Below are 51371 nucleotides of genomic sequence, written 5' to 3' on the forward strand. Positions count from 1 at the left end.
TCCGCTCGGCGTCGAAGCCGTCAGCGTCACCGTCATCGAGGGCGACACCCTGTGGGGGCTGGCACGCGAGTTCGCCCCGCAGCTGGAACCCCGTGAAGCCATCCGGCAGATCGCCGAAATCAACAACCTCGAGGGCAACGTCCTCTTCCCAGGAACCGAGATCTTCGTTCCCTCTGCGCCGTAACCTCCACCTCCGGGCGGCGGCGCGGCCCGCGCCATATTGAGAACCGTTTGTTACCTCGTTCCACGCGGCTGATTCTGATGCCTCGGAGCACGCCCCTAGACTTAGGGGGTGAATGAACGGCTAAATCGCCTGGCAAAACTGCCCCTGCGAGAAAATCTCCAAGGTCTCGAACCTTATGGTGCACCGCAAATCGACGTTCCGATCCAGTTGAACGTCAACGAAAACACGCATCCGCTGCCCGTGGCCGTTCATCGCGCGATCGTCGAAGAGGTTTCCGCCGCTGCGCTGGGGCTCAACCGATACCCAGACCGCGAATTCACCGAACTGCGTGAACGCCTGGCCGCCTACCTCGGCCACGACTTGGCCGCCGAAAACATCTGGGCAGCCAACGGCTCCAACGAAGTGCTGCAGCAGGTCCTGCAGGCATTCGGTGGACCGGGCCGATCGGTCATGGGATTCCCTCCCACCTATTCGATGTACCCGTTGCTGGCCAGCGGAACCGACACTGCCTACATCGCTGGCGTCCGCTCCGAGGGCTACGCGCTCACCGCGGCCGACGCTGCGGAACAAGTGCGCACCGCGGCCCCCAACATCGTCTTCCTCTGCTCACCCAACAACCCGACGGGCACAGCCCTGGGGCTGGATGTCGTCGAAGCGGTCTACGAGGCCGGTGCCGCCAGCAAAGCCATCGTGATCGTTGACGAGGCCTATGCCGAGTTCGCGCACAACGGCACCCCGTCCGCGTTGTCGCTGCTGCCGGGCCGCGAGCGCCTGATCGTCTCGCGCACCATGTCCAAGGCTTTCGCGCTGGCCGGTGCCAGGCTCGGGTACCTGGCCGCGGCTCCGGAAGTCACCGACGCGATCCGCCTGGTGCGCCTGCCGTACCACCTTTCGGCGGTCACCCAGGCAACGGCAAACGCCGCGCTCAAGCACGTCGACGCGTTGCTGGCCAACGTCGAGGACATCAAGTCCCAGCGCGACCGCATCGTCAACGAACTGACCCGCATGGGGCTGCACCCGGCCTCCTCCGACTCGAACTTCGTGTTCTTCGGAGGGCTGGAGAACCCCCGCCACATCTGGGAGGGACTACTGGAAGCAGGGGTCATCATCCGCGATGTCGGCATCCCCGGGCACCTGCGCGTCACGGCAGGCACGGAAGCAGAAACCACGGCCTTCCTCGTGCGCCTGGAAGAACTGCTCGCCCAGGGTTCCCACGGGCACTAACGCTAAACTCATAGGTGCAGGGCTGCGCCGGACGCCACGACGTCCACGGCCCTGCGCTTCACATCCTCGTCTAAACGCCTGATCAAAAGGAATGTGCATGTCTGCCGAAAAACTCACGGGTCGTCGCGCTCGCCTCGAACGCACCACCAGCGAGTCCTCCGTTTTTGTCGAACTCGATTTGGACGGCACCGGCCGCTCCGAAATCAGCACCAGTGTCCCGTTCTACGACCACATGCTGACCGCACTCTCCAAGCATTCGCTGATCGACCTGACGGTGCGTGCCACCGGCGACACCCACATCGACGTCCACCACACCGTTGAGGACGTCGCCATCACCATCGGCGAGGTCCTGCGTACCGCACTCGGCGACAAGGCCGGAATCCGCCGCTTCGGCGAAGCCACTGTCCCGCTGGACGAGGCGCTGGCAAACGCCGTCGTCGACATCTCCGGGCGCCCCTACCTGGTGCACAGCGGGGAGCCGGCGGGCCAGGAATACCACCTGATCGGCGGCCACTTCACCGGGTCGCTGACGCGCCACATCTTCGAGGCGCTGACCCTGCATGCCCAGATCTGCCTGCACATGACGGTGATCGGCGGGCGGGATCCGCACCACATCGTCGAGGCGCAGTTCAAGGCCTTTGCCCGCGCGCTGCGCGAGGCAGTGGAACCCGACGCCCGCATCGGCAATGCCATCCCGTCCACCAAGGGTGCGCTGTAAATGGGTGAGCGCAAGAAGGTCACGGTCCTCGACTACGGGTCCGGCAACGTCCGTTCCGCCGTACGCGCCCTTGAGGCCGCAGGGGCAGAGGTGACGCTCTCGGCCAAGCCCGAGGACATCCTGGAATGCGACGGACTCTTCGTTCCTGGTGTCGGTGCCTACGCAGCTGTCATGCAGCAGCTCAACGAGGTCGGGGCCATCCGCTGGATCGGCCGCCGCATCGCCGGCGGCCGCCCGGTGCTGGGCATCTGCGTCGGGCACCAGGTCTTCTTCGAGGAGGGCGTGGAACACGGCGTGCGCACCCCGGGCATCGGCGAATGGCCAGGCACCGTGGAACTGCTCAAGGCGCCGGTGGTCCCGCACATGGGATGGAACACCGTCACGCCGCCGGAAGGAAGCAAGCTCTTCAAGGGCATCGAGAACGAGCGCTTCTACTTCGTGCACTCCTATGCCGTGCAGGAATGGAACTTCGACGTGGCGCAGCCCAAGATGGTTCCGCCGCAGGTGACCTGGTCCGAGCACGGGGTCCCGTTCGTGGCCGGCGTGGAGAACGGCCCGCTGTGCGCGCTGCAGTTCCACCCGGAGAAGTCCGGCGAAGCCGGCGCCCAGCTGCTGCGCAACTGGTTGGAGACGCTCTAGATGTGGACCATCCTGCTCATGGCGCTGGCCGGGCTGCTGGCCGGCGGTGCGCTGTCCCTGCGCCAGCAGCGGGCGCACCTGTCCTGGATCATTGCCTGCTGGGTCCTGGCCGGCATGGCGCTGCTCGCCGGATACCTCCTGACCTTCTGAGAACCCGCACGCCGCCGCCCGCGTGGTGGCTGCAGGGCCGGTGGCCCGCACAAACCTAAGGATCGATCATGACCAACACGCAAGAACCCATCCTCGAACTGCTCCCGGCCGTCGACGTGGCCGACGGCCAGGCGGTGCGCCTGGTCCAGGGCGAAGCCGGCTCCGAAACAGGCTACGGCGACCCGCTTGAGGCCGCATTGGCCTGGCAGAACGCCGGCGCCGAGTGGGTGCACCTGGTGGACCTCGACGCCGCCTTCGGCCGCGGCCACAACACCGAGATCCTGCGCCGCGTCTCCGAGGAGCTGACCATCAAGGTCGAGCTCTCCGGCGGCATCCGCGACGACGAGTCGCTCGAGCGCGCCCTGGAATTCGGCGCCACCCGCGTGAACCTGGGCACCGCGGCCCTGGAAAACCCCGAGTGGACGGCCCGCGCCATCGCCCGTCACGGCGAGAAGATCGCCGTTGGCCTTGACGTGCGCGGCACCACGCTGGCCGGCCGCGGCTGGACCAAGGAAGGCGGCGACATCTGGGAGGTCCTGGCACGCCTCGAGGATGCCGGGTGCGCCCGCTACGTCGTCACCGACGTGACCAAGGACGGAACGTTGCGCGGCCCGAACGTGGAACTGCTGCGCGAGATGTGCGCGCGCACCTCCAAGCCCGTCATCGCCTCCGGCGGCATCTCCAGCCTGGAGGACCTCCGCGTGCTGCGCGAGCTGGTCCCGCTCGGCGTCGAGGGGGCCATCGTGGGCAAGGCCCTCTACGCGGGCAAATTCACCATGCCGGAGGCACTGGACGTCGCGGGCCGCCGCTGACATCCACCCGCATCATCCGCCCGCCCGGCGCCAACGGGCGAGTTGCGCCACACCGCCCACCGCCCGCGTGGTGCCCGGTTCGGCGCCCCGGCAGGGCATCGGGGCCGGTCACCATGCAAATGGTGGCCGGCCCCGGTGCGTGGCGCACGATAGCATTTCGGTATGAGCGCGAATTCACCTTCTTCCCACGGGGCACCCGAAAGCCCCCGACACCTGCCCGGACACATTGCCGCGGCGCTGGCCCGTGCAGGGTCGCCCGCAGACTCCGCCGGGCAAAGTTGGGAAGGCCGCGACCTCAGCGGGGAGGGGAACCCCCTGCACAACTTCGACAACGACAACGGGCTCATCGACGCGGGGCTCCAGGCGGCGCTCGAGGCACTGGTCGCCGGAACCGGCAGCGAACAGGGCGTCCACGCGGCGCTGGCCCAGGCGCGCATCTACATCGCCGTGGTGGCCCAGCTGGCCGAAGGCGGCCTCGGCGAACACGGCTTTGCCGAGGACAAGGAAGCCGACATGGCCCTGGTGACGCTCAACGCGCCCGACGGCCGCACCGCGCTGCCGGTCTTCAGCAGCGTCGAGCGCCTGCAGGCCTGGCACGACGAGGCGCGCCCGGTGGCCGTCTACGCCCCGCGCGCTGCGCTTTCCGCAGTGGCAGAGGAAGCCCAGATGCTGGTCCTGGACCCCGGTGCCGACTACACCTTTGTGCTGCGCCGCCCCGGCATGTGGGCGCTGGCCCGGCAACAGGAATGGACCCCCAGCTACCTCAGCGAGGAGCTCGCCGCCATCGTCGCCGCGCAGGCTGGCACCGAGGAGGTGCTGGCCTCCATCCACATCGCCCCCGGCCACGGGGTGGGCAGCCGCACCTCGCAGGGCGCCAGCGTGCCCGGCGGGGGATCGGGGCCGGAGCTGCGCCTCGAGTTCACCTTCCGACCCGGCGTTGACGAGGCGAACGCACGCGCGTGCGTCTCGCGCATCCACTCGGCGCTTGCCGCGATCCCGGAGTTCGCCGAGAACGTCGACTCGCTGGAAGTAGCCCTCAAGGCCGGCCTCCCGACGCAGCAGGGCCCCGGGGCATGAAATTCGGTCGCTACGGCGAACTGCTCCGGCAGCCCGGGGTGGCCTCGCTGCTGCTGGTCGGCATGGTCGCCCGGCTGCCGCACGCCGCCGCCGGCATGCTGCTGCTGCTCCACCTGGTCAACGAGCTCGATCGCGACTGGGGGTCCGCCGGGCTTGTCGTGGCGCTGATGACCATCGGCATCGCCCTGGGCGCGCCCTGGCGCGGCCGCGTGGTGGACAGCTACGGCCTGCGCCGGGCGCTGCTGCCCTCGATCCTCGTGGAGGCCGCGGTGTGGAGCATCGTTCCGCAGGTCGAGTTCATGTGGGTGCTGCCGCTGGTGTTCCTCGGCGGGCTGTTCGCGCTGCCCGTCTTCTCCGTGGTGCGCACCGCGCTGGGCGTGATGACCACGGGGGAGACCCGCCGTTCGGCGTTCGCGCTCGATGCCATGGGCACCGAGCTGGTCTTCATCGTGGGGCCCGCCACCGCGGGCATCGTGGCCACCAGCCTGAACACCACCATCGGCATGATCGGCATCGCCGTCGCGGCCTCGCTCAGCGGCCTGGTGCTGATGATCCTGAACCCGCCCACCCGCAGCGACCAGCCCGGCGCCGTCGCCAAGAAGGCGAACCCGCACGAGGAGCGTCTGGCTGCCGAGGCATCGCTGATCGCCTCGGGCCCGGGCGGGCTGGCGAATGTCGAGGGCGAACTGATCCTGGCCGGAAGCAAGTCGACCCAGGCCCGCGTCAAGGCCCGCGGCAAGGCCTTCCGCAACAAGTTTGGCTGGGTCAGCGCCTCCGTGCTGGCCGTCTTCATCGCGGCCTCCGGCGCCGGCCTGGTGCTTTCCGGCACCGAGGTCGGAATGCTCGCGCTGCTTGACGAGAAGAACAGCTCCGGCCAGCTCGGCATCGTGTTCTTCTTCTGGTGCGGCGCCTCGCTGGTCGGCGGCCTCATCTACGGCAGCCTCAGCCGACGCATCTCGCCGATCGTGCTGCTGCTGGCCATGGCCGTGCTGACGGTGCCGATGGCCTTCGCCAACGACACCTGGACGCTTGCGCTGCTCTCGATCCCGCCGGGAATGCTCTGCGCCCCGGTGCTCTCCGCGGCCTCCGAATGGCTCACCGACCTCGTCGCGGAGAAACGCCGCGGCGAGGCCATGGGCTGGTACGGCTCCGCGCTGACCAGCGGCACCGCGCTGGGTTCCCCGATCACCGGGGCAACGGTCGACGCCCTGGGCTTCTCCGCGGCCTTCATCGCCGTGGGCTCCATCGGTGCGGCAGTAAGCGTCGCGGCGCTCGTGGCGCAGCAGGTGCGCCGCCGCCGCCGTGCGCGGGTGCGCACGCTCGTCGGCGAGGCGTAGCGGTTCCGGCCTGGCCGGACCGACTCGAAACGAACAAAAAAGTGCGGTCCCGTTTCACTTGTGAAAGTGAAACGGGACCGCACTCGTCTTGGTGGCGGGGGGTGCTAGTTCACCGGGCCGGTGAGCTTTTCGCCCGGGCCCTTGCCCGGCTCGTCCTGGATGAACGAAGCCTCGCGGAAGGCCAGCTGCAGCGAGCGCAGTCCGTCGCGCAACGGCCCTGCGTGCTGCGAGCCGATCTCCGGTGCTGCGGAGACGACAAGGCCGGCCAGTGCGGTGATCAACTTGCGTGCCTCGTCGAGGTCTTTCAGTTCTTCCGCGTCTTCGCCGGCGGCCAGCCCGCACTTGACTGCGGCGGCGCTCATCAGGTGGACGGCGGCGGTGGTGATGATTTCAACGGCTGCCACTTCGGCGATGTCGCGAATCTCGTTGGTGGCGTCCGGATTGGTTTCAGGAGTACTCATGATGCTAAGCTTTCCATAGACCGACTGAATCTGTGTATTTGGAAGCGCCACCCAAGCGGTGAATGTGACCAATCAGCCTGGATCCAGTAAGCAAGTGGAGGCCACTCCCACCCGCAGCAGCCGAATCAGGCGGCCGGGTACATTCGGTACCTGCCGCTTCGCGTGGCGGGTCAAGATGAGAAATCATCCATCGAATTTCGAGGCCTTCGCCTGCACCCGCAGCCGAGGGCCTTTCCTTTTGCCGCGGTGGCCTGAAACTACGAACTACTCAGGAGCTACACATCAGCGATCCACGCATTAATGATCGAATCCGCGTCCCAGAGGTGCGGCTCGTCGGCCCAGCCGGTGAACAGGTTGGCATTGTCCGTATTGAGGATGCTCTTCGTCTTGCCGTGGAGTCCGATCTTGATCTCGTTGAGGTTGCGCCCACCGCAAAGCCTCCCGTGTGCAAACTGATGGACTTCGGAAAGTACAAGTACGAGGCAGCGGTCAAGGCGCGCGAAGCGCGCAAGAACCAGACCAACACGGTCCTCAAGGAAATCCGTTTCCGCCTGAAGATCGACACCCACGACTACGAAACCAAGGTCGGCCACGCGCTGCGCTTCCTCGGAGCAGGCGACAAGGTCAAGGCCATGATCCAGTTCCGTGGTCGTGAGCAGCAGCGCCCGGAGATGGGTATCCGTCTGCTGGAGAAGTTTGCAGCAGCAGTTGCAGAGGTCGGCGCAGTCGAGTCGAGCCCCCGCATCGATGGCCGCAACATGGTCATGGTTGTTGGACCGCTCAAGAACAAGGCAGAAGCCAAGGCCGAAGCCCGCCGCTTGGAACAGCGCGAAAACGACAAGGCCAAGGCAGCCGACGCCAAGAACCGGATCGACACCTCGGAACCACAGGGCGACCTGGGCGGATCCGTGGCAGATGTCATCGAATCCGACATCATGGAAAAGCTTGCCAAGGTCCGTGCCGAAGCCGCAGCCGAAGAGGCCGCAGCAAAGCTCGCCCCGAAGGCAGCCCCGGTCAGGACTGCACCGGCTGCAGCCAAGGCCCCGGCCAAGGCAGCACCGGCACGCGACACCGCCCGCCCGGCGACCAAGGCCCCGGCTCGTCCGGCAGCCGCGGCCCGTCCGGCAGCAGCAGCTTCGGCACCGAAGCCTGTTGTGGCCAAGCCCGTAGCAGCACCGAAGCCGATGGCCATGCCGAAGCCGGTGGCTGCACCCAAGCCTGCGGGCAAGCCGGGTCCCAAGCCCGCAACCCGCGCCGCCAAGCCCGGGACGACCAAGTAAGGTCGCTCCGAGCGGGGCACGCTCGCAAGAGCAAACCTAGAACAACGGATTCCCTCAAACGCGGGAGTGCGCAAGATCCCCGGCCCGAAAGGACCCCGGGAGCAAGTAAGGAGAACGGCGGATATGCCGAAGTTCAAGACCCATAGTGGCGCCAAGAAGCGCTTCAAGCTCACCGGTAGCGGCAAGCTCAAGCGCCAGCAGGCTAACCGCCGTCACTACCTGGAGCACAAGTCCTCCCGCATCACCCGTCGCCTGGCCTCGGACCAGCTGGTCGCCAAGGCGGACGTCAAGACCATCAAGCGGATGCTCGGTCTCTAACACCAGTCCGTCTGGGGAATCCCTGCTGGGAATCCCGACCACTTAAAGCATTTTGCCTGGCCCAATATTTGAGGCCAGGTGGAACAGAACCAAAGGAGTACACACGTGGCACGTGTGAAGCGGGCAGTAAACGCCCATAAGAAGCGTCGCGTCATTCTTGAACGCGCCAAGGGCTACCGCGGTCAGCGTTCGCGCCTGTACCGCAAGGCCAAGGAGCAGCTGCTCCACTCGTTCGTTTACAGCTTCAACGACCGTCGCAAGCGCAAGGGCGACTTCCGTCGCCTCTGGATCCAGCGCATCAACGCTGCATCCCGCGCCAACGGCATGACCTACAACCGCATGATCCAGGGACTGAAGGCCGCATCGGTCGAGGTCGACCGCCGCATGCTGGCCGAACTGGCCGTGTCGGACTCCAAGGCTTTCGCCACGCTGGTCCAGATTGCAAAGGATGCCCTCCCGGCTGACGTCAACGCCCCAAAAGCATCTGAGGCAGTAGCAGCCGCACCTAAGGCAAAGGCCCCCCAGGCCGCTGCCAAGGCTACTGTCGTTGAAGGCTCCACCCCCGCCGAAAAGGCAGTGGCAGCCGGTGCTTACAAGGTTGTCGATGGCGAAGCGGCTCCGGCCGGCTTCATCGTCAAGGGCAACGCTCAGTCCAACAAGTACCACGTACCGGGTTCGACCTGGTACGAGCAGACTGTTGCTGAGTTCTGGTTCAAGGGCATCGAAGATGCCAAGGCCGCAGGCTTCGAACCTGCAGGTGGCGAAGCCCGCCAGCAGATCAAGGACGCCTAGTCCTTGAGCCTATAGTGCTTCAAGATGATGGGACGGAATCCTCGCGATTCCGTCCCATTGTCGTATCCCCGGTAAAGTCGTAGTCATGAATCACCCCGCAGAGAACGAAGAAACCATGACCAACGTGCGCGCCGAGAAGGTGCGCGAGGTCGCGAGACTGGCGACGCGCACCGGTCGTGCCCGCAGCGGGGAGTTCCTGGCCGAGGGCCCGCAGGCCGTCCGCGAGGCCATGAAGACGCACATCGCCCGCCAGGCAGAAGGCAAGGACGCCGTGGTGCGCTCCATCTTCGCCACCGACGACTGCCTGGACCGCTACCCGGAATTCGAGGAGATGGTTGCCAAGGCCCCCGGCGTGCGTGCCCGCCTGGTAAGTCCCGAAGTGCTTGCAGCGATGGCCGACACCGTCACCCCCCAGGGCATCGTGGCCGTGTGCGCGATTCCCGAGGTCGAGCTCGCGGACGTGCTGGCCACCAAACCGCGCCTCGTCGCAGTCCTGTGCCGCGTGCAGGACCCGGGGAACGCCGGAACCATCCTGCGTGCCGCCGACGCCGCCGGCGCCGACGCCGTGATTGTCACCGGCGGCAGCGTGGACATCTACAACCCCAAGGCCGTGCGGTCCACCGTGGGCTCCCTGTTCCACCTGCCGATCGTCTCCAACGTCTCGCTCTCTGATGCCGTAGCCGCGCTCAAGGGCCAGGGCAGCACCATCCTCGCAGCCGACGGGTACGGGGCCGCGGACCTCGACGCCCTGCAGGACGCCAGCGCCGCCCGCCGCACCGGCGGATCGTTCGAATCGGCCGAGGGCGACCCGCTCCTGGAGGACCCGACCGCCTGGCTCTTCGGCAACGAGGGCCAGGGGCTCAACGAGGACGAGCTCTCCCGTGCCGACCACCGCGTGGCAGTGCCCCTCTACGGCATCGCCGAATCGCTGAACGTCAGCACCGCGGCCACGGTCTGCCTCTACGCCTCCGCACGCGCGCAACGCCGGAGCTAGCCGCAGGGGCGCACCCCCGCAGACCCGCCTCCCTCGAACCCCGGGCGCCACGCTGGCGCCCGGGAGCCCCGTGATGCATGAAGCGGCCCCGGCACGCGATAACGTTGGAACCGAATTCAGGGTCCGGCCATCGTCGGGCCATGCGCACGAACGAAAGGGGCAGGTCCATGGCGGCCTCCGGAGGAACAAAAGCGGTAGTTGCCGCGTTGGCGGCGAACCTCACCATTGCGGTGTTCAAGTTCATCGCGTGGGCGGTCACCGCATCGTCGTCGATGCTCGCCGAAGCGATCCACTCGGTTGCGGACTCGGGAAACCAGGTGCTGCTGCTGGTGGGCGGGAAGAAGGCCCGCCGTGAGGCGGACGCCCAGCACCCCTTCGGCTACGGACGCGAACGCTACGTCTACTCGTTCATCGTTTCGATCGTCCTCTTCAGTGTCGGCGGCCTGTTCGCCCTCTACGAGGCGTGGCAGAAGTTCCTCCACCCGCACGGCATCGAGGGCAAGTGGTGGTGGGTGCCGCTGGCCGTGCTGGTCGGTGCCATCGTCGCCGAGTCGCTGTCCTTCCGCACCGCGATCATCGAGTCGAACCACGTGCGCGGCAAGCAGTCCTGGTCGAAGTTCATCCGCACCGCCAAGGCCCCGGAGCTTCCGGTGATCCTGCTTGAGGATTTCGGAGCGCTCGTCGGCCTGGTGCTGGCTCTCTTCGGCGTCAGCTTGACCCTGATCACGGGCAACGGCGTCTTCGACGCACTCGGCACCGCGTGCATCGGCCTGCTGCTGGTGCTCATCGCGATCGTCCTGGCCATGGAAACCAAGTCCCTGCTGCTGGGCGAGTCCGCGACGGCAGAACACGTCGCGGCCATCGGCGGCGCCATCACCCGTGACGGCGCCACGCTGATCCACCTCAAGACCCTGCACCTGGGCCCGGAGGAAATCCTGGTGGCAGCGAAGGTCTCCGTCGCCGAGCACTCGAGCGGCGAGCAGATCGCCGCCGAGATCGACGCGATCGAGGGCAGGATCCGCGACGCGGTGGCCCTCAAGTGCGTCATCTACATCGAACCGGACATCTACGCGGGGACCCTCCCCGCCGCCGCCGGCGAGAGCGCCGCGCGCTAGCCATGGGCATGAAGCAAATCGTCGCCGCCGCAATCCTCGACTCGCTGGAGCGGCCCACCCGGCTGCTCTGCGCACGGCGCACCGCCCCCGCGGCCGTTGCGGGAATGTGGGAGTTCCCCGGCGGGAAGCTGGAGTCCGGGGAAGATTGCCGCGATGCGGTGCACCGGGAGATCCGCGAGGAACTCGGCGTCGAGGTGCGCCTGGGCAGCGAGGTCTTCGGCCCGCTCGAGCAGGGCTGGGAACTGAACGGGCAGGCCGCCATGCGGGTGTGGTTCGCCGAAATCACCGACGGCACCCCGCAGGCCCTCGAGGACCACGACCTTCTTGAATGGGTGGAGCTGGAAGGCCCCGCACTGGAATCGCTCGCCTGGATCCCGGCGGACCTGCCCATCGTGCGCGCGGTGCTGGCCGAGGTCCAGGCCGGGGCCACCCGGTGATCCTGCTGACCGGGTTCGAACCCTTCGGCGGGGACGGGTTCAACCCGTCCCGGGAGATTGCGTTCCGCGCGGCGCGGATCCTTGCCGCGCGGTCGATCCCGGCCAAGGCCGCGGAGCTGCCGTGCGTCTTCGCGCTGGCACCCGAGAGGCTTGGCGAATTGGTCGACGGGCACGGACCGGAGGTCGTCATCAGCCTCGGGCTGGCGGCCGGCCGGGACGCCCTGGGCCTGGAGAAGGTGGCCATCAACCACGTTGATGCCAGGATCCCGGACAATGCCGGAGAGCAGCCGATCGACCGCCCCGTGCTGCCCGGGGGAGCGGACGCCTACTTCTCCACGCTGCCGCTTAAGGGAGCGCTGCGTGCCCTGGAGGCCGGGGGCGGTGCGGTGCGTGCGGAGATCTCCTATTCCGCCGGCACCTTCGTGTGCAACCAGGTCTTCTACGCGCTGATGCACCGACTCCGGGAGACCCCGGGGACACGTGGAGGATTCATCCACGTTCCGTGGCTGGAAGCAGGGGACCCCGGGATCGAGGAGCACGCGCGTGCCGTGGCGGACATCGCCGTCCTGGCGCTAGGCACGGAACCCGAGCCTGTTTTCAGCGCCGGCCGGGAATCCTAGAAATGCGGCCGGCGACCCACGCCGCCGGCCGGATCAGCCTCGCTCCAGGAGTTCCCAGCGCACCTCGAGGGTCGCGGTGAGTTCCTGTTCGCCGGCTGCCACAGGCATCGAGGCTGCGGCCATGTCGGCGGCCTTGACCCGAAGCACCGGCAGCGCGCCGTCCTGGGTCACTTCCTTGACCCGCAGCGCCTTGCCCAAGGTGCATCCGGCCAGCGCTGCCAGCTGCTCGGCCTTGGCCCGGGCCTCGGCGAAGGCCGAATCGCGTGCCGCGGACCAGGCGAGCGAGGGATCGGAAACCTCCGCCTGCACCGAGTGGATGCGCAGGGCGTCACCGCCTGCGGCCACCGCGGCGCCGAGCACGCCTGAGACCCGGGCGATGTCCACCTGCGCGAGCCTCAGCGTGGTGTCGGCCTCGTAGCCGGCCAGGACGTTCTCGTCGTTGCGCCACACAGTGCGGGCACGCAGCCCGATGCCGGTGGTCGACAGCCTGGCACCCGGTGCCGCGTCTTGGAGCGTCGCCACCAGGTCACCGGCCCGCGACGCTGCCAGGGAGTAGGCGCCCTCGGCCCGGTCGTGGCGTGCCTCGACGCCCAAGGTGACGGCCATGGTGTCCGGCACTGCGCCGGCCGTGGCCGACCCGAAGACCGTGATGCTGTTCGTCGTGCTCATGCGTGGGTTCTCCTTGAAGGGTTGGAGGCAGGCTTCGGGCGGGATGCTGCGCGGGCCAGGCCGGCGGAAATCCGCGGCATGATCCTGGTGGGTGGGTGCTCCACGTACCCGCCGGCCCGCAGGTCGGCCCGCCGCTCGAAAAGGTTGCGGGAGGCGGGGTCCCCGGTGCGAAGCCACGAGTAGCAGGCGGCCAGGAAGTACAACGGAATGAAGGGCAGCCCCAGGCACAGCGCGTACTGGGTGGCGTGCACCGATTCGTGGTCCAGCAGCTCTGGGTGCTGGGCGGGTGTGCGGAAGTCCTTGCGAAAGAAGACCACGTTGCCTACCGTGAAGGCACCGGCAACGGGCAACCGTGGCCGGTAGTCCAGTGCATGGATGAGACCTCGTTGGCCGGGTTCGATCCGGCATCCGGTGCAACGGGCAAGTGCCAGGCCGCTCGGCGTGCTGAGGTTCAGCCAGTTCAGCCACGCCCGGAGACTTTCCCACTTGCCCATGGGCACCAGTGTAGCCAGAGGCCCGCGAGCGGCAAGAGCGCAGGTGGGACCGTTGGCCGGAATTGTTTGGCGCACGGCTCCAACCGCTAGAGTTGGAACTCAATCGGGGGAACAGCTTTCAGATCGTGCCCCCACATCGAGGAGAACTTATGAAGAAGATCGTATCCGTCATTGGTGTCATGGTGGCATTGGTACTGAGCTTGACCGGTTGCGTGAAGATGGATGTGGATCTCGCCGTTTCCAGCCCGGAGAAGGCGACGCTGGGTATGGTCGTTGCCGTGGACAAGAGCGCCCTGGGCGGCCGCAACTTCAGCGATGCCCTCCAGCAGCTCGGCGGCTCCGAGGAAGCACTGTTCAAGAACTTCCCCGAGGGAGTCGAGCGCGCGGCCTACGACAAGGACGGTTTCCAGGGCTTCAGCTTCACCGCTACCGACAAGTCGCTGACCGAGATCGGCGATCTTTCCGGCCAGCTCGGCCCGAAGGTCGAGATCGAGTTCCGTGACGGACTGTACTACTTCACGGGCCAGGGGCTGGGCGGCAACGACAACGCCGCGATCACCGAGGCTAACATGGTCGTCACCTTCCCGGGCGAGGTCACCGAGGCCAGCGCGGGCGCCGTCATCGAGGGCAACACCGTCACCTTCGACATGCGCAGCGCCACCGGACCGCTGACCGCGACCGCCAAGGAAGCCGACCACAGCGCGATCTACCTTTCGCTGCTCTTCGGCGGCCTGGCACTCGTGGGTGCCGTTGTTGCCGTGGCCATGATGCGCAAGCCGGAAGAGGCAGCGGCGCACACCGACCACGCCTAAGCAGCACCCAGCCGATCCTGTGCCGCGGGAAGCCCGGGGCATCGATCGGCAGGCATGACACAAAGGGACGAACGCACCGGAGCGTTCGTCCCTTTTGTCTTGGGTCCGGAGCCCGGAACCGGGTCTGCCGAACCCCGGCCTACTGCAGCCCTTCCAGGAACTTGGCGACGACGGGGCCCGCCGTTTGGGACCCGCCGCTGCCGTCGGCCACGAAGACCGCGACGGCCAGGTCGCCCTGGGCCACGATGGTCCAGGCATGGGCGTTGCGCTCGGAATCGTACTCGGCGGTGCCGCTCTTGCCGATGAGCGGCTTGCCCGGGATCTTCTTCAGCTCCTTGAGCGTCCCGTGGTCGACGACCTCCGCCATCATGGAGGCGAGTTCCTTGGCCTCCTGTGAGCCCAGTGGCGTCTTCGGCTCGGGGCCAGCGTCAGGCTTGGGCGATTCCACCAGGTGCGGGCTCACGGTGGCGCCACGGGCCACCGAGGCCGCCACGGTGGCCATGCCCAGCGGCGAGGCCTGGACCACGCCCTGGCCGATCCCGTTGGCGGCCAGCTCGGTGCCCGTGGAGTCCTCCGGGACCGACCCGAGGAATGATGCGGCCCCGGTCGCGGCCTCGAGATTGAGTCCCAGCGAGGCGGCGGCTTCCGCGAGGGCAGGCGCCTTGACGTCCTGGGCGCCCTGGAGGAAGACGGTGTTGCAGGACTGGGCCAGGGCCTCGGAGAGCGGGATCTTGCCGATGGCCGCCGCGGGGTAGCCGTCGTAGTTCTTGAAGCTCTTGCCGTCCACGCTCATCGTGGCGGGGCAGTCGACGGTCGTCTGGGGGGTGTCGCCGGAGCGCAGCATGGCAAGGGCCGTGACCACCTTGAACGTGGAGCCCGGCGCGTACTTGCCCAGCAGCGCCGTGTTTTGCGCGTTGGCGGCGGGACCGCTGGCCGCGGCAAGGATGGCGCCGTCGGAGGGCCGCACCGCGACGAGGGCGCTGTCGCTTGCCGCATCCACCAGCAGCGACTCCGCCAGCGTCTGGGTGTCCCGGTCCAGCGTTGTTTTGACGTCGGCCCCGTCGACGGGCTCCGATTCAAGCAGCGTGGAGACCTGTTTCCGTTGCGCGTCGTAGGTTCCGATGGTGTAGCCGGGTACACCGGCGAGCGTCTCCTGGTAGTCCTTCTGCAGGCCCGAGAGCCCGACCACGTCCCCGGCCTTGAGCTGGCCGTTGGACTCCGTGACCATCTCCGCGGTGGCCTCGCCGACGGAGCCGAGGATCGGGCGGGCGAAGGAACGCGTGGGGGCCAGGGGGAGGGACGTCGACTGGACCAGGGCGCCGGGGACAGCCTCGAACTGGGCCCGGGTGATCTCCAGATCCTCATCGTCGCGCAGGGTGATGGCCTGGACGAAGGCCCGGGGGCCCGCGGCCTCGACGCGCTTGGCGTAGTCGTCCGCATCGATCTCCACCAGCTTGGCAAGTGCCTTGGCGGAGGATGCCCACTTGGACTCCTCGAGGCCTTCCTTGTTGATGCCCACGTTGATGACCGGGCGCTCCGTGACAAGGGTCTGGCCCTGGTTGCCCAGGATGTCGCCGCGGACCGCGGCCACGGTCTTTCGTGCCACATATTGGCCCGCGGCCAATCCGGGCACTGCGATGGCGGGGTCGTAACGGACCTTCCAGGCCTTGGCGGACTCGTCCAGCTCCAGCGTCGCGGTGGTCTTGTACGCCCAGTCGGTGTCCGTCGCATCCAGGTCCCACACGGTGCTCAATGTGGCAGTGGCGGTCTTCGGGTCCGCGGAGCCCTCGTCGACGGCCACCGACTCCAGCGACACCGTGCGGGGGACGGACCCCATGGGTGCCAGCGCCTGGCCGAGATCGGCCGCTGCGGTCTCGGATCCGGGCCCGGTGAGCGGAACCCCGGAGAGCTCCAGGGACCCGATCCCCGTGGCCAGGAGGGCGGCAGCGGCATCGGGGGAGGGCGGGGCCGAGCACGCGCTCAGGGAGCCAAGCATCAGGAAGGCGGCGGCGGGCAGGGCACAGGTTTTTGCAACACGAGACATGGGAACCACTATTGCCTACAGCTCGAGGCGATGTCCACGACCCGCGCCGCCGACGCACGGGCGCCGCGATTCAGTGCCCGTGCATTCGAGCACCTAGAATGGACAGAGAAAACCAGAGACGCAAACAACAGTGAAAAGGGCCAAAGAACCCCATGTCTGAACCCACGAGTCCGGAAGCGGCCGTCATCGACGGCCATGCACCGGTCGTCCCGCATCCCACCGACGAGGCTGGCATCGACATTGCGGTGCAAGCGGCACTTGCAGCCTTTGCCGCTGCGACAAACCTGGACGAGCTGAAGACGGCGCGCCTGGCCCACACCGGCGAGAAGTCCCCGCTGTCGCTGGCCAACCGCGAGATCGGCCGCCTGGACAAGAGCGAGAAGGCCGTCGCCGGCAAGCTCATGGGTGCCTCGCGCGGTCGCGTCAACAAGGCGCTCGCCGAACGCACCGCGGTCCTCGAGGAAGAGGACGCAGCACGCATCCTCGTCGAGGAGACCGTCGACGTCACCGCCGCCCCGCGCCGCCGCCGCGCCGGTGCACGCCACCCGCTCTCCACGCTGCAGGACCGCGTGTCCGACATCTTCGTGGGCATGGGCTGGGAAATCGCCGAGGGCCCCGAGGTCGAGTCCGAGTGGTTCAACTTCGACGCACTGAACTTCGCCCCGGACCACCCGGCACGAGAAATGCAGGACACCTTCTTCATCGACCCGGTGGACTCGCACCTGGTGCTGCGCACCCACACCTCCCCGGTGCAGGTCCGCTCCATGCTCGAGCGCGAGGTGCCGATCTACGTGCTGTGCCCGGGCCGCGTGTACCGCACCGACGAGCTCGACGCCACGCACACCCCGGTCTTCCACCAGTTCGAGGGCCTGGCCATCGACAAGGGCCTGACCATGGCCGACCTGCGCGGCACCCTTGAGCACTTCGCCCGGCAGATGTTCGGCGAGGACGCCTCCATCCGCCTGCGCCCCAACTACTTCCCGTTCACCGAGCCCTCGGCCGAACTGGACATCTGGCACCCCGGCGCAAAGGGCGGCCCCCGCTGGATCGAGTGGGGCGGCTGCGGCATGGTCAACCCCAACGTCCTGCGCGCCGCGGGCATCGACCCGGAGGAATACTCCGGCTTTGCCTTCGGCATGGGCATCGAGCGCACGCTGATGTTCCGCAACGAGGTCCCCGACATGCGCGACATGATCGAGGGCGATATCCGCTTCAGCGAGCACTTCGGGATGGAGATCTAAGACATGCGTATTCCACTTTCATGGCTGCGCGAGTTCGCGCAGGTTCCGGCCGATGCAACGGCCGAAGACGTCATGGCGGAACTGGTCAAGGTGGGCCTCGAGGAAGAGGACGTGCACCGTCCCGCCGACGAGCTCTCCGGCCCGATCGTCGTGGGGCAGGTGCTCTCCCTGGTCAAGGAGGAGCAGTCCAACGGCAAGACCATCAACTGGTGCCAGGTCCGCGTGGTCCCCGAGGGCCAGCCGCAGACCCTGACCCACGAGGGCATCGACCCCTCCGGCGTGCAGGGCATCATCTGCGGCGCGCACAACTTCGTGGAGGGCGACAAGGTCGTCGTCACGCTGCCCGGCGCCGTGCTGCCCGGAGACTTCAGGATCAGCGCCCGCAAGACCTACGGCCACCTCTCGGCCGGCATGATCGCCTCCTCCCGCGAGCTGGGCATCGGGGACGACCACGACGGCATCATCGTGCTCTCCCGCCTGGGCCTGGACCCGGAGATCGGGACCGACGCGATGGAGCTGCTGGGCCTCTACGACCAGGCCGCGGAAATCAACGTCACCCCGGACCGCTCCTACGCGTTCTCGATCCGCGGCGTGGCCCGCGAGTTCGCGCACGCCACGGGCACCGCCTACACCGACCCGGCCTCGCTGGTGGTCGTTGACGCGGCAACGGGGCCCGGCCACCCGGTCACCCTGGCGGACACCGCGGGGATCTACGGCAAGGACGGCTGCGACCGCTTCGTCACCCGCAGCGTCACCGGCGTCGACGCCTCGCTGCCGACCCCGCCGTGGATGGCCAGCCGCCTGAACCTCGCGGGCATGCGCTCGATCTCGCTGGTCGTCGACATCTCCAACTACGTCATGCTGGAGCTGGGGCAGCCGCTGCACTTCTACGACGTCGACAAGCTCACCGGCGGCATCACGGTGCGCCGTGCGAACCCGGGGGAGACCCTGCAGACCCTGGACGGCAAGGAGCGCAAGCTGCACGTCGAGGACCTGCTGATCACCGACGGCTCGGGTGCCATCGGCATCGCCGGCGTCATGGGCGGGGGGGCCACCGAGGTCTCCGAGACCACCGCCAACGTGCTGATCGAGGCCGCGCACTTCGAGCCGATCTCGATCGCCCGCTCGCGCCGCCGCCACAAGCTGCCCTCCGAAGCCTCGAAGCGCTTCGAGCGCGGCGTCGACTGGGAGATTGCAGACGTTGCCGCGCAGCGTGCCGTGGACCTGCTGGTGGAGCTGGCCGGCGGCACCGCCACCACGCTCATCACCGATGTGGGAACCGCACCTGCCGGCGTCGTGATCGACCTGCCGGCGCACTTCGCCTCGCAGCTGATCGGCGTCGAGTACACCGAGGACCAGATCACCTGGGCCCTGACGGAAATCGGCGCTCAGGTCGAGTCCGTCGAGGGCGGCTACCGGGTCACCGCGCCGTCATGGCGCCCGGACCTTGCCACCAAGCAGGACCTGACCGAGGAAATCGCCCGCCTGGTGGGCTACCACCTGATCCCGGCGACGCTTCCCACGGCCCCTCCGGGCCGCGGCCTGACCCGCACCCAGTCCCAGCGCCGCCGCGTCATGGCCGCGCTGGCCGATGCTGGCCTGACCGAGGTGCTGTCCTACCCGTTCGTCTCCGCAACGCAGAACAACACGTTCGGCGCGCCGGTGGCCGGCGAGGTCCCCGCGGTCAAGCTCTCCAACCCGCTCTCGAGCGAGTTCGGCTCCATGCGCACCTCGATCCTGCCGGGCCTGCTGGGCATCGCCCGCCGCAACCACGGCCGCGGGTTCCGCGACCTGGCCCTGTACGAGGCCGGCCTGGTGTTCCTGCCGGGCGAAAAGACGGGCACCGAGACCATCCCGCCGCTGGGCATCAAGCCCTCCGACGCGGAGCTCGACGCGCTGTACGGCGGCCTGCCGCACCAGCCGATGCACATCGCCGCCGTGCTTACCGGGCACGATTCGCCCGTCGCGGCGGCCCACGTCCCGCGCGTCTACGACTGGGCCGACGCGCTTGATGTCGCCAAGCTGGTCTCCGACGTGCTTGGCGTGGAGGTCGTTGTCTCCCAGGGCGCCCACCAGGCGTTCCACCCGGGACGCACCGCGGCGCTCGCGCTGCGCAGCGGCACCCCGGTGGGCTACGCCGGCGAGCTGCACCCGAAGCTGCTGGCCGAGCTCGACCTGCCCGAGCGCACCGTCGCCATGGAGATCGACGCGGACATCCTCTTCGAGGCATCCGCCGACGTGATCGTGGCCAAGGAGATCTCCACCTTCCCGATCTCCACGCAGGACGTCGCCCTGGTGGTCGACGCCCACGTGGTGGCCGCCGACGTGCTGGAGACCCTGCGCGAGGGCGCCGGCGAACTGCTCGAGGACATTGCGCTCTTCGACGTGTACTCCGGCACCGGCATCGAGGACGGCAAGAAGTCGCTGGCCTTCGGCCTGCGTTTCCGCGCCGGCGACCGCACGCTGACCGCAGACGAGGCCTCCGAGGCGCGTGCCGCCGCAGTGGCCCTGGCCGCCGAGCGTTTCGCCGCCGTGCAGCGCTGACTCGCACTGAACACCGGGGCCGGCCGCCCTCCCGAACACGGGGGAGCGGCCGGTCTCCGGCGTTAAGGCCCACGGCGGAACGTCATTCCCTGAACCTGTACACCCGGAAGATCTTGCGCCCGTTGCTGTCTCGGATGGTCGGGTTCAGGCTGTGCATCACGTGGACCTTTCCGCCCCGGGTCGGGTCTGCTTCGACCTTGATGCCCTCGGATTCGAGGTCGCCGAGATACTGGCCCTTGATGATGTAGGTCCGGTCGTGCTTGATCTTCCCGCTGTTCGTGTAGGCGTAGCGGTAGATCGTTGGCGATTTTCCCGCGGGGCCGCCGAAGACGTAGAGGAACTTCTTGTTGGTTCCCACGCCCTTGATGTCGAAACCCTGGAACGAACCGTGCGGGCGTGCCGGTTCCTTGAAGCGGGACACCATCAGGTCCTTGGCCTTGGAGATCGCCAGCTTCTGTCCGGGTGCCTTCAACATGCGCCCGGTCAGGGCTGCGGTCTTGTACACGGCGTAGTGGTGGGAGGACCCGACCGTGATGCTGATGGCCAGCCGGTCGTCCCCGTCGGCCAGTGCCACGTTGCTCCGGTAGGCGTTGCCGGACTTGCCCGGGACGATCGCCGCCAGGTTCTTCAGCATGCCCACCCTGTGGTAGCTCGCCTTGCGCGAGCCCGCGGGTGCCTTCTTGTACTGGATCAGCGAGATTGTCCGTGAGAAGTAGTACGGCGGGACCCCGTTGGAAGTGCTCCCGATCCACAGGTAGGTCCGGCCGTTTTTCGTGTAGACCTCGAGCGATTCGCCGTGCCCGTACCCCTTCAGCATGACGCTGTCCCTCTGGGTGCAGGTTCCCGCCGGCGTGCGGGTGCACCTGGAGACCCTGGTATCCTGGCCGACCTGCTGGGCGATGTAGACATCCTTGCCGGCGCCATGGTCGAATGCCTGGATCGCCTGGTCCTGCGCGGGAGGATCGAACCTGAAGACCCGTTCGGGTTTCAAGGCGCGCTTGGCGATCGAATCGGCAGCCAGCCCGGGTGAAGCAGAGGTGATGAGCAGTGTGGCCAAGGATGCGGCGACAAGCCTGAGCATCGTTTTTCGCATAAGACTCTGCCCTCCAAACAACGTTGAAGTAGGTAGCTTGCTAAGTCTTTGGGGCCCAAGTGGAACCAGTATATGTCCGCGTCCAGCAACCGCAAGAGGCCGCCGAAGGGATTGCCTCGACAAACCACACCATGCGCTGCCGCGGTGCGCTGCCATGGACCATCGCCATGAGGCCGCCCTGTCATTCGCGCTTGCCATCCGTCGTGGTGAGGCCTTGCGCCGCAGGGCCCGGGCACTGGTTCCCACAACGGTGCAACCGGAACAGTGGCAACGGGCATCAATTCGCGTCGCTCGTACGTAATTTGCAGGTGCGCCGGCCCGCGACCGTACTCAGTCCACGGTGGTGGCGGTGGAAGCCACTTCGACGTGCAGGCCGGCCCGCAGCGTCTGCAGGACCACGCAGTACTTCTCCGTTGTCGCGACAAGGTCCGCGACCTCTTGTTCGCCGGCGCCGGTCCGCAGCTCGAAGGAGAGCCGGATGGCCCGGAAGCCCACCGGCGCATCGGGATCAAGGCCCAGGGTGCCGCGCACATCCAGGTCGCCCTCGGCCCGCACCGTGCCGGAGACCTCGATCGCGCGGTTGGTGGCCACCGCGGCCAGGGTGACCCCGGCACAGGCCACCAGCGCTTGCAGCAGCAGGTCCCCGGAGCAGGCCAGCGAGCCGTCGCCGCCTGTCGCAGGGTGCAGGCCCGCCTCCACCAGGGCACGGCCCGTCTGCACGGAGCAGGACAGGCCCTCCCCGCCCAGGGTCCCGCTGGCCTTCAACAGGATGGTTCCGGCTTCCGGACGCTCCCGGTAGAGCTGCTTGAGCGGTTGCTGCACGCTGCGCAAGGCGTCCCTGTCCATCTGCCCGATCCCGTCCCGTAGGTTCCATGCGGGGCACGGCCCCGTGCCTTGATTATGCGCCGGGATGAAGGGGGCAGCCAGAGATCCCCTAGAACTCCTCGCCGTCGGCGATGACGGCGGAGGCCGGGCCGACGATGTGCGGGTCCGGGGTCCCGACCAGCTCGTGGTCCTTGCCCTCGTAGTCGAAGAGGCTCAGCACGTGGCGCATGGCCTCGAGGCGGGCGCGCTTCTTGTCGTTGGACTTCACCACGGTCCACGGCGCCCATCCGGTGTCGGTGCTGCGGAAGGTTTCCTCCTTGGCCGCCGTGTAGGCGTCCCACTTGTCCAGCGAGGCCAGGTCGGTGGGGGAGAGCTTCCACTGCCGCACCGGGTCGATCTGGCGGATCGTGAAGCGGGTGAGCTGTTCGCGGCGGGAGACCGAGAACCAGAACTTCACCAGGGTGATCCCGTCGTCGACGAGCTGCTGCTCGAAGGCCGGGGCCTGGTGCATGAAGCGGTCGAACTGTTCCCGGGTGCAGAATTCCATGACGCGCTCGACGCCGGAGCGGTTGTACCAGGAGCGGTCGAAGAGCACGATCTCCCCGGCCGCCGGCAGGTGGGCGATGTAGCGCTGGAAGTACCACTGGGTGGTTTCGCTTTCACTGGGCTTGCCCAGTGCGACGGTGCGTGCCCCGCGCGGGTTCAGGTGCTCGGTGAAGCGCTTGATGGTCCCGCCCTTGCCGGCGGCGTCGCGGCCCTCGAAGAGCACCACGAGCCGGCGGCCGGTGGCCTTGATCCAGACCTGGAGCTTCAGCAGCTCGATCTGCAGCAGCCGCTTCTCCATGTCATACCGGGTGCGGTCCATGCGCTTGGGGTACGGGTAGTCCTCGCGCCAGGTGTCGACGGGTTCGCCGGAGGCGGTGAGCAGCACCGGGTCGTCATCGTCGTCGTCGCGGACGGAGTAGCCGTGGGCGGCCAGATCAAGCATTTGCATGCCTCGAAGCTACAGAGGCCGGGTGAACGGCGGGTGAACGCAGGGTGCCCGTGAGGGGTCTGACATGGACCGGCACGCAACAGACCGCTGCGTGGCAGCCCCTCAGCCGCGCAGCGGCCCGGCCTCCGGGAACGGCGGCAGGGCCTCCTGCAGGAGCCAGGGAGCCATGAACGCGGCGGCGGGCAGGCCCAGGGACAGGTGGGCGTCGAGGTGGCCGAGGAAACCCGCGGCCGTGACGGTCCCGTGCCGCCCCGCGGCGCTCCACGAGCGCAGCATCGCGAAAAAGGCCCGGTCCCCTGACGCCAGGCGCAGGGCGTGCAGGGCCAGGGCTCCGCGCTTGTAGACCCGGTCATCGAACATGTCGGCGGGCCCGGGGTTCCCGACCGCCAGGTCCTGTGGCAGGGCCGCGAGCATCGACCAGGCCCCGCGGGCGCGCTCGTCGGCGCCGAGCGAACCCGACGCCTCGGACCAGATCCACTCCGCGTAGCAGGCGAAGCCCTCGTGCAGCCAGATGTCCCGCCACGCGCCGGCGGTCAACGAGTTGCCGAACCACTGGTGCGAGAGCTCGTGGGCGATCAGCCGCTGCTGCTCCCAACCCGGGGCCAGGTGGTTTTTGCCCAGGATGCAGATGCCGTGCGCCTCCAGCGGGATCTCCAGGTCGTCCTCGGCGACCACCACGGTGTACTCGGCGAACGGGTAGGGGCCGAAGGCGTCGGTGAACGTCTCGATCATCCGCGGCTGGTCGGCCAGCGCCGCGGCGGCTGTCCGCTGCTGCGCCGGGCTCGCGGCAATCCACTGGGGGACCGCGTGCGGCGCCTCGGCGTGCCGCCCGCCCTCGGCGGCCCCCGTGCCCTCCAGTGCCCGGAGTTCGTAGCGCCCGATCTGCAGGGTCGCCAGGTAGCTGGCCATGGGCTCGTCGACCTCGTAGGTCCAGGCCTCCCGGGTGGCCCGGCGCTGCCGCTCGACAAGGCGCCCGTTGGCCACCGGGCGGTAACCGGCGTCCGTGGCGATGCGGATGCTGTAGGTGGCCTTCTGGCTGGGGTGGTCGTTGCAGGGGAACCAGGTGGCGGCCCCGTTGGGTTGGCCCGCCACGAGTACCCCGTCGGTGAGCTCCTCCCAGCCGACCTCGCCCCAGGCGCCCCGGCGCGGGCCGGGGTTCCCGCCGTAGCGCACCTCCACGGTGAATTGCTCGCCGGCGGGCACGGGGGAGGGCAGCTGCAGTTCCAGCTTGCCGGCTTTCTGCGTGAACCTGGAGACCTTGGCGCCGTTGAGCTGGCAGCGCGAGGCCCGCAGCCCGGAGAGGTCCAGGTCGAGGCGCTGCAGCTTGGCAGTGGCCACGGCGGTGATCACCGCGCGCCCGTCCAGCCGGTTGCCTCCGAGCCGGCAGTCCAGGTCGAGGTCGTAGTGCAGCACCCGGTAGGCGGCGCTGCCGGAGCGGGGCACGTACGCGTCGGGCAGGAAGGGCGCGGCCGGGAGGGACGTGGACGGCGAGGCGTCGGGCCCGTCGGTGCGGTGTGGCGGGGTGTGGCTCATGGCTGCGGGGGACTCCAGGGTTGGACGGGGTTTCCCATCCAGTAGCTCGACGGGGGCACTGAGTCTCCGCGCATCACCAGCGACCCCGGGCCGACGGTGGCTCCCGCGGCCAGCGAGGCGGCCGGCAGGATGACCCCGTGCGGGCCCAGGGTGGATCCCGCGGAGAGTTCCACCGTATCAATGGCCATGACCCGGTCGTGGAAGAGGTGGGTCTGGACGACCGTGCCGCGGTTGACGGTGGCGCCGTCGCCGAGGGTGACGAGGTCGGCCTCGGGGAGCCAGTAGCTTTCGCACCACACGCCGTGGCCGATCCGTGCGCCCAGCGCCCGCAGCCACCAGACCAGGGCGGGGGAGCCGGCGGCAGCGTGGGCGAACCACGGGGCGCAGACCATCTCGATGAACGTGTCGACGACCTCGTTGCGCCAGATGAACGAGCTCCACAGCGCGTGCTCGCCTGGCCGGATGGGCCCGACCAGCAGCCACTTGGCGGCGACCGCCGAGGCCGCGGCGACGGCCCCGGCGGCCAGCATCACGGCGCCGCTGAGCAGCGCCGCGACGAGGTAGCCGTAGCCGGCGGCCAGCACGTCAAGCAGCACCAGCACCAGTGCGGCAACGCCCACCGTGACGACGACCGGCACGAACCGGCACAGCTCCCACAGGGCGCGGGCCACCTTCAGGCGCAGCGGCGGGGCGTAGGTCACCGAGTCGTCCGCGGCCACCGCGGTGCGGCGCAGGCGCACCGGCGGGCTGCCCAGCCAGGAGGTCCCGGCCTTCGCCTTGGCCGGGGTGGCGGAAAGCACCGCGACCAGGCCGTTGCGCGGCACCCGGCGCCCGGCCCCGGCGATGCCGGAGTTGCCCAGGAAGGCGCGCTTGCCGATCTTCGCCCGTCCGACCTTCATCCAGCCGCCGCCGAGTTCGTAGGTGGCGACCATGGTGTCGTCGGCCAGGAATGCGCCGGAGGCGATCGTCGTCATCTTGGGGATCAGCAGCACCGTGGAGGCCTCCACGTTGCGCCCGACCTTGGCACCGAGCAGGCGCAGCCACACGGGGGTGAAGAGCGAGGCATAGAGGGGGAAGAGCAGGTCGCGCGCCATGTCCAGCAGGCGTTCGGTGGCCCAGACCTGCCAGCCGGTCCGGCTGTCGACCCGGTGCCAGCCCTCGCGCAGGCCCAGGCCCAGCAGCCGGGTGGCGGCGAGCACCAGCAGCATGTTCAGCAAGAACCAGGTGAGCGCGGCGGCGGGGACTGCCAGCGCGAGCCGGGCCGGGGAGTCGTGCAGGGATTCCTGGCCGCGCAGCAACAGGGCCGCCACGCACACGGCACCGGCGATCGAGAGCAGCGGCAGCGCGCCGAGGGCCGCGGAGGCCAGCGCATACACGGCGCGGCGTCCGCGTCCGGCGCCGCGGGCCCCGGCCTCGGCGGGCCACTGCGGCTTGGCCTTGCCCGTGCGGGTGGCCGGGGAGCCCGAGTAGGCGGAGTGCGCCTTGGTGGACCCGGCCAGGGCCGAGCCCGCGGCCAGCACCACACCCTCGGCGAGCACGGAGCCGGGCATCAGGGTGCTGCGCGCCCCGACGATGGCCCCGGCACCGACCTCGACGGAACCGACGTGGACCCGGTCGCCGTCGATCCAGTATCCGGTGAGGTCCACCTCGGGTTCGATGCTGGCGCCGTGCCCGACGCTCAGCAGCCCGGTGACCGGCGGGATCGAGTGCAGCTGCACCCCGGTGCCGACCGTGGCGCCCAGGGCGCGGGCGTACCACTGGATCCAGTGGGCGCTGCCCAGCGAGACGGGGTCCGCCAGGTCGGCCACCTGCTGGGCCATCCACAGCCGCAGGTGGACCTTGCCCGAACGCGGGTAGCTGCCGGGTTCCAGGTTGCGCAGCAGCGTGCGGGCCGCGGCCACGGAGATGAGCATGCGCCCGGGGGAGGAGGCGAAGAGCAGCCACAGGGCGCCGACCGCCCACCAGGAAAGCCGTGGCGCCTCGGTGAACACGCCCAGGGCGCCGAGCACGTTGTTGCCCGCCGCCAGGTACACGAGCCAGCGCATGCCCACCAGGATGAAAGTGGGCACGCCCATCAGCGTCTGGAAGACCTGGGCCTTGCGGGTGGTGCGCGCCACGGCGCGGACCTCGACGGGTTCGTCGGAGCCCGCACCCAGGGCCTCGATCAGCGACCCGAGGCGCGGGTGGGAGTAGATGTCCGCAACGGCGACCGTGCGGTGGCGCTCGCGCAGGGCGGAGACCAGCTGCGCGGCGGCCAGCGAGCCGCCGCCGGAGGCGAAGAAATCCGCGTCAAGGGAGGTGACGGGGGTTCCCAACACGCCGGTCCAGCGTTCGATGACCCAGCGGGCGTCTTCGCCGAGCTCCGGCAGTTCGCCCTCGGTCTCGGCGGCCCCGGCCAGCGGCCAGGGCAGGGCGTGGCGGTCCACCTTGCCGCTGGTCTTGGTGGGCAGCGTGTCCACCACGGCCAGCAGCGGGATGAGCGGGGCCGGGAGCATGCCGGCGAGCCGTTCGCGGGCCGCGGGTGTGTCGTAGGTGGGGTCGGCGGCCAGGTACCCGACGAGGACCTGGTTTCCGGCGGCCGTGGTCTTCACCGCCGCCGCGGCTCCGGAGACCCCGGGCAGGGACTGCAGCGCGGCGTCGATCTCGCCCAGCTCGATGCGCCGGCCCCCGAGCTTGACCTGCTCGTCGAGCCGGCCCAGGAAGATGAGCCCTTCCGGGTCGGCCTGCACCAGGTCGCCCGAGCGGTAGGCCCGCTGCCAGCCCAGCGACTCGAAGGGCGCGTACTTTTCGGCGTCCTTCCCGGGGTCCAGGTAGCGGCCGAGCCCGACACCGCCGATGATCAGCTCCCCGCTCTGCCCGGGGGCCACCGGTACGCCTTCGGCATCCACGACTGCCAGGTCCCAGCCCTCCAGCGGCAGCCCGATCCGCACCGGGCCGCTCCCGTCCATGCGGGAGGCGCAGGCCACGACGGTGGCCTCGGTGGGCCCGTAGGTGTTCCAGACCTCGCGCCCGGTCACCGCCAGGCGGGCCGCAAGCTCCGGCGGGCAGGCCTCCCCGCCGAAGATCAGCAGGCGCACGTTCTCCAGCGCCTCCGCGGGCCAGAGCGCGGCGAGCGTGGGCACCGTGGAGACCACCGTGACGCCGCGGGTCACCAGCCAGGGACCCAGGTCCATGCCCGAGCGAACCAGCGCGCGCGGGGCGGGCACCAGGCAGGCCGCGTGGGCCCAGGCCAGCCACATTTCCTCGCAGGAGGCGTCGAAGGCGACGGAGAGGCCCGCCAGCACGCGGTCCCCTGGCCCCAGCGGCCCGGCGGCGAGGAAGATCCGGGATTCGGCGTCGACGAAGGCCGCCGCGGAGCGGTGGGTGATGGCCACGCCCTTGGGGGTGCCGGTGGATCCGGAGGTGAAGATGACCCAGGCGTCGTCGCCCGGCGCCGCGGCGCGGGCGGGTCCGGGGTGCGGGCCCTCGCGCAGGGAGTCGATGGCGCCCCGGGCCCCGAGCACCGCGGCGACCCCGGCCTCGGAAAAGACAAGCCTGGCGCGTTCCTCCGGGTCGTCGGCGTCGACCGGTACGTAGGCGGCGCCGATGGACAGGGTCGCGAGGATGCCGATGTACAGCCCGCGGGTGCCCGAGGGGATGCGGATGCCGATGCGGTCCCCGGCACCGAGCCCGGCTGCGCGCAGGCGGTGTGCCGCCTCGCCGACCGCCAGCAGGAGTTCGGCGTAGGTGAGCGGGCGCTCGCCGTCGTCGAGGGCCGGTGCGTCGGGGTGGGCCGCGGCGCTGGCCTCGAGGATGTCCATGAGGGTGCGCGGTTCCGGGGCCAGCTCGCTGCCGGGGTACTGCGGCAGGAACCCGGGGCCGGTGGCCTCCCGGAGGGAAGTGCTGGGGCTTTGTTCCACTGTGGCTTTCCTGAAGCGGTGCCCGGTCCTCCCGTGCGGGGGTCCGGGGCATGGGGCCCGGCGCCGTGGCAGGGAGGCACACCGGTCAGGTGGCTGCCACCGCACGGCCGGCATGTACGGGATCACCGTAGCGATGAAAGGTTAACGGAAGGTGTCCAAGTGCGTGCGGACAAGGTGTTTCGGGACGCCGGGCGTCACAAATCCGGGCCGGTGGAGCGGCACGGTACGGGCGCGCGGAGCGCCCGGCCGGCGCGCGGGATAACCTTGGCACAGAAAGAGCCCGTGAACCCCGGCGCCGGCAGACACCGGGCGGGAGGTTCCGGGCACGGGCGATTCCAGGCCGGGGCGATTCCAGGCACGGACGGCACGGGACGGAAGAGGCAGGGGCATGGGCCACCGGGAGGACAAGGCAGGGCCGGCTCCGGCCGACTGGCCGCGCTGGGCCGCCGCCCCGCTGGCTGAGGCAGCCCGTCACCCGGAGGTGCGGCTCTCCGACGGCGAGGTCGAGCGCGCCGGCGGGTACCGAGCCGGCCGCCCCCGTGAGGATTTCACGGCGGGCCGCGTGCTGGCGCGGGTGCTGGCGGCAGGGCTGCTGGGTAGGACCGGGGAATCCCCGGTGCATCCCGGGGAACTGGTGCTTGCCCAGCACTGCCCCGCCTGCGCCTCGTCCCTGCACGGGGTGCCGAGGATCGTGGTGCCGAGGTCCGGGCTCTCCTTCGCCGTCTCCTATGCGCGCACCGCGGGCTGGATGTTGCTGGGCCTGGCTCCCGCGACATGGCGCATCGGGGTGGACCTGGTGGACCTCGGCGATCCGGTGTTCGCCCCGGAACCCGTCGACGGCGCCTTCGACGCCTACGCCTACGCGCCGGGGGAGGTCGCGCAGCTCGCCGCGCTGCCGGGGCCGGAGCGGAGGATCCGCAGGGCCCGCTGGTGGGCGCTGAAGGAGGCGGTGGCGAAGGCTGCCGGCGAGGGCATCGCAGGCAGCGGCGGGATCCCCGTCGTCGACGGGCCCGCACGCCACCTGTTGCTGCGCAGCCCCGGGACCGGCTGCGCGGAGCTGGGCCCGGGGATGGCGGACCGGCTGGGGCACATGCTCCCCGAGCACCTGGTCGGCAGCATCGTCTGGGCGCCGCGCTGAGGATCCCGCCCGGCCCGGACAGGCCGGACAGGCCGGACGGGCCCGGACCCTGCCGGGATCAGCCCTTGACCGAGCCGCTCATCAGGCCGCCGACGAAGTACTTGCCCAGCAGGATGTAGACCACCAGCGTGGGCACCGAGGCGATCAGGGCCCCGGCCATCGACGCCGCGTAGTCGGTGAGCTGGCCGCCGGCCAGGAAGCTCAGTGCGATCGTCACCGGCCCGTTGCGTCCGGAGGAGAAGAACGACGCGAAAAGGTAGTCGTTCCACGCCGAGGTGAACTGCCAGATCAGCACCACCACGAAGCCGGGGGCGGAGACCGGCAGGATCACCGAGGCGTAGGTGCGGATGATCCCGGCGCCGTCCATGCGGGCCGCCTCGATCAGTTCGCTGGGCACCGACTCGTAGTAGTTCCGGAAGATCAGCGTGCAGATGGGCAGCCCGTAGACGATGTGCAGCAGCATCAGCGACGGGATGCCCTGCGGGACCCCCAGGTCGCTCATCAGCTGGGTCAGCGGGATCATCACGGCCTGGTAGGGGATGAACATGCCGAAGAGGATCAGCGTGAACACCACGTTCGCCCCCGGGAAGCGCCACTTGGAGAGCACGTAGCCGTTCACCGACCCGAGTGTCGCCGACACCAGGGCGGCGGGGATGACCATCAGGAAGGTGCGGCCGAGCGCCGGGGCCAGCGTGGTCCAGGCCTTGGCCCAGCCGGCGGTTTCCCACTCCTGCGGCAACAGCCAGGCGCGCGAGGGGTCTGCGTCGGAGGTCCCCTTGAAGCTGGTGATGACCAGGACATAGGCGGGGATCAGGATGACGACGACGAAGAAGAGCAGCAGCGCGTACTTCAGGGTGCGGTTGATCCGGCGCCTGCCGTGGTGCGCCGTTCCCGCGGGGACGGTGTCGGTGCCGCCGGGGATGGCCCGGTCGATGGTCGGGGTTGCCATCAGCGCTTCTCCGCTCGCGAGGTGTACATGAGGTAGGGGATGACCACGAGCGCCACGAGCACCAGCAGGATCATGCCGATCGCCGCGGCGTCGGCGTAGTCGCTGCCGATGTACTTGACCCACATCATGGTGGCCGGGACCTGCACGTCGTAGGTGTTGGCATCCGGGACTATGGCGCGGATCAGGTCGAAGAGCTTCAGCGACATGTGGCCGATGATGATGACCGCCGAGAGCATGACGGGGCTCAGCTGCGGGAAGATGACGTGGCGGTAGAGCTTCCACTCGCTGCAGCCGTCGATCCGCGCGGCCTCGCGCAGCTCCTCGGGGATGCCGCGGAAGCCGGCGAGGAACAGCGCCATGACGTAGCCCGACAACTGCCAGATGGCCGGGACGGCGATCGCCGCGATGCCCCAGGTGGGGTTCGACCACCAGTCGTTTTGCAGGAAGCCCAGCCCCACCGAGTCCAACAACCGGTTCAGCCCGGTGGCGCGCTCGCCGCCGGGCTGGTCGGTCTGCAGGCTGGAGAGCAGCCAGCGCCAGACGACGCCGGAAGCGATGAAGGAGACGGCCATCGGGAAGAGGTACACGGCGCGGAAGAACCCCTCGCCCTTGGCCGGCTTGTCCAGGAGCCAGGCCCAGAGGAAGCCGAAGAGCAGGGTTCCGGAGAGGAAGACGACGGTGAGGATGAGGAGGTTGGAGAGCGAGTGCTGGAAGTTCGGGTCGGCCAGCAGGTTGGTGTAGTTCTCGAACCCGACGTACTTGTTGCTGGGCTTGGCCGTGTGCTGGTTGGTCAGGCTGACGCGGAAGTTCTCGGCGATGAGCCAGTACACGAAGACGCCGACCAGGATGATGGTGGGGGTCAGGAGCAGAAGCCCCGGACCCCAGTGCCTGACACGCCTGAACATGTGTATCCTCCCTCAAGGATGTGGAGCCAAGACGCGTGGGGGCGGTTGCGTGCCGTGTCGGCTGCTACCGCCCCACGTGGGTGGTGGATGTGTTTACTTGGCGAACTTTTCCGCGGTGGCGGCTGCCGATTCCTGCAGGGTTGCAACGTTGCCGTCGCCGCCGAACTTGCTGACCGCGGTGCTCAGGTCGTTGAGCCAGGCAACCGGGACCGCGGCGCCGTGGGCGAGGGAGGAGACGATCTTGTCCTGGGAGAAGTCCTTGATGGCGCTCTTCTGGTAGTCGGAGAAGTCGTCGGTCTTGGCCGTGGTGTTGGCGGGGATCGAACCCTTGGCCTTGTTGAAGGCACTCTGGCCCTCGGGCGAGCCTACGGTGGTCAGCCATGCCTTGGCGCCGTCCGGGTTCGGGGCACCCACCGGGAGGGTGAAGGAGTCGGCCAGGAAGTTGAAGACGCCCTGGGTTCCGGGCATCGGGAAGTAGGTGTAGTCGACCCCGGCCTTGTCGCCGTCCTGCGCGAACTTGGCTTCGGCCCAGTCGCCCATGAGGTTGTAGGCGGCGGCGCCGTCCTGTACGAGCTGCGTGGCAGGCGCCCAGTCGCTCAGCGAGTCGCGGTCGGAGTTGGTGTAGCCGAGGGCCTTCTTATAGGCCTCGATGGCCTTGGTGACATCCGCGCCCTTCCAGTCCGTCGTGCCGTCCCACAGGCCGTTGTAGCCGTCGACGCCGAGGCTGGAGAGCAGCACGTTCTCAAAGAGCTGGACCTGGGTCCAGGAGCCGCCCACCGCCAGCGGGGTCTTGCCCGTGGCCTTGATCTTGTCCATGTCGGCGAACCACGCGTCGAGGTTCTCGGCGGGCTTTTCCGGGTCCAGCCCGGCGTTCTTCAGGACCTCGACGTTGGCCCACACCACGTTGGAGCGGTGGATGTTGGAGGGGACCGAGTAGATCTTGCCGTCGACGGTGAGGCGGTCCACGAGGTCCTTGGGGAACTGGTCGGCCAGCTTGTTGTCGGCGTAGAAGCTTGTCAGGTCCTCGAGCTGCTCGGCATCGATGTAGTCCTGCAATTCGGCACCGGCGTGGGCCTGGAACGAATCCGGCGGGTTGCCGGCCTTGAGCTGGGCGGCAAGCACGCTCTTGGCCTGGGAGCCGGCTCCGCCGGCGACGGCCAGGTTGTCGAAGGTCAGGTTCGGGTAGTCCTTGGTGAAGACCCCGACGAGTGCGTCGAGGCCGACCTTCTCGGAGCCGTCGGCCCACCAGGTGAACACGCCGACCTTGCCTGTGGCTTCGCTCGGCGGGGCTGCCGATCCGGAAGGCGTGTCCGAGGCACCGCCACAGCCGGCCAGGGCCAACCCCAATGTTGCTGCCGCTGCAACCAGCGTGAGACGACGACGCATAACTACCTCCACGGATGTTTGAAAATGTTTGATCATGTCGAATTGCATGTTTGCAACTTCGACCATAGTGACCCTAGTCACATATGCAGTCAACTACTTAACGCAAATTGTTACCTGTGCATCGGTTCCGGGGCCGGCTGGGGGAGCGTCGCGGCCCGCCGGAGCACGAGCGCGGCCGCTCCCAGTGCCTCGGCGCGGTCGCCCAGCAGCGACATGCACAGCGTGGTGTTTTCCCCGATGACGGGTATGGCGTGCCGCTGCAGTCCGCGGCGGATCGGCGTGAGCAGCAGGTCGCCCAGCGGGGCCAGCGGTCCGCCCAGGACGAAGACCTCGGGGTTGATGAGGTTGGCGACGTTGGCCAGCGCGTGGCCGACGGCGGCCCCCAGGTCGTCGATGACCCGCAACGTGGCGGGGTCGCCGGAACGGGCCCGTTCGATGATGCCCTCGATGCCCACGGGCGAGCCCTCGGTGCGGCTGAGCAGCTCGACCATGATCCCGGTGGAGGCCACGGTTTCCAGGCAGCCGCGGTTGCCGCAGCGGCAGATCAGGCCCCGGTCGAAGATCGTCGAATGCCCGATTTCGCCCGTGATGCCGAGGCTGCCGTAGTACGGCGCGCCGTTGAGGATCAACCCGGTTCCGATTCCACTGCCGATTTTCAGGAAGCAGAGGTGGGCGCATTCCTGGTGCTCGCCCCAGGTAATTTGGGCCAGTGCGCCAAGGTTTGAGTCGTTGTCGATGAAAACCGGCAGGTCAAGGGCCTGGCGCAGGCGGGCTTCGATGTCGATGTCCACCCACTCCGGAAGGATCGCGCCGCGGACCACCATGTTGGTGCGGTGGTCGATGGGCCCGGGGATGCCGATGCCCGCGCCGATGAGCTGGCTGCGGGCGGTGCCGGTGCGCTCGCACAGGGATTCAAGGATCCGGGCGGCCGTCTCGATGCTGGTTTCCGCGCGGTGGCCTACCTCGAGCGCTGCGTGCTCCTCGTCGACGAGCCTGAAGCCTGGGCGGGCGAGGACCACCCGGACGTGGCTGCGGCCGAAGTCGATCCCCACCGCCACGTCCGCCTCGTCGAGCACCGTGACCCCGAGCGCGCGGCGCCCGGAACTGGTGGTCGGCGTGGTGGAGACGCGGCCTGAGGACACCAGGGCCTTGACGATGTTGGAGATTGTTGCCGTCGACAGGCCGGTCGAGCGTGCAAGTGCCGCTTGGGTGAGTGTTCCCTGGTTCCGCAGCGTGGCCAGGACGCGCTGTTCGTTGGACTCGCGGAGGGCCGACTGCGACCCGGGGTTCTGGTTTGCTGCGCGGGTGTGTGGATCTGCACTCATGCCTAGAAGCGTGGGCGAGCAACCCGCTTGTCGTCAAGAACCTAACGCAAGATTGGTGACTTATTGATTTTCTTGAACGCAGCGTTTGCCCATTCGGGTGGGACATTGTTGGGGATGCTTGGGGCGTGACCCCAACCGCCCTCGATGACGCTGCGTCTGGGTGCGGATCAGGGGACCAGGATCACCTTTCCGGTGGTGGCGCGCGATTCCAGGGCCGCGTGTGCGGCGCCGGCTTCCGCGAGCGGGAAGCTGGCCCCGACCCGGACCTTGAGTTTGCCCTGCGCCACCAGCTCGAACACCTCGTTCGACCGCCAGCGGCGTTCCTCGGGGGTCAGCAGGAAGTCCGACAGCTTGGGCCGGGTGACGCTCAGCGACCCGTGGGCGTTCAGGCGCTGCAGGTCGAAGGGCGGCACCTGCCCGGAGGCCCCGCCGAAAAGCACGAGCATGCCGCGGGTCTTCAGCGAGGCCAGGGAGTTCTCGAAGGTATCCTTGCCGATGCCGTCGTAGACGACCTCCACGCCGCGGCCTTGCGTGATCTCGAGGACCTTCGCCGGCACCTCGTCGTAGGCCAGCACGTGGTCCGCCCCCGCCGCCCGGGCCAGCGCGGCCTTGTCGTCGGTCGAGGTCGTGGTGATGACTGTGGCGCCGCGCAGTTTCAGCAGCTGGATCAGCAGCAGGCCCACGCCGCCGGCCCCGGCGTAGGTCAGCACGGTGTCCCCGGGCTTTACGTCGTAGCTGGAATTGATCAGGTAGTGTGCCGTCATTCCCTGCAGGGGCAAGGCTGCGGCTTCCTCGAGGGGGACGCCGTCGGGGACCGGGAGTGCCTTGTCCGCGTCGAGGAGCGTGTAGTCGGCGTAGACCGCGGTTCCCTCGGCCGTTGCCACGCGGTCGCCCGGGGCGAAGCCGTCGACGCCCTCGCCGACGGCCTCGACGGTGCCGGAGCATTCCGAACCCGGGGTGAACGGGTAGCCGACCTTGTAGATGCCCGCGCGCTGGTAGGTCTCGATGAAGTTCACCCCGGTTGCTGCAACCTTCACCAGCAACTGGCCGGGGCCGGGGGCGGGCTTTGCCGTCGCGACGTACCCAAGGACTTCGGGGCCGCCTGCCTCGGGGGCGACAATTGCATGGTGACTCATGGGTGAACTCCTTGGGTGACGGGATGTCTTGGTGCCACCCTATAGGCTTGGCCCTGACGTTCCCCACGGCTTGAAGCAGGATGACGCCCGGCCTCCACACTGTGAATAATTATTAGCTATCGTGCATAAATTCGTAGTAGGGTTTCACCATGACGATTTCAGTAGCTGTATCCGGAGCCAGCGGGTATGCGGGCGGCGAGGTCCTGCGCCTGCTTTCCAACCACCCCGACGTGACCATCGGCGCGATCACCGCGCACTCCAACGCGGGCCAGCGGCTGGGGGAACTCGCCCCGCACCTGCACACGCTCGCGAACCGCGTGCTTGTTGAAACCACCGTCGAGCAACTCAGCGGACACGACGTGGTCTTCCTGGCCCTGCCGCACGGTGCAAGCGCCGAAATTGCCGCGCAGCTTCCGGCCGACACCCTGGTCATCGACGCCGGTGCCGACCACCGCCTGGAATCCCCGGAGGCCTGGGAGAAGTTCTACGGTTCCGCCCACGCCGGGACCTGGCCCTACGGACTGCCCGAGCTTCCCGGCGCCCGCGCCAAGCTTGTCGGGGCCAAGCGGATCGCCGTCCCGGGCTGCTACCCGACCTCCGTCCAGCTGGCCCTGGTCCCCGGCTTCGCCGCGAACCTGCTGGAACCTGACGACGTCGTAATCGTCTCCGCCTCCGGAACCTCCGGGGCCGGCAAGAGCCCCAAGGTCAACCTCATCGGCTCCGAGGTCATGGGCTCGATGAACCCCTACGGCGTCGGCGGGTCCCACCGGCACACCCCGGAAATGGAACAGGGCCTGTCCCGGGCCGCTGGCGTCCCGGTCACCGTGTCCTTCACACCCACCCTTGCCCCCATGCCACGCGGCATCCTGACCACCGCCACCGCCAAGGTGAAGCCCGGCGTCGACGAGGCCACCCTGCGCGCCGCCTGGGAAGCGGCCTACCGCGACGAGCCGTTTGTGCACGTGCTGCCCGAGGGCCAGTGGCCGGCGACCTCCTCGGTCATCGGCTCGAACCACGCGCAGATCCAGCTCGCCTTCGACCCGCACGCCAACCGCGTGATCGTCTCGGCGGTCATCGACAACCTCACCAAGGGCACCGCCGGCGGTGCCGTCCAATCCATGAACATCGCACTTGGCCTGAACGAAACCGCAGGACTGGGTCTTGAAGGAGTAGCACCGTGAACAACGCACCCCTGGGAATCACCGCACCGGCCGGCTTCGCCGCCTCCGGGGTCACCGCGGGACTGAAGGCCTCTGGCAACCCCGACCTGGCGATCGTCAGGAACCTCGGGCCGGACTTCAACGCGGCAGCGGTCTTCACCTCCAACAGGGTGGCTGCCGCCCCCGTGCACTGGTCGCGCCAGGCCATCACCGACGGCCGCGCCGACGCCGTGGTCCTGAACTCAGGTGGCGCGAACGCCTGCACCGGTCCCGAGGGCTTCGCCAACACCCACGCCACTGCGGAGCACGCCGCGGGCGTGCTCGGCGTCTCCAGCGGCGACGTGCTGGTGTGCTCCACCGGCCTGATCGGCGAGCAGCTGCCGATGAACAAGATCCTTCCCGGAGTCGACGCCGCGGCAGCGGCACTGGGCACCGGCAACGAGTTCGACGGCGGAGCGGCGGCGGCCACCGCCATCATGACCACCGACACCGTGAACAAGCAGGCCGGCTTCGCGGGCAACGGCTACACCATCGGCGGCATGGCCAAGGGCGCCGGAATGCTCGCCCCGGGCCTGGCCACGATGCTCGTGGTCATCACCACCGACGCCGTGCTGGACCCAGCACAGCTGGACGCCGCCCTGCGCGAGGCGACCCGGGTCAGCTTCGACCGCGCCGACTCCGACGGCTGCATGTCCACCAACGACACGGTGATCCTCATGTCCTCGGGCGCCTCGGGCACCGTCCCGGACCTTGCCGAGTTCTCCGCCGGGCTGACCGGACTCTGCGTTGACCTGGCCAAGCAGCTGATCGGGGATGCCGAGGGCGCCGCCCACAACATCACCATCCGCACCTTCAACGCGGCAAGCGAGGACGACGCCGTCGAGGTCTCGCGCACCGTCTCGCGCTCGAACCTCTTCAAGACAGCGATCTTCGGCCAGGACCCCAACTGGGGGCGCGTGCTCTCCGCGGTGGGCACCACGAAGGCCGCCTTCGAGGCCGACGAGTTGAACGTCGCCATCAACGGCGTCCAGGTCTGCCGCAACGGCGGCGTGGGCGATGACCGCAACCTGGTGGACCTCACGGGCCGCGAGGTGCTCGTGGAGATCGACCTGAACGCCGGCACCGCCGAGGCCAGCCTCTGGACCAACGACCTGACCCACGAGTACGTCCACGAGAACTCGGCCTACAGCAGCTAGCCGTCCCCGGTGCGGCCAGCCCGCCCCAACGCCCCAGTGAGGACCCCCCAGATGAGTGACAACCAGCGCGCCGCCATGGACGTGGCGCAACGCAAGGCCGAGGCCCTGATCGAGGCGCTGCCCTGGATCCAGCGCTTCGCCGGGACCACCATGGTCATCAAGTACGGCGGCAACGCCATGATCAACGAGGACCTGCGCCGCGCCTTCGCCGAGGACATCGTCTTCCTGCGCCACGTGGGCATCAACCCCGTGGTGGTGCACGGCGGCGGCCCGCAGATCAACGCCATGCTCACCCGGCTGGGCATCGAATCCGAGTTCAAGGGCGGGTTGCGGGTGACCACCCCGGAAACCATGGACGTGGTCCGCATGGTGCTCACCGGCCAGGTGCAGCGCGAACTCATCGGCCTGATCAACTCGCACGGACCCTACGCCGTGGGCCTTTCCGGAGAGGACGGCGCCCTGCTGCGCGCCATGCGCACCGGGACCTACGTCGACGGCAAGCACGTGGACCTGGGCCTTGTCGGGGAGGTCACCGGCGTGAAGCCGGACCAGATCCTGGACCTGCTGGCCGCCGGCAAGATCCCCGTGGTCTCCACGGTGGCCCCGGAGGTCGACGACCGCGACGAGCCCACCGGCCAGGTGCTCAACGTCAACGCGGACACCGCCGCGGCGGCCCTGGCCAGCGCGCTGGGGGCCTCCAAGATGGTCATCCTCACCGACGTCGAGGGCCTCTACGCCGCCTGGCCAGACAAGTCCTCGCTGATCACCTCCCTGGACACCGAGGAGCTGCGCGCGCTGCTCCCGAGCCTGGAATCCGGAATGATCCCGAAGATGGCCGCCTGCCTCAAGGCAGTGGACGAGGGCGTGGAACGCGCCCACATCGTCGACGGCCGCCAACCGCACTCGATGCTGCTGGAGGTCTTCACCTCCGCCGGCGTCGGCACCCAAGTCATCCCCAAGGACGCAGCATGAACGAGATCATGGCCGAGGAAGTCGGCGACCTGAACACCCTGGCCGGCAGCGAGCTGCTGGACCGCTACAACACCTCGCTGCTGGGGGTCTTCGGGACCCCGGCGCAGGTACTGGTGCGCGGGGCCGGCTGCCTGGTCTGGGACGCCGACGGCAAGGAGTACCTGGACCTGCTCGCCGGGATCGCCGTCAACGCGCTGGGCCACGCCCACCCGCTGCTCACCTCGGTGATCTCCTCGCAGCTGGCCACCCTGGGGCACATCTCCAACTTCTTCACCAGCCCCACGCAGATCGCGCTGGCGGAGAAGCTGCTGCAGCTCGCCGACGCCCCGGCCGGCTCCAAGGTCTTCTTCAGCAACTCGGGCACCGAGGCCAACGAGGCGGCCTTCAAGCTGGCCCGCCGCAACGCCGGCACGCCCGAAGCCCCACGCACCAAGATCGTCGCCCTGGAACATGGCTTCCACGGGCGCAGCATGGGCGCACTCGCACTGACCTGGAAGGCCGCCTACCGCGAACCCTTCGAGCCGCTGCCCGGCGGCGTCCAGTGGGTCCCGGCAGGGGACATCGAGGCGCTGCGCGCGGCCGTCGATGACTCAACGGCCGCCGTGTTCATCGAGCCGGTCCAGGGCGAGGCCGGGGTCATCGACCTGGGTGCGGAGTACCTGCGGGCCGCGCGCGACATCACCGCCGAGGCCGGCGCACTGCTCATCTTCGACGAGGTGCAGACCGGGATCGGGCGCACCGGTGCCTGGTTCGCATCCGCCGGAGTGCTGCCCGACGCCATGACCCTGGCCAAGGGCCTGGGTGGCGGCTTCCCGATCGGCGCCATGGTCGTCTTCGGCGAGGCGAACACCGTGCTGCTCACCCCCGGGCAGCACGGCACCACGTTCGGCGGGAACCCCGTGGCCACCGCCGCGGCCCTGGCCACGTTGCACGTCATCGAGTCCCAAGACCTCCTGGCGCACGCGACAGCGGTGGGCGAGGAGGTGCGCGGCAAGCTCGCCGCACTCGACTTCGTCACGGAAGTCCGCGGCCGCGGCCTGCTGATCGGCCTGGACCTCGCGGCGGACGTCGCCCCGGGAGTCGTCAAGGCCGCGCTCGATGCCGGGTTCATCATCAATGCCCCGGGGCCGCACACCCTGCGCCTGGCCCCGCCGCTGATCGTCACCACCGAACAACTCGACACCTTCGTCGCGGCCCTGCCGGCGCTCTACGCCGCTGCCGTTTCCAGCACCCAGGAGTAAGACCATGACCACCACCGTTCGCCACTTCCTGACAGACCTCGACCTGACGCAGGCCGAGCAAGCCGAGGTCCTCGACCTGGCCGTGGCCATGAAGAAGGACAAGTACGGCTACAAGCCCTACGCCGGCCCGCAGACCGTTGCCGTGTTCTTCGACAAGACCTCCACGCGCACCCGCGTCTCCTTCGCCGCCGGCATCGCCGAGCTCGGCGGCTCCCCGCTGATCATCAACTCGGCCGAGTCCCAGTTGGGCCACAAGGAATCGATCTCCGACTCGGCCAAGGTCCTCGAGCGCATGGTCTCCACCATCGTGTGGCGCACCTACGCCCAGGCCGGCCTGGAGGAAATGGCGGAGAACTCCAGCGTCCCGGTCATCAACGCGCTTTCGGACGACTACCACCCGTGCCAGCTGCTGGCGGACCTGCTCACTGTCCGCGAGCACAAGGGTACGCTGGCCGGGCTGTCCATGGCCTACCTCGGGGATTCGGCCAACAACATGGCCAACTCCTACCTGCTGGCCGGTGTCACCGCCGGCATGCACGTGCGCATCGCCGGCCCCGAGGGCTACCTGCCTTCCGCCGGGATCATCGCCGCGGCCGAGGCCCGCGCCGCGGAGACCGGTGGCTCGGTGCTCGTGACCACGGACGCCGCGGCAGCACTGGCCGGCGCCGACGTGGTGGCCACCGACACCTGGGTGTCCATGGGCCAGGAGGACGAGAAGGCGCAGCGCATGGAACTCTTCCGCGACTACGCGGTGGACGCCGCGGCCATGGCGCAGGCCGCCGAGGACGCCATCGTGCTGCACTGCCTGCCGGCCTACCGCGGCTACGAGATCGCCGCCGAGGTCATCGACGGCCCGCAGTCCGTCGTCTTCGACGAGGCAGAGAACCGCGTGCACGCGCAGAAGGCCGTCATGGCCTGGCTGATGGCCAAGTCCAACCTGGTCGAGGTCCCAGGGGTGGGCGGGACCCGATGAACTCGAGCGCATCCTTCCAGCCGACCACCAAGATCGCCCGCCAGGCGCGGGTGAGCTCCATCCTCTCCACCAGCACCGTCCGCTCGCAGGCAGAGCTCGTGGCGCTGCTCGCGGCCGAGGGCATGGCTGTCACCCAGGCAACCCTGTCCCGCGACCTCGTCGAACTCGGAGCCGTGCGGGTGCGCGGTGCGGACGGCGGGCTCGTTTACGCCATGCGCCAGGAAGGCGGGGACCGCAGCCCGCGCGCCGGCGTCAGCCAGGAGGTGCATGACGCCAAGCTGGCCAAGCAGTGCGCCGAACTCCTTGTCACAGCGGAGGCCTCGGGAAACATCGTGGTCCTGCGCACCCCGCCGGGCGCCGCGAACTTCCTGGCGCTGTCGATCGACCATTCGACGATGCCCCAGATCCTGGGGTGCATTGCGGGCGACGACACCGTCATGCTGGTGACCCGGGACGTGGACGGCGGGGCCGAGGTCGCCGCGCGGTTCCTGGCGCTCGCGGATCCGCAGTAGCGGGGGCCGGCGCGGCCGACCGGGTGGTTGGTCGCGAACAAACCTTGAGAAGAGCCGCCCCAGGTGCCACTATCGAGTTGCACAGGGGGTTGGTTCTTTGAGGGGTGAACTCGTGGAAGTACGAATCCAGGATGCGATTGAGGCATCCGCAGACATCGAGGCAGGAGCCCCGGCGGTGTGGGACCTGATCCGGGAGCCCGGATGGTTCATCAACGGCGGGGAAATCGGCAAGCACCGGATCGAGAGGAACGGGGCGTTCTCGGTCGTGCACGACGCGATCTACGGGCGCTTCGAATTCGAGACGGTCACCCTGGACCCGCCACGGTACGCGGCCTTTCGCTCCTTGGGGGGAGACGACTGGGACGACCCGGTGCCCAACACGCTGATCGAGTTCTGGGTGGAGCGCATCAATTCCGGAGGTGTCCGCCTGCGGGTCATGGAAAGCGGTTTTGCCGGGTTCGATCCGGAGGAACACACCCGCATGATTTCCGCCAGGACGCTCGGCTGGCAGGTCGAGATGCAGGCCGCCGCCCGGCACCTGCAAGGGAAGTAGCAACTGAAGCAACAAGGGGACCCCGAGGGTCCTCCGGCGCCCGCGACCTGCGTGCAACGGGGCCGGTACGCACCGACGTGCACGGCACGGACCCGGCGGCACGAACCACGGCGTTGTTCCCCGCGGATGGTGGGGAACAACGCCGTGGGTGCTTTGGGCCGTGAACGGTCAGTGGTCGTGGACCAGCTCGCTTTCCGTGCGCGGGATGTCGAACGCCCGGTGGAAGGCGGCCTCGACATCGGTGTTGTAGGCGACAAGGACCACGCGGTGGATCGAGGTCACATGCTTGTAGGTCTCGAACCAGCTCTTGATGGCCCCCGCGGCGACCGACGCGACGTCCTCCGGGTCCCACCCGTAGGCGCCCGCCCCGATGGCCGGGAACGCGATGCTCGTGGCTCCCCGGCGGGACGCGGCGTACAGGCTGTTGGTGAAGCAGTCGGCCAGCACGCGGGTGCTGGTCTGCCCGACGTGCCGGTTGGGGCCCGGGGTGTGTATGACCCACCGTGCGGGCAGGTTGCCGGCGCCCGTGGCCACCGCCAACCCGGAGGGAAGCCCGTCGGGATACGTCGTCGCCCGGAGCTTGCGGCACTCCGCCAGGAGCTCGGGGCCGGCCGCAGCATGGATCGCACCGTCAACGCCGCCGCCGCCCAGAAGCGAGGTGTTCGCAGCATTGACGATGGCATCAACCTTGAGAGTCGTGATGTCGCCCTGCACGATGTCGATTTGCATTTCGGTGCTCCTGTCAGTGGTCGAAATCTCCTGATAAGCAACACCATACGCCCGAGGTCAACGGCCGTCGCCAGTTCCCCAGCCATTTCACAGTTCATGACGGCACGGCCGCCCGCGGCGAGCGCGTGCGGCCGGGTCCGGTTAGGCCGTGCGGGAGGTGAATTCGGAAACCGTTGCGTAGTCGCCCTCGGCCGGCATCTCGTGGTGGACGGCCTCGTTCCAGCCCGTGTAGGTGCTTGTCATGCGGGTGTATGGCTCGTAGCCGACGGTTTCCAGGCTCAGGGGCAACGGTGACGGGTCGTCGCTGAGCCACAGCGTAGCCTCCGGGGAGCTGAATCTGTGGGCGGGAACGCCATCCAGCTCGAGGAGTCCCTGGTACTTCATCTGCTCGTTGAAGGAGGAGTCCTCAAGGAAATCGGAGAGGTCGTCGATCTCGTCGGAGACCAGGACCATCGAGGCGACCTCGGAGCCGGGCAGCTTCAGCCAGCGGTCCTCCCGCAGGGCGTCGAGGTAGTCGAGGTGGTCGGTGGGTTCGATCATGTCGCCGTGCCACTTGTTGGCTTTCACGTAGTAGGCATTTCCGGCCTCGGCGGCGAGCCATTCGACGTGGCCCCTGCCGTCGCGCATTTCGAAGTGCTGTGTCCCGAGCAGGTCGTAGTCGCCGGAGGCCTCGTAGCTGAAGGGCACGCCGTCCATGGTGCCCCGGGCCGACACCGTGACCTTCTCGGCCGCCAGCAGGGCATCGATTGCATCGGCCAGCAGGTCCTTGCCGGCGGACTCCAGCCCCGGAGCTGCGGGGCCGGCGGCCGCGGATGGCGCCGTGGCGGGGGAGGAGTGCGCCGGCGAACCCTCGACCCCCAGGTATGTGCAGGAGGCAAGGCACAGGGCGGCCGCGCTGCCCATCGCCAGGGCAGCCAGCAGACGTGTGTGTTGTTTCATGCCTTGGCGTGTTCCTCGATGACGGCACCGTCGGCGTTCGTTTCGGTCATGTGGACAGCGTACCGGCATGCGCCCCCGCAATCGCCGCGTACGCACGAGCTTGAATATTTATGTAGACTGATGCATAAGTATTAGGAAAATGCTTCAAACTAGATCTGGCTCACACGCGCTGGACTAGGATGGACAGTGGTTTTGGACAGCTAGCGAACCGGCACCCGGGGGTGCTCGGAAGGACAAGATATGGGATCGTCAACCAACGAAGGCGCACTCTGGGGCGGGCGTTTTGCCGGCGGACCGGCCGACGCGCTTGCTGCACTGAGCAAGTCGACCCATTTCGACTGGCGCCTGGCCCGCTACGACATCGCCGGATCCCGCGCCCACGCCCGCGTGCTGCACACCGCGGGCCTTCTCGACGCCGGGGAGCTCGCGGGAATGATCGCGGCGCTTGACTCCCTCGAGGCGGACGTCGTTTCCGGCGCCTACGTGGCCTCCGAGGCCGACGAGGACGTCCACGGCTCCCTGGAGCGCGGATTGATCGAGCGCGCCGGGACCGCGCTGGGCGGCAAGCTGCGTGCCGGACGCTCGCGCAACGACCAGATCGCGACCCTGGGGCGCATGTTCCTGCGCGACCACGCCCGCATCATCGCCCGCGGCGTGCTGGCAACCATCGACGCGCTCGTCGAGCAGGCCGAGGCCCACCCCAACGCCGCCATGCCCGGGCGCACGCACCTGCAGCACGCCCAGCCGATCCTGCTCTCGCACCACCTGCTGGCCCACGCCTGGCCGCTGCTGCGCGACCTCCAGCGCCTCGCCGACTGGGACGCCCGCGCCGCGGTCTCCCCGTACGGTTCCGGCGCGCTCGCCGGTTCCTCGCTGGGCCTGGACCCCAACGCGGTGGCCGCGGACCTGGGCTTCGACTCCGCGGCCTGGAACTCGATCGACGGCACCGCCGCCCGCGACGTCTTCGCCGAATACGCGTGGATCGCCGCCATGATCGGCGTGGACCTCTCCCGCGTGTCGGAGGAAATCATCCTGTGGGCCACCAAGGAATTCTCCTTCGTCACCCTGGACGACGCCTTCTCCACCGGCTCCTCGATCATGCCGCAGAAGAAGAACCCCGACGTCGCCGAACTGGCCCGCGGCAAGGCCGGGCGCCTGATCGGCAACCTGACGGGCCTGCTGGCCACGCTCAAGGCCCTGCCGCTGGCCTACAACCGGGACTTGCAGGAGGACAAGGAGCCGGTCTTCGACGCCACCGACACCCTGGAACTGCTGCTGCCGGCGGTCTCCGGCATGATCGCCACCCTGAAGTTCAACACCCCGCGCCTTGCCGAGCTCGCGCCGCTGGGCTTCGCGCTGGCCACGGACATCGCCGAATGGCTGGTCCGCCAGGGCGTGCCGTTCCGCGAGGCCCACGAGCTCTCCGGCGCCGCGGTGAAGCTCGCCGAGTCCCGGGATGTGGAACTGTGGGACCTCACCGACGAGGACTACGCCGGCATCTCCGTGCACCTCACCCCGGAGGTCCGCTCGGTGCTCTCCACCGAGGGGTCGCTGAACTCCCGCTCGGCCCAGGGCGGCACCGCCCCGTCGGCCGTCGCCGCCCAGCTCGAGGCGCTCAAGGCCGCGCTCGTGCCGGTTCGCGGGTTCGCGGGCTAGACGCCGGCAGGCACGGCGTGCGGAAGGCGGGGACCGGTCCATCCGGGCCCCGCCTTCCGTGATTTCACCCCGCCGCTGCGGCTATGCTGATCGGCATGACTGAGCTTTCGCACCGGGACCTGAGCGCCCGGATCCTTGCCGCACTTTCGACGCTGCGCACCACGCTCTCCACCGTGGACGCCGCGGCGTCCGCAGCACCAAGCGTCCTGCCCGGCTGGAACCGCGCCCACCTGCTGGCCCACATCGACGGGTTCAGCCGCGCCGCCGTGCGCCAGCTGGAAACCGCCGGGTCCCGGGAACCCTTGGCCATGTACGACGGCGGGGTTGCCGGGCGCAACGAGGCCATCGAACTGACAGCCCTGATGCGCCACGACGCGCTGCTGGAACGTGTCGCGGGGTCCCTCGACGCGCTGGAGGCCGGCATCCGCGGCATCGGAGCGGGGGACTGGGCCCTGCCGACGGGCTTCCAGGACGGCGGCGGCGTCGAAGACCTCGCCCATGCCGTGTGGCGCGAGCTGGTCATCCACACCTCGGACCTGGGCCTGGCCCGCTCGGTCGCCGACTGGGAACCCGAATTCTGCGCCCACCTCTTCGAGGCGCTCGAGGGCCGCGTTCCCGAATCCCGCCGCTACATCCTGCAGCCGCACGGTGCCCAGCGCATCGTGCTGGGTACCGGCGAGCACGCCACGGTGCTCAGTGGCACGGCATTCGACCTGGCCGCCTGGCTGGCCGGCCGCGAGCCGCTGGGCCCCGTCCAGGCCACCGCCGGTGCCGACGGCGCCGCGCTGCCGGAGCTCGAGCCGTGGATCGTCAAGCCCAAGGCCCGGAGCTAGCGGGAAGCCCGGTGGACGGGTGCCGCGGAAGGACCCGGGGCACGCTCCGGGCAGCGTGAACGGCCAGATGAACGGCAAGGCGGCGGGCAGCGGCCCGGGGGAGTGGGAGGCACTGCTGCGGCTGCCCTCCACGTTGCTGGCCCCGCACCTGCTCGGCGCCGAGGTCTCCACGTTCATCGACGGGCACCTGGTGCGTGCCAGGCTCACCGAGGTGGAGGCCTACAACGGCTCCGACGACCCCGGGTCGCACGCCTACCGGGGCATGACCAAGCGCAACGCTGCGCTCTTCGGACCGCCGGGCACCGCCTACGTCTACTTCACCTACGGCATGCACCACTGCGCCAACGTCGTCTGCGGGCCGGAGGGCACCGCCTCGGCGGTGCTGCTGCGGGCGGCGGAAGTGCTCGAGGGGGAGGACACGGTTCGCGCCCGGCGCGGCAAACCCGGCACGTCCGGCGCCCCGGCGCACCTGCTGCTTTCCGGACCGGCGCGCCTGGCCCAGGGGCTGGGGCTGAACCTGCGCGAGAACGGCGCGGGCTACCTGCGGGGCACCGCGCGCGGCCCCGGGCCGACCCTCGGGCTCGTGAACCTCGCCACCATCGCGCCGGCCCATGCCAGCGGACCGCGCACCGGTGTCTCGGGCGCCGGGGGCACGGAGGCCTACCCGTACAGGTACTGGCTGCCGGGGGAACCCAGCGTCTCCCCGTACCGCCGGGCGGCGCCGCGTCGGCGCCCGGCCCAAACGGCACTAGACTGTACGGGTGAATCCAGAGCCTGAAACCATCGCCGACATGCTTGACCGACTGAGCGAGATCGTTCCCGACTACCCCTCCGCGGGCATCTCCTTCAAGGACCTCACCCCGGTCTTCGCGGACCCGCAGGGGCTGCGCCGCATCGTGGAGGCGGTGATCGAGCCCTTCCGCGGGCAGTTCGACGTCATCGCGGGGCTCGAGGCCCGCGGCTTCGTGCTGGCCGCCGCAGGCGCCTACGCCACGGGGACCGGGATGATCACGGTGCGCAAGGCCGGAAAGCTGCCGCGCGAGGTCTTCCGCGACGAGTACACCCTGGAGTACGGCAGCGGCGTCCTGGAGATCCACCGCGACGACGTGGCACCGGGCACCCGCGTGCTGATCCTCGACGACGTGCTGGCCACCGGCGGCACCGTCGGCTCCGCGGTGCGCCTGCTGGAGACGGCCGGTGCGAAGGTCGTCGGCGTGGGCGTCGTCCTCGAGCTCGACGGCCTCGGCGGGCGCGAGCGCCTCGAGGGCCACGCCGTGCATTCCCTCCAGCTGGTCTAGGCGCCGCGGTACCGCGGGCTTCCCGCGGTTCGCGGCGGCCGTCCCGCGGCCGCCGCGCAAGAGAGTACACTTGTCTGTCCACGAATCCGTTCCACCAGGAGTGCTGAATGCCAGAGTCCACGACCGTTCACCGGGAGCTTGAAGCGGAGCGCGAGTACGTTGCCAAGCTCTACGGCCGGCTCGATGAGTTGCGCGCCGAGAAGCAGGAGCAGCTGGCCCGCACCCGGGCGGCCGGGGCGCAGGGCACCTTGCAGAACGTGTCGGAGCGCGACTCCTTCGCGGCGCTCTACGAGGACCGGCTGGCCCAGCTGAACGCCGTGGAGGACCGGCTGGTCTTCGGCCGCCTCGACCTCGACGAGGGCGTGAACCGTGCCGGCGAGGAGCCGGGCGCCCCGCGCTACATCGGCCGCATCGGCATGACCGACAACGAGCTCACCCGCCTGATGGTGGACTGGCGCGCCCCCGAGGCCGCCGCCTTCTACCAGGCCACCGCCCTGCACCGGCAGGGCGTGCGCCGCCGCCGCCACCTGATGCTGCGCGGGCGCACGGTGCTTGGCCTCGACGACGAGGTGCTGGACACCGAGCTCTTCGGCGAGGAGGACACCCACCAGGGCGAGGGCGCGCTGATGGCGGCCCTGACGCAGAAGCGCACCGGCCGCATGGGGGACATCGTCGGCACCATCCAGGCCGAGCAGGACCGCATCATCCGTGCGCCGCTGGCCGGCGTGCTGGTGGTCCAGGGCGGGCCGGGCACCGGCAAGACCGCCGTGGCGCTGCACCGCGCGGCCTTCCTGCTCTACGAGCACCGCGAGCGGCTCAAGAGCGCCGGCGTGCTGCTGGTGGGCCCGTCGACCTCCTTCATGCGCTACATCGAACGCGTGCTGCCCTCCCTGGGTGAGACAGGCGTCGTCATGTCCTCGCTGGGCGAGCTGTACCCGGGGCTGCGCGCCATCCCCGAACACCACCGCGAGACGGCCCGCGTCAAGGGAAAGCAGATCATGGCCAAGGTCGTGGCCAAGGCCGTGGCCAACCGCCAGCGGCTGCTGGCCGAGGACCGCCGCGTCGTGGTCGAGGGCACCCGGCTGACGCTGACCCGCGGCCAGGTGCGCCACGCCCGCGAACGGGCCCGCGCCGCCCACAAGCCGCACAACGAGGCCCGCGACATCTTCGTGAAGATCCTGGTGCGCGAACTCGCCGAGCAGCTGCAGCAGAAGCTCGAGGAATCCTCGGGCAACGGCAACGCCGTGGACCGCAGCTACCTGGTGCAGGAGGTGCGCGAATCGCGCGACGTGCGGATCGCGCTGAACCTGTGCTGGATGCCGCTGACCCCGCAGTCGCTGCTGGAGGAGCTCTTCGCGAAGCCCCACCTGCTGGCCGCCGCGGCGCCGCAACTGGGCGAGGCCGAGCGCCGGGCCCTGCACCGCGCCCCGGGCTCCCCGTGGACCGAGGCCGACGTGCCGCTGCTGGACGAGGCCGCCGAGCTGCTGGGCGAGTTCCACGCGGTGGGCAACAAGGACGCCGGAGCCGAGGCGCAGCTGAAGCGCGATGTCGAGAACGCCGAGGCAACGCTGCGCAACGTCAACGAGATGCTCTTCAACGCGGGCATCGACGGGCTCGTCGAGGCCGAGGACCTTGCCGCCATGAACCAGGAGACCGAGGTCCGCCAGACCGCCGCCGAGCGCGCCATGGCCGACCGCAACTGGGCCTACGGGCACGTGGTGGTCGACGAGGCGCAGGAGCTCTCCCCGATGCAGTGGCGCCTGCTGATGCGCCGCTGCCCGCTGAAGTCCTTCACCGTGGTCGGCGACATCGCCCAGACCTCCTCGGCGTCGGGTGCCAGCAGCTGGGAGCAGGCCATGCGCCCGTTCGTGGCCGAGCGGTTCACGCTGGAGGAGCTGACTGTCAACTACCGCACCCCGACGCAGATCGCAGAGGCCGCGACCCGCGTGGCGCACGCCGCCGGATTGACCATCTCCACCCCCAAGGCCGTGCGCGAGGGCGAATGGCCGCCGATCGTGGACCGGTTGCCGGAGGGCACGCTGCTGGAGAAGCTGCGCGAGGTCCTGCCCGGCGAGGTGGGTATCGCCGACGGCGGCCTGTTGGCCGTGATCGTTCCCGAATCCAGGCTCCGCGCGGTGCGCGCGTCGGTTGTCGAGCAGTTCGGCCGCCGCGTGGGCACCGGCTCCGGCGGCCTGAGCCAGGACATCGTGGTGCTGGGGGCACGAGAATCCAAGGGCCTGGAGTTCGACGTCGTCGTTGTCCTGGAGCCACAGGAACTGGTAGACGAGGTCGAGGGAAGCGTTGGCGACCTGTATGTTGCGATGACCCGCACGACCCAGCGCCTGCGCATCCTTTCCGAGGGACCGATCCCCGCCGGGATCGACACCTAAGGGAAAAGATCGCCGGAGACTGCTAATTTAGTAGGGTGTCTGAAAACGAGCAGAATCCCGCACTGGCGGGACAAAGTAATGATCCGTCCTTTGAAAACATCTGGCAGGAACTGAAGTGGCGTGGCCTGGTCCACGTTTCCACCGATGAGACCGAGCTGGAGAAGGTCCTCTCCGAGGAGAGCATTACCTATTACTGCGGTTTCGACCCCACGGCCCCGTCTCTGCACCTGGGCAACCTGGTCCAGCTGCTGAACATGCGCCGCCTGCAGCTGGCCGGCCACAAGCCCCTCGGCCTGGTGGGCGGGTCCACGGGCCTGATCGGGGACCCGCGCCAGACAGCCGAACGTGTCCTGAACACGAAGGAAACCGTGGCCGAGTGGGTGGGCAAGTTGCAGGCCCAGGTCGCGCGCTTCCTTTCCTTCGAGGGCGAGAACGCAGCCCGCATGGTCAACAACCTGGACTGGACCGCCCCGCTGAGCGCGATCGACTTCCTGCGCGAGGTCGGCAAGTACTTCCGCGTCGGCACCATGATCAAGAAGGAGACCGTTGCGGCCCGCCTGAACTCGGACGAGGGCATCAGCTACACCGAGTTCAGCTACCAGGTGCTGCAGGGCTACGACTACCTGCAGTTGCACAAGCTTTACGGCTGCACCCTGCAGACCGGCGGTTCGGACCAGTGGGGCAACCTCACCAGCGGCACGGACCTGATCCGCAAGGTCGAGGGCAAGAGTGCGTACGCGTACGGAACCCCGTTGATCACCAACTCGGACGGAACCAAGTTCGGCAAGTCCGAGGGCAACGCGATCTGGCTGGATGCCGAGATGTGTAGCCCGTACACCTTCTACCAGTTCTGGCTCAACACCGCCGATGCCGACGTCGCCTCGCGCTTGAAGGTCTTCACCTTCCTGAGCCGCGCGGAGATCGAGGCCTTGGAGCAGGAAACGGCAGAGCGCCCGTTTGCCCGCAAGGCCCAGAAGGAACTTGCCTACCTCGTGACCTCGTTGGTCCACGGTGTCGAGGCAACCGACAAGGTGATTGCGGCTTCCGCGGCACTCTTTGGGCAGGGCGAACTGCGCGACATGGATGAAGCGACGTTGCGCGCCGCAACCGGCGAACTGAAGAGCACGACCGTCGACGGCGAAGAGCTGGACATCGTTTCGGTCTTGGTGGCTTCGGGTCTCTCCGAATCGAAGTCGGCTGCCCGCCGAACGGTTGGCGAAGGCGGCGCCTACGTCAACAACGTGAAGTACTCGGAGCTGGACGCAGTAGTCAGCCGCGATGAACTGCTACATGGCCGTTACCTTTTGGTGCGACGGGGCAAGAAGAACCTGGCTGTTGTTGAAGTTGACTGATTAGGGCTTCGGCGCGCCGCATCAGCGGAGCGACTGTGGAACCGGTTCGGGCTGGTGCTGTGATTCACGGCACGCACCTGAACCGGTTCTTCCTGTTTCGGGGCTGTGAAGTCCCGAAATCCCGTATGATTCCGGGACTCACCCCGGCGCCGGCGGCAGCAACCGGCGATTTGCCGGGGGACTGAAACGTGTGTATTGTTTTCTAAGTCGCCGCGGCAAGCGAAACGCTTCCAGCCGCAAAGACAAGCCAGTTTTTACAACGTTGATTCGTTGAAAAGATGAACGTTTAGTAGTTGCAAGTGAATCGACAGAGAATTCGATTTGACATTGTAACGGCTAAACAATAAATTATAAACATCACCCCGGAAGAAACGCCGATCGATTCTTATGAATCAAATGAGCGCCGAACCGGGAGCTGTCTG

General features: G+C 68.8%; 48 protein-coding genes (1 of these 48 only partly in view). 32 read left to right on the forward strand and 16 right to left on the reverse strand.

What is annotated here, in order from left to right; translation table 11 throughout:
* The 8 genes from ACSYDW_RS17920 to ACSYDW_RS17955 all read left to right on the forward strand — a co-directional run.
* Window positions 1–184 carry the 3' end of a LysM peptidoglycan-binding domain-containing protein gene (locus ACSYDW_RS17920; protein WP_438340095.1) on the forward strand. The gene continues 197 nt to the left of window position 1, outside the view, so the window shows 184 of its 381 coding nt (coding positions 198–381); its start codon lies off the left edge, out of view; it ends in the stop codon at window positions 182–184.
* A 108-nt stretch (window positions 185–292) separates the two neighbouring features.
* Entirely contained in the window at window positions 293–1408 is a 1116-nt protein-coding gene (locus ACSYDW_RS17925; protein WP_438340096.1) for a histidinol-phosphate transaminase, read from the forward strand.
* Window positions 1409–1505: 97 nt separating this feature from the next.
* Window positions 1506–2126, forward strand: coding sequence for an imidazoleglycerol-phosphate dehydratase HisB (gene hisB / locus ACSYDW_RS17930; protein WP_438340097.1), 621 nt, complete (start codon window positions 1506–1508; stop codon window positions 2124–2126).
* Entirely contained in the window at window positions 2127–2765 is a 639-nt protein-coding gene (gene hisH / locus ACSYDW_RS17935; RefSeq protein WP_438340098.1) for an imidazole glycerol phosphate synthase subunit HisH, read from the forward strand.
* Window positions 2766–2915 carry a CG2302 family histidine operon protein gene (locus tag ACSYDW_RS17940; RefSeq protein WP_438340099.1) on the forward strand — a complete coding sequence of 50 codons (150 nt, stop codon included), beginning with the start codon at window positions 2766–2768 and terminating at the stop codon, window positions 2913–2915.
* Window positions 2916–2983: 68 nt separating this feature from the next.
* Window positions 2984–3727 carry a bifunctional 1-(5-phosphoribosyl)-5-((5-phosphoribosylamino)methylideneamino)imidazole-4-carboxamide isomerase/phosphoribosylanthranilate isomerase PriA gene (gene priA, locus ACSYDW_RS17945; protein ID WP_438340100.1) on the forward strand — a complete coding sequence of 248 codons (744 nt, stop codon included), beginning with the start codon at window positions 2984–2986 and terminating at the stop codon, window positions 3725–3727.
* A gap of 162 nt (window positions 3728–3889) precedes the next feature.
* On the forward strand, window positions 3890–4804 hold the full coding sequence (locus ACSYDW_RS17950) for an SseB family protein (protein WP_438340101.1): 915 nt from the start codon (window positions 3890–3892) through the stop codon (window positions 4802–4804).
* Window positions 4801–6141, forward strand: coding sequence for an MFS transporter (locus ACSYDW_RS17955; protein ID WP_438340102.1), 1341 nt, complete (start codon window positions 4801–4803; stop codon window positions 6139–6141). The genes ACSYDW_RS17950 and ACSYDW_RS17955 overlap by 4 nt, the downstream gene beginning before the upstream one ends.
* 104 nt (window positions 6142–6245) lie before the next feature.
* Here the strand turns inward: ACSYDW_RS17955 and ACSYDW_RS17960 are convergent, their stop codons facing one another.
* Window positions 6246–6602: a DUF1844 domain-containing protein gene (locus ACSYDW_RS17960; RefSeq protein ID WP_400302032.1), complete on the reverse strand. Its 357-nt coding sequence runs from the start codon at window positions 6600–6602 to the stop codon at window positions 6246–6248.
* 323 nt (window positions 6603–6925) lie between these two features.
* On the opposite strand from ACSYDW_RS17960, the gene infC reads away from it, so the two are divergent.
* From infC to ACSYDW_RS17995, 7 genes are all read left to right on the forward strand, one after another.
* Window positions 6926–7882, forward strand: a complete 957-nt coding sequence (gene infC / locus ACSYDW_RS17965) for a translation initiation factor IF-3 (protein WP_438340103.1) — start codon at window positions 6926–6928, stop codon at window positions 7880–7882.
* 123 nt (window positions 7883–8005) lie between these two features.
* A complete protein-coding gene (gene rpmI, locus ACSYDW_RS17970; RefSeq protein ID WP_209996038.1) occupies window positions 8006–8200 on the forward strand; it encodes a 50S ribosomal protein L35 in 195 nt (64 codons plus the stop codon).
* Between the two features lie 105 nt (window positions 8201–8305).
* Window positions 8306–8992 (forward strand): 50S ribosomal protein L20, sunset domain variant, encoded by a 687-nt coding sequence (gene rplT, locus ACSYDW_RS17975; protein WP_438340104.1) that lies wholly within the window; start codon window positions 8306–8308, stop codon window positions 8990–8992.
* Window positions 8993–9077: 85 nt separating this feature from the next.
* Complete coding sequence (locus ACSYDW_RS17980; protein ID WP_438340105.1) at window positions 9078–9986, forward strand: TrmH family RNA methyltransferase; 909 nt, start codon at window positions 9078–9080, stop codon at window positions 9984–9986.
* Between the two features lie 167 nt (window positions 9987–10153).
* Window positions 10154–11101: a cation diffusion facilitator family transporter gene (locus ACSYDW_RS17985; RefSeq protein WP_438340106.1), complete on the forward strand. Its 948-nt coding sequence runs from the start codon at window positions 10154–10156 to the stop codon at window positions 11099–11101.
* Window positions 11102–11103: 2 nt separating this feature from the next.
* The gene (locus ACSYDW_RS17990; RefSeq protein WP_438340107.1) at window positions 11104–11538 is read left to right on the forward strand and encodes a (deoxy)nucleoside triphosphate pyrophosphohydrolase; all 435 of its coding nucleotides are present in this window, start codon (window positions 11104–11106) and stop codon (window positions 11536–11538) included.
* On the forward strand, window positions 11535–12158 hold the full coding sequence (locus tag ACSYDW_RS17995; protein ID WP_438340108.1) for a pyroglutamyl-peptidase I: 624 nt from the start codon (window positions 11535–11537) through the stop codon (window positions 12156–12158). Before ACSYDW_RS17990 ends, ACSYDW_RS17995 begins: the two co-directional genes overlap by 4 nt.
* 33 nt (window positions 12159–12191) lie before the next feature.
* Here the strand turns inward: ACSYDW_RS17995 and ACSYDW_RS18000 are convergent, their stop codons facing one another.
* Together ACSYDW_RS18000 and ACSYDW_RS18005 are read right to left on the reverse strand one after the other, a co-directional pair.
* Window positions 12192–12827 (reverse strand): SIMPL domain-containing protein, encoded by a 636-nt coding sequence (locus ACSYDW_RS18000; RefSeq protein ID WP_438340109.1) that lies wholly within the window; start codon window positions 12825–12827, stop codon window positions 12192–12194.
* The gene (locus ACSYDW_RS18005; protein ID WP_438340110.1) at window positions 12824–13321 is read right to left on the reverse strand and encodes a hypothetical protein; all 498 of its coding nucleotides are present in this window, start codon (window positions 13319–13321) and stop codon (window positions 12824–12826) included. The genes ACSYDW_RS18000 and ACSYDW_RS18005 overlap by 4 nt, the downstream gene beginning before the upstream one ends.
* Window positions 13322–13470: 149 nt before the next feature.
* Between ACSYDW_RS18005 and ACSYDW_RS18010 the strand changes: the two genes are divergently transcribed.
* Window positions 13471–14133 carry an LppM family (lipo)protein gene (locus ACSYDW_RS18010; protein ID WP_438340111.1) on the forward strand — a complete coding sequence of 221 codons (663 nt, stop codon included), beginning with the start codon at window positions 13471–13473 and terminating at the stop codon, window positions 14131–14133.
* A gap of 139 nt (window positions 14134–14272) precedes the next feature.
* On the opposite strand, the gene ACSYDW_RS18015 is transcribed toward ACSYDW_RS18010, so the two are convergent.
* Window positions 14273–16177 (reverse strand): penicillin-binding transpeptidase domain-containing protein, encoded by a 1905-nt coding sequence (locus ACSYDW_RS18015; protein WP_438340112.1) that lies wholly within the window; start codon window positions 16175–16177, stop codon window positions 14273–14275.
* 152 nt (window positions 16178–16329) lie between these two features.
* Between ACSYDW_RS18015 and pheS the strand changes: the two genes are divergently transcribed.
* Window positions 16330–17418: a phenylalanine--tRNA ligase subunit alpha gene (pheS, locus tag ACSYDW_RS18020; protein WP_438340113.1), complete on the forward strand. Its 1089-nt coding sequence runs from the start codon at window positions 16330–16332 to the stop codon at window positions 17416–17418.
* A 3-nt stretch (window positions 17419–17421) separates the two neighbouring features.
* Window positions 17422–19962 carry a phenylalanine--tRNA ligase subunit beta gene (gene pheT, locus ACSYDW_RS18025; protein WP_438340114.1) on the forward strand — a complete coding sequence of 847 codons (2541 nt, stop codon included), beginning with the start codon at window positions 17422–17424 and terminating at the stop codon, window positions 19960–19962.
* An 82-nt stretch (window positions 19963–20044) separates the two neighbouring features.
* Here the strand turns inward: pheT and ACSYDW_RS18030 are convergent, their stop codons facing one another.
* The 5 genes from ACSYDW_RS18030 to ACSYDW_RS18050 all read right to left on the reverse strand — a co-directional run bounded on the left by ACSYDW_RS18030 (window position 20045) and on the right by ACSYDW_RS18050 (window position 28207).
* Window positions 20045–21055, reverse strand: a complete 1011-nt coding sequence (locus ACSYDW_RS18030; protein ID WP_438340115.1) for a helveticin J family class III bacteriocin — start codon at window positions 21053–21055, stop codon at window positions 20045–20047.
* A gap of 330 nt (window positions 21056–21385) precedes the next feature.
* Window positions 21386–21901 (reverse strand): OsmC family protein, encoded by a 516-nt coding sequence (locus tag ACSYDW_RS18035; RefSeq protein ID WP_438340116.1) that lies wholly within the window; start codon window positions 21899–21901, stop codon window positions 21386–21388.
* 88 nt (window positions 21902–21989) lie between these two features.
* A complete protein-coding gene (gene ppk2 / locus ACSYDW_RS18040) occupies window positions 21990–22874 on the reverse strand; it encodes a polyphosphate kinase 2 (RefSeq protein WP_438340117.1) in 885 nt (294 codons plus the stop codon).
* 102 nt (window positions 22875–22976) lie between these two features.
* Entirely contained in the window at window positions 22977–24407 is a 1431-nt protein-coding gene (locus ACSYDW_RS18045; RefSeq protein WP_438340118.1) for a M1 family metallopeptidase, read from the reverse strand.
* The gene (locus ACSYDW_RS18050) at window positions 24404–28207 is read right to left on the reverse strand and encodes a Pls/PosA family non-ribosomal peptide synthetase (protein ID WP_438340139.1); all 3804 of its coding nucleotides are present in this window, start codon (window positions 28205–28207) and stop codon (window positions 24404–24406) included. The genes ACSYDW_RS18045 and ACSYDW_RS18050 overlap by 4 nt, the downstream gene beginning before the upstream one ends.
* A 487-nt stretch (window positions 28208–28694) precedes the next feature.
* On the opposite strand from ACSYDW_RS18050, the gene ACSYDW_RS18055 reads away from it, so the two are divergent.
* Window positions 28695–29444: a 4'-phosphopantetheinyl transferase family protein gene (locus ACSYDW_RS18055; protein ID WP_438340119.1), complete on the forward strand. Its 750-nt coding sequence runs from the start codon at window positions 28695–28697 to the stop codon at window positions 29442–29444.
* A gap of 58 nt (window positions 29445–29502) precedes the next feature.
* On the opposite strand, the gene ACSYDW_RS18060 is transcribed toward ACSYDW_RS18055, so the two are convergent.
* The 5 genes from ACSYDW_RS18060 to ACSYDW_RS18080 all read right to left on the reverse strand — a co-directional run bounded on the left by ACSYDW_RS18060 (window position 29503) and on the right by ACSYDW_RS18080 (window position 35145).
* Window positions 29503–30393: a carbohydrate ABC transporter permease gene (locus tag ACSYDW_RS18060; RefSeq protein ID WP_438340120.1), complete on the reverse strand. Its 891-nt coding sequence runs from the start codon at window positions 30391–30393 to the stop codon at window positions 29503–29505.
* The gene (locus ACSYDW_RS18065) at window positions 30393–31298 is read right to left on the reverse strand and encodes a carbohydrate ABC transporter permease (protein WP_438340121.1); all 906 of its coding nucleotides are present in this window, start codon (window positions 31296–31298) and stop codon (window positions 30393–30395) included. Before ACSYDW_RS18065 ends, ACSYDW_RS18060 begins: the two co-directional genes overlap by 1 nt.
* A gap of 93 nt (window positions 31299–31391) precedes the next feature.
* Window positions 31392–32684: an ABC transporter substrate-binding protein gene (locus ACSYDW_RS18070; RefSeq protein WP_438340122.1), complete on the reverse strand. Its 1293-nt coding sequence runs from the start codon at window positions 32682–32684 to the stop codon at window positions 31392–31394.
* Window positions 32685–32794: 110 nt separating this feature from the next.
* Window positions 32795–34009: an ROK family transcriptional regulator gene (locus tag ACSYDW_RS18075; RefSeq protein WP_438340123.1), complete on the reverse strand. Its 1215-nt coding sequence runs from the start codon at window positions 34007–34009 to the stop codon at window positions 32795–32797.
* Window positions 34010–34176: 167 nt separating this feature from the next.
* Window positions 34177–35145 carry a quinone oxidoreductase family protein gene (locus ACSYDW_RS18080; RefSeq protein ID WP_438340124.1) on the reverse strand — a complete coding sequence of 323 codons (969 nt, stop codon included), beginning with the start codon at window positions 35143–35145 and terminating at the stop codon, window positions 34177–34179.
* Window positions 35146–35294: 149 nt separating this feature from the next.
* Between ACSYDW_RS18080 and argC the strand changes: the two genes are divergently transcribed.
* The 7 genes from argC (at window position 35295) to ACSYDW_RS18115 (ending at window position 41752) form a co-directional block, all read left to right on the forward strand.
* The gene (gene argC, locus ACSYDW_RS18085; RefSeq protein WP_438340125.1) at window positions 35295–36326 is read left to right on the forward strand and encodes an N-acetyl-gamma-glutamyl-phosphate reductase; all 1032 of its coding nucleotides are present in this window, start codon (window positions 35295–35297) and stop codon (window positions 36324–36326) included.
* Window positions 36327–36337: 11 nt separating this feature from the next.
* On the forward strand, window positions 36338–37501 hold the full coding sequence (argJ, locus tag ACSYDW_RS18090) for a bifunctional glutamate N-acetyltransferase/amino-acid acetyltransferase ArgJ (RefSeq protein ID WP_438340140.1): 1164 nt from the start codon (window positions 36338–36340) through the stop codon (window positions 37499–37501).
* 51 nt (window positions 37502–37552) lie between these two features.
* Window positions 37553–38473 (forward strand): acetylglutamate kinase, encoded by a 921-nt coding sequence (gene argB, locus ACSYDW_RS18095; RefSeq protein ID WP_438340126.1) that lies wholly within the window; start codon window positions 37553–37555, stop codon window positions 38471–38473.
* Window positions 38470–39714, forward strand: coding sequence for an acetylornithine transaminase (locus ACSYDW_RS18100; RefSeq protein WP_438340127.1), 1245 nt, complete (start codon window positions 38470–38472; stop codon window positions 39712–39714). The genes argB and ACSYDW_RS18100 overlap by 4 nt, the downstream gene beginning before the upstream one ends.
* 4 nt (window positions 39715–39718) lie before the next feature.
* The gene (argF, locus tag ACSYDW_RS18105; RefSeq protein ID WP_438340128.1) at window positions 39719–40687 is read left to right on the forward strand and encodes an ornithine carbamoyltransferase; all 969 of its coding nucleotides are present in this window, start codon (window positions 39719–39721) and stop codon (window positions 40685–40687) included.
* Complete coding sequence (locus ACSYDW_RS18110) at window positions 40684–41199, forward strand: arginine repressor (protein ID WP_438340129.1); 516 nt, start codon at window positions 40684–40686, stop codon at window positions 41197–41199. The genes argF and ACSYDW_RS18110 overlap by 4 nt, the downstream gene beginning before the upstream one ends.
* A gap of 112 nt (window positions 41200–41311) precedes the next feature.
* Entirely contained in the window at window positions 41312–41752 is a 441-nt protein-coding gene (locus ACSYDW_RS18115) for an SRPBCC family protein (RefSeq protein ID WP_438340130.1), read from the forward strand.
* 168 nt (window positions 41753–41920) lie between these two features.
* On the opposite strand, the gene ACSYDW_RS18120 is transcribed toward ACSYDW_RS18115, so the two are convergent.
* Together ACSYDW_RS18120 and ACSYDW_RS18125 are read right to left on the reverse strand one after the other, a co-directional pair.
* On the reverse strand, window positions 41921–42481 hold the full coding sequence (locus ACSYDW_RS18120; RefSeq protein WP_438340131.1) for an O-acetyl-ADP-ribose deacetylase: 561 nt from the start codon (window positions 42479–42481) through the stop codon (window positions 41921–41923).
* A gap of 141 nt (window positions 42482–42622) precedes the next feature.
* Window positions 42623–43420 (reverse strand): hypothetical protein, encoded by a 798-nt coding sequence (locus tag ACSYDW_RS18125; protein ID WP_438340132.1) that lies wholly within the window; start codon window positions 43418–43420, stop codon window positions 42623–42625.
* A gap of 240 nt (window positions 43421–43660) precedes the next feature.
* Between ACSYDW_RS18125 and argH the strand changes: the two genes are divergently transcribed.
* From argH to tyrS, 6 genes are all read left to right on the forward strand, one after another.
* A complete protein-coding gene (gene argH / locus ACSYDW_RS18130; protein WP_438340133.1) occupies window positions 43661–45076 on the forward strand; it encodes an argininosuccinate lyase in 1416 nt (471 codons plus the stop codon).
* 95 nt (window positions 45077–45171) lie between these two features.
* Window positions 45172–45909: a maleylpyruvate isomerase family mycothiol-dependent enzyme gene (locus tag ACSYDW_RS18135; protein ID WP_438340134.1), complete on the forward strand. Its 738-nt coding sequence runs from the start codon at window positions 45172–45174 to the stop codon at window positions 45907–45909.
* A 55-nt stretch (window positions 45910–45964) separates the two neighbouring features.
* A complete protein-coding gene (locus ACSYDW_RS18140) occupies window positions 45965–46687 on the forward strand; it encodes a DNA-3-methyladenine glycosylase (RefSeq protein WP_438340135.1) in 723 nt (240 codons plus the stop codon).
* Window positions 46688–46700: 13 nt separating this feature from the next.
* On the forward strand, window positions 46701–47207 hold the full coding sequence (locus ACSYDW_RS18145) for an adenine phosphoribosyltransferase (RefSeq protein WP_438340141.1): 507 nt from the start codon (window positions 46701–46703) through the stop codon (window positions 47205–47207).
* A 107-nt stretch (window positions 47208–47314) separates the two neighbouring features.
* Entirely contained in the window at window positions 47315–49597 is a 2283-nt protein-coding gene (locus ACSYDW_RS18150; RefSeq protein ID WP_438340136.1) for a HelD family protein, read from the forward strand.
* Between the two features lie 35 nt (window positions 49598–49632).
* Window positions 49633–50949 (forward strand): tyrosine--tRNA ligase, encoded by a 1317-nt coding sequence (tyrS, locus tag ACSYDW_RS18155; protein ID WP_438340137.1) that lies wholly within the window; start codon window positions 49633–49635, stop codon window positions 50947–50949.
* Window positions 50950–51371 lie beyond the last annotated feature (422 nt).

This window comes from Paeniglutamicibacter selenitireducens, from assembly GCF_051550675.1.
Lineage (GTDB): Bacteria > Actinomycetota > Actinomycetes > Actinomycetales > Micrococcaceae > Paeniglutamicibacter.

Excerpts from the sequence above, each read along its gene's own strand:
- hisB (WP_438340097.1), top strand. The coding sequence starts at position 1,506 with ATGTCTGCCGAAAAACTCACGGGTCGTCGCGCTCGCCTCGAACGCACC.
- hisH (WP_438340098.1), top strand. The coding sequence starts at position 2,127 with ATGGGTGAGCGCAAGAAGGTCACGGTCCTCGACTACGGGTCCGGCAAC.
- ACSYDW_RS17940 (WP_438340099.1), top strand. The coding sequence starts at position 2,766 with ATGTGGACCATCCTGCTCATGGCGCTGGCCGGGCTGCTGGCCGGCGGT.
- priA (WP_438340100.1), top strand. The coding sequence starts at position 2,984 with ATGACCAACACGCAAGAACCCATCCTCGAACTGCTCCCGGCCGTCGAC.
- ACSYDW_RS17950 (WP_438340101.1), top strand. The coding sequence starts at position 3,890 with ATGAGCGCGAATTCACCTTCTTCCCACGGGGCACCCGAAAGCCCCCGA.
- ACSYDW_RS17955 (WP_438340102.1), top strand. The coding sequence starts at position 4,801 with ATGAAATTCGGTCGCTACGGCGAACTGCTCCGGCAGCCCGGGGTGGCC.
- ACSYDW_RS17960 (WP_400302032.1), bottom strand. The coding sequence starts at position 6,602 with ATGAGTACTCCTGAAACCAATCCGGACGCCACCAACGAGATTCGCGAC.
- rpmI (WP_209996038.1), top strand. The coding sequence starts at position 8,006 with ATGCCGAAGTTCAAGACCCATAGTGGCGCCAAGAAGCGCTTCAAGCTC.
- ACSYDW_RS17980 (WP_438340105.1), top strand. The coding sequence starts at position 9,078 with ATGAATCACCCCGCAGAGAACGAAGAAACCATGACCAACGTGCGCGCC.
- ACSYDW_RS17985 (WP_438340106.1), top strand. The coding sequence starts at position 10,154 with ATGGCGGCCTCCGGAGGAACAAAAGCGGTAGTTGCCGCGTTGGCGGCG.
- ACSYDW_RS17990 (WP_438340107.1), top strand. The coding sequence starts at position 11,104 with ATGGGCATGAAGCAAATCGTCGCCGCCGCAATCCTCGACTCGCTGGAG.
- ACSYDW_RS18000 (WP_438340109.1), bottom strand. The coding sequence starts at position 12,827 with ATGAGCACGACGAACAGCATCACGGTCTTCGGGTCGGCCACGGCCGGC.
- ACSYDW_RS18005 (WP_438340110.1), bottom strand. The coding sequence starts at position 13,321 with ATGGGCAAGTGGGAAAGTCTCCGGGCGTGGCTGAACTGGCTGAACCTC.
- ACSYDW_RS18010 (WP_438340111.1), top strand. The coding sequence starts at position 13,471 with ATGAAGAAGATCGTATCCGTCATTGGTGTCATGGTGGCATTGGTACTG.
- ACSYDW_RS18015 (WP_438340112.1), bottom strand. The coding sequence starts at position 16,177 with ATGTCTCGTGTTGCAAAAACCTGTGCCCTGCCCGCCGCCGCCTTCCTG.
- pheS (WP_438340113.1), top strand. The coding sequence starts at position 16,330 with ATGTCTGAACCCACGAGTCCGGAAGCGGCCGTCATCGACGGCCATGCA.
- pheT (WP_438340114.1), top strand. The coding sequence starts at position 17,422 with ATGCGTATTCCACTTTCATGGCTGCGCGAGTTCGCGCAGGTTCCGGCC.
- ACSYDW_RS18030 (WP_438340115.1), bottom strand. The coding sequence starts at position 21,055 with ATGCGAAAAACGATGCTCAGGCTTGTCGCCGCATCCTTGGCCACACTG.
- ACSYDW_RS18035 (WP_438340116.1), bottom strand. The coding sequence starts at position 21,901 with ATGGACAGGGACGCCTTGCGCAGCGTGCAGCAACCGCTCAAGCAGCTC.
- ppk2 (WP_438340117.1), bottom strand. The coding sequence starts at position 22,874 with ATGCAAATGCTTGATCTGGCCGCCCACGGCTACTCCGTCCGCGACGAC.
- ACSYDW_RS18045 (WP_438340118.1), bottom strand. The coding sequence starts at position 24,407 with ATGAGCCACACCCCGCCACACCGCACCGACGGGCCCGACGCCTCGCCG.
- ACSYDW_RS18050 (WP_438340139.1), bottom strand. The coding sequence starts at position 28,207 with ATGGACATCCTCGAGGCCAGCGCCGCGGCCCACCCCGACGCACCGGCC.
- ACSYDW_RS18055 (WP_438340119.1), top strand. The coding sequence starts at position 28,695 with ATGGGCCACCGGGAGGACAAGGCAGGGCCGGCTCCGGCCGACTGGCCG.
- ACSYDW_RS18060 (WP_438340120.1), bottom strand. The coding sequence starts at position 30,393 with ATGGCAACCCCGACCATCGACCGGGCCATCCCCGGCGGCACCGACACC.
- ACSYDW_RS18065 (WP_438340121.1), bottom strand. The coding sequence starts at position 31,298 with ATGTTCAGGCGTGTCAGGCACTGGGGTCCGGGGCTTCTGCTCCTGACC.
- ACSYDW_RS18070 (WP_438340122.1), bottom strand. The coding sequence starts at position 32,684 with ATGCGTCGTCGTCTCACGCTGGTTGCAGCGGCAGCAACATTGGGGTTG.
- ACSYDW_RS18075 (WP_438340123.1), bottom strand. The coding sequence starts at position 34,009 with ATGAGTGCAGATCCACACACCCGCGCAGCAAACCAGAACCCCGGGTCG.
- ACSYDW_RS18080 (WP_438340124.1), bottom strand. The coding sequence starts at position 35,145 with ATGAGTCACCATGCAATTGTCGCCCCCGAGGCAGGCGGCCCCGAAGTC.
- argC (WP_438340125.1), top strand. The coding sequence starts at position 35,295 with ATGACGATTTCAGTAGCTGTATCCGGAGCCAGCGGGTATGCGGGCGGC.
- argB (WP_438340126.1), top strand. The coding sequence starts at position 37,553 with ATGAGTGACAACCAGCGCGCCGCCATGGACGTGGCGCAACGCAAGGCC.
- ACSYDW_RS18100 (WP_438340127.1), top strand. The coding sequence starts at position 38,470 with ATGAACGAGATCATGGCCGAGGAAGTCGGCGACCTGAACACCCTGGCC.
- argF (WP_438340128.1), top strand. The coding sequence starts at position 39,719 with ATGACCACCACCGTTCGCCACTTCCTGACAGACCTCGACCTGACGCAG.
- ACSYDW_RS18110 (WP_438340129.1), top strand. The coding sequence starts at position 40,684 with ATGAACTCGAGCGCATCCTTCCAGCCGACCACCAAGATCGCCCGCCAG.
- ACSYDW_RS18120 (WP_438340131.1), bottom strand. The coding sequence starts at position 42,481 with ATGCAAATCGACATCGTGCAGGGCGACATCACGACTCTCAAGGTTGAT.
- ACSYDW_RS18125 (WP_438340132.1), bottom strand. The coding sequence starts at position 43,420 with ATGAAACAACACACACGTCTGCTGGCTGCCCTGGCGATGGGCAGCGCG.
- argH (WP_438340133.1), top strand. The coding sequence starts at position 43,661 with ATGGGATCGTCAACCAACGAAGGCGCACTCTGGGGCGGGCGTTTTGCC.
- ACSYDW_RS18135 (WP_438340134.1), top strand. The coding sequence starts at position 45,172 with ATGACTGAGCTTTCGCACCGGGACCTGAGCGCCCGGATCCTTGCCGCA.
- ACSYDW_RS18145 (WP_438340141.1), top strand. The coding sequence starts at position 46,701 with ATGCTTGACCGACTGAGCGAGATCGTTCCCGACTACCCCTCCGCGGGC.
- ACSYDW_RS18150 (WP_438340136.1), top strand. The coding sequence starts at position 47,315 with ATGCCAGAGTCCACGACCGTTCACCGGGAGCTTGAAGCGGAGCGCGAG.